At 65.2% G+C, this 55,389-nt stretch carries 59 protein-coding genes and 2 pseudogenes (2 of these 61 only partly in view); 35 read left to right on the forward strand and 26 right to left on the reverse strand.

Annotation, left to right across the window (positions count from 1 at the left end; genetic code table 11):
- The 3 genes from N0B31_RS16555 to N0B31_RS16565 all read right to left on the reverse strand — a co-directional run.
- Positions 1–1,046 carry the 5' portion of a PGF-CTERM sorting domain-containing protein gene (locus N0B31_RS16555; RefSeq protein ID WP_260592730.1) on the reverse strand. It extends 229 nt beyond the left edge of the window, so the window shows 1,046 of its 1,275 coding nt (coding positions 1–1,046); its start codon is at positions 1,044–1,046; its stop codon lies off the left edge, out of view.
- 116 nt (positions 1,047–1,162) lie between these two features.
- Complete coding sequence (locus N0B31_RS16560; RefSeq protein WP_260592731.1) at positions 1,163–1,390, reverse strand: hypothetical protein; 228 nt, start codon at positions 1,388–1,390, stop codon at positions 1,163–1,165.
- Between the two features lie 32 nt (positions 1,391–1,422).
- Complete coding sequence (locus N0B31_RS16565) at positions 1,423–2,361, reverse strand: sugar kinase (protein ID WP_260592732.1); 939 nt, start codon at positions 2,359–2,361, stop codon at positions 1,423–1,425.
- A gap of 165 nt (positions 2,362–2,526) precedes the next feature.
- Between N0B31_RS16565 and N0B31_RS16570 the strand changes: the two genes are divergently transcribed.
- On the forward strand, positions 2,527–3,051 hold the full coding sequence (locus N0B31_RS16570) for an ester cyclase (RefSeq protein ID WP_260592733.1): 525 nt from the start codon (positions 2,527–2,529) through the stop codon (positions 3,049–3,051).
- Between the two features lies 1 nt (position 3,052).
- Here the strand turns inward: N0B31_RS16570 and mutL are convergent, their stop codons facing one another.
- Positions 3,053–5,152, reverse strand: coding sequence for a DNA mismatch repair endonuclease MutL (gene mutL / locus N0B31_RS16575; protein WP_260592734.1), 2,100 nt, complete (start codon positions 5,150–5,152; stop codon positions 3,053–3,055).
- Positions 5,153–5,284: 132 nt separating this feature from the next.
- Positions 5,285–5,590, reverse strand: coding sequence for a putative quinol monooxygenase (locus N0B31_RS16580; protein ID WP_260592735.1), 306 nt, complete (start codon positions 5,588–5,590; stop codon positions 5,285–5,287).
- Between the two features lie 102 nt (positions 5,591–5,692).
- Between N0B31_RS16580 and N0B31_RS16585 the strand changes: the two genes are divergently transcribed.
- Complete coding sequence (locus N0B31_RS16585) at positions 5,693–6,238, forward strand: GNAT family N-acetyltransferase (RefSeq protein WP_260592736.1); 546 nt, start codon at positions 5,693–5,695, stop codon at positions 6,236–6,238.
- Between the two features lie 17 nt (positions 6,239–6,255).
- On the opposite strand, the gene N0B31_RS16590 is transcribed toward N0B31_RS16585, so the two are convergent.
- From N0B31_RS16590 to N0B31_RS16610, 5 genes are all read right to left on the reverse strand, one after another.
- Entirely contained in the window at positions 6,256–6,801 is a 546-nt protein-coding gene (locus tag N0B31_RS16590; RefSeq protein ID WP_260592737.1) for a carboxymuconolactone decarboxylase family protein, read from the reverse strand.
- Between the two features lie 38 nt (positions 6,802–6,839).
- Positions 6,840–7,235, reverse strand: coding sequence for an NUDIX domain-containing protein (locus tag N0B31_RS16595; protein ID WP_260592738.1), 396 nt, complete (start codon positions 7,233–7,235; stop codon positions 6,840–6,842).
- Complete coding sequence (locus N0B31_RS16600) at positions 7,236–7,583, reverse strand: TRAM domain-containing protein (RefSeq protein WP_260592739.1); 348 nt, start codon at positions 7,581–7,583, stop codon at positions 7,236–7,238.
- Between the two features lie 76 nt (positions 7,584–7,659).
- A complete protein-coding gene (locus N0B31_RS16605) occupies positions 7,660–8,304 on the reverse strand; it encodes a hypothetical protein (RefSeq protein WP_260592740.1) in 645 nt (214 codons plus the stop codon).
- Positions 8,305–8,381: 77 nt separating this feature from the next.
- Positions 8,382–10,184: a sensor histidine kinase gene (locus N0B31_RS16610; protein ID WP_260592741.1), complete on the reverse strand. Its 1,803-nt coding sequence runs from the start codon at positions 10,182–10,184 to the stop codon at positions 8,382–8,384.
- Between the two features lie 222 nt (positions 10,185–10,406).
- Here N0B31_RS16610 and aceB point away from each other — a divergent pair, with 222 nt between their 5' ends.
- The 3 genes from aceB to N0B31_RS16625 all read left to right on the forward strand — a co-directional run bounded on the left by aceB (position 10,407) and on the right by N0B31_RS16625 (position 13,401).
- Positions 10,407–11,711, forward strand: a complete 1,305-nt coding sequence (aceB, locus tag N0B31_RS16615; RefSeq protein ID WP_260644004.1) for a malate synthase AceB — start codon at positions 10,407–10,409, stop codon at positions 11,709–11,711.
- A 93-nt stretch (positions 11,712–11,804) separates the two neighbouring features.
- The gene (locus N0B31_RS16620; RefSeq protein ID WP_260592742.1) at positions 11,805–11,990 is read left to right on the forward strand and encodes a hypothetical protein; all 186 of its coding nucleotides are present in this window, start codon (positions 11,805–11,807) and stop codon (positions 11,988–11,990) included.
- A 112-nt stretch (positions 11,991–12,102) separates the two neighbouring features.
- Complete coding sequence (locus tag N0B31_RS16625; RefSeq protein ID WP_260592743.1) at positions 12,103–13,401, forward strand: AI-2E family transporter; 1,299 nt, start codon at positions 12,103–12,105, stop codon at positions 13,399–13,401.
- Between the two features lie 51 nt (positions 13,402–13,452).
- Here the strand turns inward: N0B31_RS16625 and N0B31_RS16630 are convergent, their stop codons facing one another.
- Positions 13,453–13,623, reverse strand: a complete 171-nt coding sequence (locus N0B31_RS16630; protein ID WP_260592744.1) for a hypothetical protein — start codon at positions 13,621–13,623, stop codon at positions 13,453–13,455.
- A 78-nt stretch (positions 13,624–13,701) separates the two neighbouring features.
- Between N0B31_RS16630 and N0B31_RS22630 the strand changes: the two are divergent.
- Positions 13,702–13,944 (forward strand): annotated as a pseudogene (locus N0B31_RS22630) (IS200/IS605 family transposon protein TnpB); the annotation flags it as partial.
- A gap of 50 nt (positions 13,945–13,994) precedes the next feature.
- Here N0B31_RS22630 and N0B31_RS16635 read toward each other — a convergent pair.
- Both N0B31_RS16635 and N0B31_RS16640 read right to left on the reverse strand, forming a co-directional pair.
- A complete protein-coding gene (locus tag N0B31_RS16635) occupies positions 13,995–16,313 on the reverse strand; it encodes a sulfatase-like hydrolase/transferase (RefSeq protein WP_260592745.1) in 2,319 nt (772 codons plus the stop codon).
- A gap of 251 nt (positions 16,314–16,564) precedes the next feature.
- On the reverse strand, positions 16,565–17,155 hold the full coding sequence (locus tag N0B31_RS16640; RefSeq protein WP_260592746.1) for an LURP-one-related/scramblase family protein: 591 nt from the start codon (positions 17,153–17,155) through the stop codon (positions 16,565–16,567).
- Between the two features lie 730 nt (positions 17,156–17,885).
- On the opposite strand from N0B31_RS16640, the gene N0B31_RS16645 reads away from it, so the two are divergent.
- Together N0B31_RS16645 and N0B31_RS16650 are read left to right on the forward strand one after the other, a co-directional pair.
- Positions 17,886–19,241, forward strand: coding sequence for a TIGR00341 family protein (locus N0B31_RS16645; RefSeq protein ID WP_260592747.1), 1,356 nt, complete (start codon positions 17,886–17,888; stop codon positions 19,239–19,241).
- A gap of 91 nt (positions 19,242–19,332) precedes the next feature.
- The gene (locus N0B31_RS16650) at positions 19,333–19,830 is read left to right on the forward strand and encodes a DUF1269 domain-containing protein (RefSeq protein ID WP_260592748.1); all 498 of its coding nucleotides are present in this window, start codon (positions 19,333–19,335) and stop codon (positions 19,828–19,830) included.
- A gap of 80 nt (positions 19,831–19,910) precedes the next feature.
- Here the strand turns inward: N0B31_RS16650 and N0B31_RS16655 are convergent, their stop codons facing one another.
- Complete coding sequence (locus N0B31_RS16655; RefSeq protein ID WP_260592749.1) at positions 19,911–20,069, reverse strand: hypothetical protein; 159 nt, start codon at positions 20,067–20,069, stop codon at positions 19,911–19,913.
- A gap of 752 nt (positions 20,070–20,821) precedes the next feature.
- Between N0B31_RS16655 and N0B31_RS16660 the strand changes: the two are divergent.
- The 6 genes and pseudogenes from N0B31_RS16660 to N0B31_RS16685 all read left to right on the forward strand — a co-directional run.
- Positions 20,822–21,370, forward strand: a pseudogene (locus tag N0B31_RS16660) (RNA-guided endonuclease InsQ/TnpB family protein); the annotation flags it as partial.
- A gap of 160 nt (positions 21,371–21,530) precedes the next feature.
- Entirely contained in the window at positions 21,531–21,959 is a 429-nt protein-coding gene (gene nikR, locus N0B31_RS16665) for a nickel-responsive transcriptional regulator NikR (RefSeq protein WP_260592750.1), read from the forward strand.
- 131 nt (positions 21,960–22,090) lie between these two features.
- Positions 22,091–23,122, forward strand: coding sequence for an ABC transporter substrate-binding protein (locus N0B31_RS16670; RefSeq protein WP_260592751.1), 1,032 nt, complete (start codon positions 22,091–22,093; stop codon positions 23,120–23,122).
- The gene (locus N0B31_RS16675; RefSeq protein ID WP_260592752.1) at positions 23,122–23,964 is read left to right on the forward strand and encodes an ABC transporter permease; all 843 of its coding nucleotides are present in this window, start codon (positions 23,122–23,124) and stop codon (positions 23,962–23,964) included. Before N0B31_RS16670 ends, N0B31_RS16675 begins: the two co-directional genes overlap by 1 nt.
- Complete coding sequence (locus N0B31_RS16680; protein ID WP_260592753.1) at positions 23,955–24,743, forward strand: ABC transporter ATP-binding protein; 789 nt, start codon at positions 23,955–23,957, stop codon at positions 24,741–24,743. Before N0B31_RS16675 ends, N0B31_RS16680 begins: the two co-directional genes overlap by 10 nt.
- Positions 24,744–24,841: 98 nt before the next feature.
- Positions 24,842–25,252, forward strand: coding sequence for a CopG family ribbon-helix-helix protein (locus tag N0B31_RS16685; protein ID WP_368389251.1), 411 nt, complete (start codon positions 24,842–24,844; stop codon positions 25,250–25,252).
- A 59-nt stretch (positions 25,253–25,311) separates the two neighbouring features.
- Here N0B31_RS16685 and N0B31_RS16690 read toward each other — a convergent pair whose 3' ends face one another.
- Positions 25,312–26,526 (reverse strand): RNA-guided endonuclease InsQ/TnpB family protein, encoded by a 1,215-nt coding sequence (locus tag N0B31_RS16690; protein ID WP_260644005.1) that lies wholly within the window; start codon positions 26,524–26,526, stop codon positions 25,312–25,314.
- Between the two features lie 313 nt (positions 26,527–26,839).
- Here N0B31_RS16690 and N0B31_RS16695 point away from each other — a divergent pair, with 313 nt between their 5' ends.
- The 5 genes from N0B31_RS16695 (at position 26,840) to N0B31_RS16715 (ending at position 30,257) form a co-directional block, all read left to right on the forward strand.
- A complete protein-coding gene (locus N0B31_RS16695; protein ID WP_260592755.1) occupies positions 26,840–27,520 on the forward strand; it encodes an energy-coupling factor ABC transporter permease in 681 nt (226 codons plus the stop codon).
- Positions 27,520–27,840 (forward strand): cobalamin transport operon protein, encoded by a 321-nt coding sequence (locus N0B31_RS16700; RefSeq protein WP_260592756.1) that lies wholly within the window; start codon positions 27,520–27,522, stop codon positions 27,838–27,840. Before N0B31_RS16695 ends, N0B31_RS16700 begins: the two co-directional genes overlap by 1 nt.
- 2 nt (positions 27,841–27,842) lie before the next feature.
- Complete coding sequence (locus N0B31_RS16705) at positions 27,843–28,655, forward strand: energy-coupling factor transporter transmembrane component T family protein (protein ID WP_260592757.1); 813 nt, start codon at positions 27,843–27,845, stop codon at positions 28,653–28,655.
- Positions 28,656–28,723: 68 nt separating this feature from the next.
- Positions 28,724–29,527 (forward strand): energy-coupling factor ABC transporter ATP-binding protein, encoded by an 804-nt coding sequence (locus N0B31_RS16710; RefSeq protein ID WP_368389252.1) that lies wholly within the window; start codon positions 28,724–28,726, stop codon positions 29,525–29,527.
- Entirely contained in the window at positions 29,508–30,257 is a 750-nt protein-coding gene (locus N0B31_RS16715; protein WP_260592759.1) for a DUF1405 domain-containing protein, read from the forward strand. The genes N0B31_RS16710 and N0B31_RS16715 overlap by 20 nt, the downstream gene beginning before the upstream one ends.
- A gap of 287 nt (positions 30,258–30,544) precedes the next feature.
- On the opposite strand, the gene N0B31_RS16725 is transcribed toward N0B31_RS16715, so the two are convergent.
- Positions 30,545–31,183, reverse strand: coding sequence for an energy-coupling factor ABC transporter permease (locus N0B31_RS16725; RefSeq protein ID WP_260592761.1), 639 nt, complete (start codon positions 31,181–31,183; stop codon positions 30,545–30,547).
- 106 nt (positions 31,184–31,289) lie between these two features.
- Here N0B31_RS16725 and N0B31_RS16730 point away from each other — a divergent pair, with 106 nt between their 5' ends.
- Positions 31,290–31,661, forward strand: a complete 372-nt coding sequence (locus tag N0B31_RS16730) for a CopG family ribbon-helix-helix protein (RefSeq protein ID WP_260592762.1) — start codon at positions 31,290–31,292, stop codon at positions 31,659–31,661.
- A gap of 677 nt (positions 31,662–32,338) precedes the next feature.
- Here N0B31_RS16730 and N0B31_RS16735 read toward each other — a convergent pair.
- Together N0B31_RS16735 and N0B31_RS16740 are read right to left on the reverse strand one after the other, a co-directional pair.
- Positions 32,339–32,713: a hypothetical protein gene (locus N0B31_RS16735; protein WP_260592763.1), complete on the reverse strand. Its 375-nt coding sequence runs from the start codon at positions 32,711–32,713 to the stop codon at positions 32,339–32,341.
- 181 nt (positions 32,714–32,894) lie between these two features.
- Positions 32,895–33,326: a CopG family ribbon-helix-helix protein gene (locus N0B31_RS16740; protein WP_260592764.1), complete on the reverse strand. Its 432-nt coding sequence runs from the start codon at positions 33,324–33,326 to the stop codon at positions 32,895–32,897.
- A 98-nt stretch (positions 33,327–33,424) separates the two neighbouring features.
- Between N0B31_RS16740 and N0B31_RS16745 the strand changes: the two genes are divergently transcribed.
- From N0B31_RS16745 to N0B31_RS16785, 9 genes are all read left to right on the forward strand, one after another.
- On the forward strand, positions 33,425–34,642 hold the full coding sequence (locus N0B31_RS16745; RefSeq protein ID WP_260592765.1) for a GTP-binding protein: 1,218 nt from the start codon (positions 33,425–33,427) through the stop codon (positions 34,640–34,642).
- Positions 34,642–35,952 (forward strand): GTP-binding protein, encoded by a 1,311-nt coding sequence (locus N0B31_RS16750; protein WP_260592766.1) that lies wholly within the window; start codon positions 34,642–34,644, stop codon positions 35,950–35,952. Before N0B31_RS16745 ends, N0B31_RS16750 begins: the two co-directional genes overlap by 1 nt.
- Entirely contained in the window at positions 35,949–36,521 is a 573-nt protein-coding gene (locus tag N0B31_RS16755) for a MogA/MoaB family molybdenum cofactor biosynthesis protein (protein ID WP_368389193.1), read from the forward strand. Before N0B31_RS16750 ends, N0B31_RS16755 begins: the two co-directional genes overlap by 4 nt.
- Positions 36,522–36,993: 472 nt before the next feature.
- Entirely contained in the window at positions 36,994–38,592 is a 1,599-nt protein-coding gene (locus N0B31_RS16760; RefSeq protein WP_260592767.1) for a metal ABC transporter substrate-binding protein, read from the forward strand.
- Positions 38,589–38,810 (forward strand): DUF7511 domain-containing protein, encoded by a 222-nt coding sequence (locus N0B31_RS16765; RefSeq protein WP_260592768.1) that lies wholly within the window; start codon positions 38,589–38,591, stop codon positions 38,808–38,810. The genes N0B31_RS16760 and N0B31_RS16765 overlap by 4 nt, the downstream gene beginning before the upstream one ends.
- Entirely contained in the window at positions 38,807–39,580 is a 774-nt protein-coding gene (locus N0B31_RS16770) for a metal ABC transporter ATP-binding protein (RefSeq protein ID WP_260592769.1), read from the forward strand. Before N0B31_RS16765 ends, N0B31_RS16770 begins: the two co-directional genes overlap by 4 nt.
- A gap of 125 nt (positions 39,581–39,705) precedes the next feature.
- Positions 39,706–40,638, forward strand: coding sequence for a metal ABC transporter permease (locus N0B31_RS16775; RefSeq protein WP_368389253.1), 933 nt, complete (start codon positions 39,706–39,708; stop codon positions 40,636–40,638).
- Between the two features lie 29 nt (positions 40,639–40,667).
- Positions 40,668–41,927, forward strand: coding sequence for an FAD/NAD(P)-binding protein (locus tag N0B31_RS16780; RefSeq protein WP_260592771.1), 1,260 nt, complete (start codon positions 40,668–40,670; stop codon positions 41,925–41,927).
- On the forward strand, positions 41,927–42,310 hold the full coding sequence (locus N0B31_RS16785; protein ID WP_260592772.1) for a DUF7124 domain-containing protein: 384 nt from the start codon (positions 41,927–41,929) through the stop codon (positions 42,308–42,310). The genes N0B31_RS16780 and N0B31_RS16785 overlap by 1 nt, the downstream gene beginning before the upstream one ends.
- Before the next feature lie 60 nt (positions 42,311–42,370).
- Here the strand turns inward: N0B31_RS16785 and tsaA are convergent, their stop codons facing one another.
- The 4 genes from tsaA to N0B31_RS16805 form a co-directional block, all read right to left on the reverse strand.
- A complete protein-coding gene (tsaA, locus tag N0B31_RS16790; RefSeq protein WP_260592773.1) occupies positions 42,371–42,862 on the reverse strand; it encodes a tRNA (N6-threonylcarbamoyladenosine(37)-N6)-methyltransferase TrmO in 492 nt (163 codons plus the stop codon).
- A gap of 74 nt (positions 42,863–42,936) precedes the next feature.
- On the reverse strand, positions 42,937–43,089 hold the full coding sequence (locus N0B31_RS16795; protein WP_260592774.1) for a C2H2-type zinc finger protein: 153 nt from the start codon (positions 43,087–43,089) through the stop codon (positions 42,937–42,939).
- 141 nt (positions 43,090–43,230) lie between these two features.
- The gene (locus N0B31_RS16800) at positions 43,231–43,497 is read right to left on the reverse strand and encodes a hypothetical protein (RefSeq protein ID WP_260592775.1); all 267 of its coding nucleotides are present in this window, start codon (positions 43,495–43,497) and stop codon (positions 43,231–43,233) included.
- 2 nt (positions 43,498–43,499) lie between these two features.
- Positions 43,500–44,774 (reverse strand): GTP-binding protein, encoded by a 1,275-nt coding sequence (locus N0B31_RS16805; RefSeq protein ID WP_260592776.1) that lies wholly within the window; start codon positions 44,772–44,774, stop codon positions 43,500–43,502.
- Positions 44,775–44,838: 64 nt separating this feature from the next.
- On the opposite strand from N0B31_RS16805, the gene N0B31_RS16810 reads away from it, so the two are divergent.
- From N0B31_RS16810 to N0B31_RS22705, 4 genes are read left to right on the forward strand one after another with little or no spacing between them, the layout of a single operon-like run.
- Entirely contained in the window at positions 44,839–45,990 is a 1,152-nt protein-coding gene (locus N0B31_RS16810) for an NAD(P)/FAD-dependent oxidoreductase (RefSeq protein WP_368389254.1), read from the forward strand.
- A 2-nt stretch (positions 45,991–45,992) separates the two neighbouring features.
- The gene (locus N0B31_RS16815) at positions 45,993–46,178 is read left to right on the forward strand and encodes a 30S ribosomal protein S14 (protein WP_260592778.1); all 186 of its coding nucleotides are present in this window, start codon (positions 45,993–45,995) and stop codon (positions 46,176–46,178) included.
- Entirely contained in the window at positions 46,171–47,880 is a 1,710-nt protein-coding gene (locus tag N0B31_RS16820; RefSeq protein WP_260592779.1) for a nucleoside recognition domain-containing protein, read from the forward strand. The genes N0B31_RS16815 and N0B31_RS16820 overlap by 8 nt, the downstream gene beginning before the upstream one ends.
- Before the next feature lie 18 nt (positions 47,881–47,898).
- Positions 47,899–48,294, forward strand: a complete 396-nt coding sequence (locus N0B31_RS22705) for a DUF7124 domain-containing protein (protein ID WP_438271172.1) — start codon at positions 47,899–47,901, stop codon at positions 48,292–48,294.
- Positions 48,295–48,360: 66 nt separating this feature from the next.
- Here N0B31_RS22705 and N0B31_RS16830 read toward each other — a convergent pair whose 3' ends face one another.
- Together N0B31_RS16830 and mutS are read right to left on the reverse strand one after the other, a co-directional pair.
- A complete protein-coding gene (locus tag N0B31_RS16830) occupies positions 48,361–48,738 on the reverse strand; it encodes a cupin domain-containing protein (RefSeq protein WP_260592781.1) in 378 nt (125 codons plus the stop codon).
- A gap of 887 nt (positions 48,739–49,625) precedes the next feature.
- Positions 49,626–52,319 (reverse strand): DNA mismatch repair protein MutS, encoded by a 2,694-nt coding sequence (gene mutS / locus N0B31_RS16835; protein WP_260592782.1) that lies wholly within the window; start codon positions 52,317–52,319, stop codon positions 49,626–49,628.
- A gap of 222 nt (positions 52,320–52,541) precedes the next feature.
- Here mutS and N0B31_RS16840 point away from each other — a divergent pair, with 222 nt between their 5' ends.
- The gene (locus N0B31_RS16840) at positions 52,542–53,279 is read left to right on the forward strand and encodes an SDR family oxidoreductase (RefSeq protein WP_260592783.1); all 738 of its coding nucleotides are present in this window, start codon (positions 52,542–52,544) and stop codon (positions 53,277–53,279) included.
- Here the strand turns inward: N0B31_RS16840 and N0B31_RS16845 are convergent.
- Complete coding sequence (locus N0B31_RS16845; RefSeq protein WP_260592784.1) at positions 53,266–53,691, reverse strand: DUF7988 family protein; 426 nt, start codon at positions 53,689–53,691, stop codon at positions 53,266–53,268. The two genes, N0B31_RS16840 and N0B31_RS16845, sit on opposite strands and share 14 nt — an antisense overlap.
- Positions 53,692–54,840, reverse strand: a complete 1,149-nt coding sequence (locus tag N0B31_RS16850) for an MBL fold metallo-hydrolase (protein ID WP_260592785.1) — start codon at positions 54,838–54,840, stop codon at positions 53,692–53,694.
- 76 nt (positions 54,841–54,916) lie between these two features.
- On the opposite strand from N0B31_RS16850, the gene N0B31_RS16855 reads away from it, so the two are divergent.
- Positions 54,917–55,389 carry the 5' portion of a rubrerythrin family protein gene (locus N0B31_RS16855; RefSeq protein ID WP_260592786.1) on the forward strand. 172 nt of this gene lie beyond the right edge of the window, so the window shows 473 of its 645 coding nt (coding positions 1–473); its start codon is at positions 54,917–54,919; the stop codon falls past the right edge of the window.

Below are 55,389 nucleotides of genomic sequence, written 5' to 3' on the forward strand. Positions count from 1 at the left end.
GCCTCTCTGTCCCCGTCGACGGCCCCGAGGGTCTGGTTCCCCGCGCTGTCGATGGTGACCCGGACCTCACCGGCGCCGTCGGTCGTCCCGACCACGTCGCCGTCGATGGTCACGTCGGCCCCGCGGACGGGTTCGCCGTAGGCGTTCGTCACGCTCACGACGGTCGACTCGCCGACCACGACCCGCTCGTTCGTCGGCTCGACGGTGATGCGGTCGACACGCTGGGTCGTCAGTTGGATGGTCCTCGGGGACTCACCGACGCTGACGATAGCGAGCTCTCGCTCGTAGCCGTCTTTCGTCACCGTCACCTGCTGCTGGGTGTTCACGCCGAGGATGAAGCCGACCCGGCCGTCGGCGGTGGTGTTCGAGGTCCCCACGTTGGCGATGCGGACGGTCGCCTGGTTGATGGGGCGTGGGTCCTCGAAGTGGTCGTCGAGCACTCGGAACGTCATCTGCACGCTGTCGGAGCGCATGTCGACGCTCTGCATGACGCTCCCCGAGGTCACCCGGAGTCGCGTCTCGTTGATGAGGTAGCCCGGTTTGACCGTCCGGAGTGTGTAGGTCCGCTGCTCGACGCTCCGGGTGGTGTACACGCCGTTGCTGTTGGTCCGACCGCGGTCGACGACCTGCCCGTCGGCGACCAGTTCGACCGTCACGTTCGCCAGCCGGCCGTCCTGGTCGGAGGCGGTGACGGTCGCCTGTCCCTGTCGGGCCACCTCGATGGTGACCTCCTCGTTCGAGGCGTCCTCGACCTGGACGGGGACGTTCCGGACGTACCGGTCGTCGCTCACGGTCAGTTCGACGTCCGCCCCCTCCGGGACGTCGACGAACGCCCGCCCGTTGCTGGCGGTGTCGGCGCTCGTGGTACCACCGCTCCAGGACGCTTCGATGGTCACCCCGCCGACGCCGTCGCCGTCCTGATTCACCACCGAGACGGTGAGTGTCACCTGTTCCTGCTGTGTCGTCGTCCCGGCCGCCGCGAAGGGGGCGAACCCCGACGCGAGGGTCAGGAGGACGACGAACGTGAGGACCGGGAGTCGTCGCATACCCAGACACTCATCGCGCGGATATTTATATCCGCGGGGCCCGGACCGTCGGCGCTGCCGCTCTCGGCGGGCGAAAACGGGAGAGAACCGGGGAGAGCGTGGTCGGTGACGAGGCGTCAGGCGCGGGAGCGCGCCAGCAGCGCCGCCCCGACGAGCGAGACGACGGCGATGCCGTCGCTCTCGGGGCCCGCCTCGGCGTCGCTCGAGACGTTCGCGTGGACGACCTGTCCAGACTCACCGGCCCGGACGACGAGGATGCCACGGTCGTTGTCGTGGGCCGTCAGCTCGGCACCGCTCTCGGTGGTCACGGTCGCGTTCGTGCTGGCCGTGGCGTCGAGGTTCACCGCCATGCCACCGATTCTGGCGTGCGCGCGCCTCAGCCCCGCGGTTTATCCACTTGTTCGGCCAGCTCGGCGACCGACTCGGGGTCGACGGTCGGGACGGCACCGGGGACGGTGGTCGCCAGCGCCCGGGCGGCGATGGCCCGCCTGAGCGCGTCCTGTGGGTCCTCGTCGTCCAGCAGCGCGGCGACGAGCGCACCGGCGAAGGCGTCGTCCCGGCCGCTCGGGTCCGTCACGTCCACGTCCGGGTTCGGGTACTCGTGGACGGTGGCGTCGTGCCAGAGCACGCACGTCCGCTCGCGGGGGATGGCGACGTACTCGAAGTCGTGGGCGCTCGCGACGCCGTGGGCGAGTTCGGCCGGCTGCCCCCCCCGGTCGAGGACGGCGGCGAGTTCGGCCTCCGTGGCGACGAACAGGTCGACGGCGCTGAAGAACTGGGTGAGCAACTCGCCCGCCTCCTCGCCGCTCCAGAGCCACGGCCGGTGCGAGACCGAGAATGCCGTCAGCGCCCCGTTGTCCGCCGCGGTCTTCAGGAACCGGGCGCTCGCGCCGGCGAGGTCCGTTGAGAGCGCCGGCGTCGCGCCCGTCAGGTAGGCCGCGTCGGCGTCCTTCACCCGGTTGACCGGGATGTCGTCCATCGTCAGCGTCGTGGCCGCCGAGTCCAGCCGGTCGTCGACCCGGCGGTCGCCCCGCGGGGTCGGCCCGTGCTCGAAGAAGCTCAACCCCTGTCGACCGTCGCCCCACGACACCTCCACGTCGAGGTCGTACCCCCGGAGTTCGCTCGCCACGCGCCGGCCCAGCGGCGTGTCCGGCAGCCGTGACATCCACGTCGCGGGCGTCCCCAGCCGTCGCGCCGCGATGGCGGCGTTGCTCTCCGGCCCGGCGGCCTGTACCTGCAGCCGACGGGTCGTCTCCAGTCGCTCGGCCCCCGGCGGCGAGAGGCGGAGTGCCGTCTCCCCGAACGTCACCAGCATACTCGGGCCGTGGAGGGCGGGGGGCCTATAGCTTCGTGTGCGTCACGGGTCGCCCGTCGTCACTACGTGTCTGGATACCCGGGACACAGACAGTCACGATAGGTAATATTGCGCCAAATCTACATTTACCTCGACCTGTGACCGAGCTCAAACTGGTGTCAGACTATGGCGACAAAGATGCCTGCCACGGAGGAACTGATCGAGTACGAAGAGCGGTTCATCGACGAGGTCTGGAACGGCCGGAACCTGGACCTCATCGACGAGATGGTGGCCGAGGACTACGTCGGCCACTGGTTCGCGGCCGGCGAGGGCGGCGAGGACGTCGACCGCGAGGGCCTCCGCGAGTTCATCGCCGAGGTCCACGAGGGGTTCTCCGACTACCACATGGAACCGGAGTTCATGATCGGTCAGGACGACATGATCGCCGTCGGCTTCACCTCGGGCGGCACCCACGACGGGGAGTTCATGGGTATCCCCGCGACCGGCAAGTCCGGCGAGACGCCCGGTATCTTCGTCCACCGCATCGAGGACGGCGAGGCCGTCGAGGCGTGGGCGACGTGGGACTCGCTCGGCCTGCTCCAGCAGGTCGGCGTCGTCCCCGAACAGTTCACGCTGACCGCGTTCCTCGAGACGGCCGCGAACCTGGCGAAACAGGACGTCCTGAAGCTCGCCCGACGGGACCGGGACTGAGCTAGTCGCGCCGGCCCTGGTGGCCGGGGTAGTCCCGCTCGAACCGGTCCTCGATCTCGTCGCGCGAGAACTCCAGCAGCACGGGCCGCCCGTGCGGGCACGCGTAGGGGTTCTCGCAGGCGTCGAGTTCTTCCAGCAGCGAGACGACCGTCCCCTCCCCGAGCGACTCGTTGCCCTTGATGGCGGGGTAGCAGGCCATGTCGCCCAGCAGGTGGTCGACCGCCTCCGAGACGGTCTCGGCGGGGTCGCCGTGCACGAGGTCAGAGAGCAGGTCACGGACCAGCTCGGGGGCCTCCGCGTCGGCCAGCGTCGCCGGCACCGTCCGCACCGCCACCGTCCGGTCGTCGACGAGGTCCGCGCGGAACCCCAGCCGTGAGAGCGCCTCGCGCCCGTCACGGAACAGGTCGGCCTCCCGCGCGGTCACCTCGACCTCGACCGGCGAGACGAGCGTCTGGGTCGCCACGTCGCCGGCGAAGCGCTCGCGCAGCGCCTCGTAGTTCACCCGCTCGTCCGCCGCGTGCTGGTCGATCAGCAGGAGGCCGTCGTCGGTCTCCGCGACGAGGTAGGTGTCGTCGTACTGCCCGAGTACCCGCATCGCGGGCAGGCGGTCGAACGCGGGGGTCTCGACGGTCTCCGAAGTGTCGGCACCGTCCCCGAGCGTGGCCTGTGCGGGACGCTCGCTGAACCGGCGGTGCGGGTCGTCGGCCACGGTGGTCGTCGTCCCGTCCCGGTCGGCCGTCTGCGCCGGCTCCGACGCGGGGGCCGGCTCTGGTTCCGAGTCCGCACCCGTGTCGTCGCCGTCGTCGTCGGCTCGCCACCGCGTCTCCGGGCCGAACTCGACGCTCGCCTCGCGCTCTGCGGGCGGGGCGGGGCGGTCCACGTCGTCGCCCGGCGCGGGGTCGAGGTCCACGCCGTCCTCGTCCACGGACTCGTCACGCCACCGACCCGCCGCCCGCCGCGGCTCCGCGCCCGTCCCGGCCAGCGAGTCCGACTCCCTGACCGCCCGCTCGGGCGATATCTCGGTCTGCTCGGCCTGCGAGCGCCCACGCGGAGCCGACGAGCGAACGAGACCCGCATCGAGGAGGGCGTCACGGACCGCCGTCCGGACCTGCCGACGTACCGCGTCCTCGTCGCTGAACCGGACCTCCATCTTCCGGGGGTGGACGTTCACGTCGACCGACCCGGGGTCGAGGTCGAGCGACACCACCGCGAACGGGTAGCGGTCCGGCGCGAGTTGCGTGTCGTAGGCCGCCACGACGGCCTCCCGGACGGCGCTCGCGGTCACGTACCGCCCGTTGACGAACACGGTGAGGTAGTCCCGCGAGGCACGGGTCGTCTCGGGGTGCGAGACGAGGCCCGACACGCCCCCGAGCGGCCCCTCGCCGCTCCCCTCGACGGGGACCATGTTCGCGGCCACCTCCCGGCCGTACACCGAGAGCACCGCGGCCTGCAGGTCGCCCTGCCCCGTCGTGGCGAACGTCTCGCGGTCCCCGTGTTCCAGCGTCACCGCCACGTCCGGGTTGGCCAGCGCGTACCCCGTCACGACGCGGTTGACGTGGGCGAACTCCGTCGAGTCCTGCTTGAGGTACTTCCGGCGCGCCGGGACGTTGTAGAACAGGTCCCGGACCTCCACCGTGGTCCCCTCGGGACACCCCACGGGCGAGACGTCCGTCACCTCGCCGCCCTCGACCGTGAGTTCGGTCCCCGTCGCCGTCCCCTGCTTTCGGGTGCGTACCGTCAGCCGCGAGACGCCGCCGATGGCGTAGAGCGCCTCGCCCCGGAAGCCGAGCGTCCCGATGCCGGACTCGAGGTCGTCGATGTCACGGAGCTTCGAGGTGGTGTGTTCCTTCACCGCCTCGCGGACCTCGCGTTCGGTCATCCCGCGCCCGTCGTCGCGGACGGTGATGGCTCCCTTCCCGCCGTCGTCGACGGTGACGGTGACCCGCGAAGCGTCGGCGTCGATGGCGTTCTCGACGAGTTCCTTCACCGCCGAGGCGGGCCGCTCCACGACCTCGCCGGCGGCTATCTGGCGGACGGTGGCGTCGTCCAGTCGGCGTATCTCTCCCTCCCCCTCGCGCTCGTCGGACTCGGACTCGCCCATTCGTCGGGAGAGATGGGTCTGTCCGTCATCAATGCCCCGGCCGCGACTGGCGGCGATTCGGCCCCGCCGTTCGCCACGGCACGGTTCCTCGACACCCGCGTGTCGGTCGCTTCGCCCAGTCCCGCTCGCGGCCTACATCAACTGCGACTTCTCCGCCACGTCGTACTTGTAGAGTTCGACCGGCCCGCCCGCGAAGCCTCCGACCTTCCCCTGGAACGCCTCGAAGTGCTCGCTCGTCATGTGGGCGTTCACGGCGTCCTCGTCCTCGTACTCCTCGAAGATGCGGACGGTGTGCTCGTCGTCCACGTCCGTCGTCACGCGGTAGTCGACGACGCCGTCCTCCTCGCGGGAGGCCTCGCCGAGTTCGGTGAGCGCCTCCATCGCCGCGTCGCGTTCGTCCGGGTCGATCGGGATGATGGCGTACTGGACTATCGTCATCGTCCGTCCGTCGCCGGCGGGGGTCAAAAAGGTACGTCGGGGGGTGCGCGGACGGGTGTCGTCGGGGGGGTTTACTACACTCCCCCCTGAACGCCCGCCCACATGTACGGGGGGCACTACCCGCCGCTGGCGTTCGACGCGCGGGCCCGACCGCCGCCGCTCCGCTTCGAGGACCGGACCGGGCGCACCATCGACATCCGCGAGTACGGCGACGGCCCCGTCGACGACGAGTACGGCGCGCTGGTCGGGTGTTACCTGACGTTCGCCCCCCGCCACCGCTCGTTCGGCCTGCCTCCCACCGACGAGGACCGCATCCGCGCGTGGCAGGACACCATCCTCCGGGGCCACTGCGTCGTCGCGTGGCACGGCGACCGGGCGGTGGGTCAGGCCGTCCTCGTCCCCGACGGCGAGGGGGACCACGAGTTCGCCATCTTCGTCCACCAGGACTACCACGCGGCCGGTATAGGGACCCAGCTCACCCACGCCGTCCTCGCGCTGGGTCGCGACCGGGGCGTCGACCGGGTCTGGCTGCTCGTCGAGGGGTCGAACCGCGACGCCGTGCAACTCTACCGCGAGGTGGGGTTCACCCTCCGCGACCGACAGGGGCCGGAACTCGAGATGTGGCTGGACATCGTCGCGGCCGCCTGAGCCGCCGATCCCGGAGCCTACAGTCCCTCGAGGTCCCAGCCGACGAACTCGCCCTCCGGTTCGACCGCCAGCGCCTCCAGCGCCCGCGCGGTCATGAGGTACTGGCCGGCCAGCAGCGTCACGCCGACGACCGTCCGGTCGTCGACCCACTCGCGCTCGGCGAACGCCGCGTACGTCGCGTCGTCGACCTCGCCGGTCACGACGGCCCGGGCGTAGCACGCCAGCGCCTCGTCGTCAGCGTCGAACGCGTCGAACTCGCCCGCGCGTACCGTCAGTATCTCCGTCTCGGTCAGCCCGAACTCGAGGCCGAGCGGGACGTGCTGGTGCCACTCGTAGACGGCGTCGAGTTCGCTCGCGACGGTGAGGACGACGAGTTCGACCGCGCGGCGGTCGAGGCCGGCCTCGCGCCACAGCGTCGACCCCCAGCGCATGTACGACTGGAGGACTGGTGGGTCGTTCGCGAACGCGCGGAAGATGTGCAGCGGGCCGAGGCTGTTGTCCTCCAGCAGCGAGGCGTACTCGTCTGGCAGGTCCTCGGACTCGAGGTACGGGACGCGGGCCATGCCACCTGCTGGCGTGCCGGTGAGAAAACCCTCTCTCCTCAGGGTGCCGGGTCGTCTACCGCCCGACGGAGGGCGCGGCGCTGGCGCCGCCGCTCCAGTCGCTTCCGTGCTCCCTCGGGCGTGACCCACGCGTGGTCGTCGTGCTCGTCGCTCAACTCGACGCCACGGGCCTCCACGCGCCCCCGGTAGTAGACGAAGAACTTCCCGCGCTTCTTCGAGCGGCGCTTGGCCGCGGTGAACACGGGTGCCTCGACGGTCGGTGAGAGGCCGGTCTCCTCGCGGATCTCGCGGCTCAGCGCCTCGACGGCACGCTCACCGGCGTCTACCTTCCCGCCGGGGAACTCCCACCGCTCTGCCTTCGAGTCGTGGACGAGGAGCAATTCCGGGCCGTCGAAGAGCAGCGCCTTCTGCGTGACGACGAACGTTCGGGGCATCTACGCCCTCCCGACCGTCGTAGCGTCGGCGGAGGTACGTCCGCGGTTGAACGAGAGCACCTTCGCCCGTATCACGTCTCCCACCTCGACGCCGTCCGGGACGTCCTCGGCGAACAGGACGAACCCCTCCACCTTCCCGACGGCGACGCGCGCTCCGGAGTGGTGGTCGGTGAACTCCGTGACGCCGAACTCGTACGTCTCGCCGAGTTCGACCGGCGGCTCGCGTTCCCGTGCGGCCTCGTGTGCGCGCTGCGACTCGCTCGCGTCGCTCGTCCGGCGCCGCAGCGCCACGGCGCCACCCGCCACGGCGAGCACGCCCGCGCCGGCGGCGAGGTAGAGTTCCAGCATACGCGACCCGTCGGCGCGGGGGAGCGTCAACCCTTCGAGCCATGCATCGCGGGCCGCGAACCGAGCGGCGGCGGGCCTACTCGACCGTGGCCCCCGCGTTGGCCGCGTACACCGCCTGGTCGCGCTCGTCGCCGAAGTAGGCGTACAGCTCCACGTCGCAGGTACACTCGGCGTCGAAACCGCACTCTGGGCAGTCCCACTCCTCGCCGAAGTAGCCCTCGAACGTGGCGACGCGACTGTTCGCGTACTGGTCGACCAGCCGCCGGTTGGCGGGGTTCTCGCGGACCCACGCGACGACGAGCGCCGGCGGGTCGGCGAACAGCGGGGCGACGGCCTTCGCGCCCAGTTCGGTTCCGATACCGCGCGAGCGCATCGACGGGTCGACCGCGATGACCTTGAAGAACGACACCGGGAAGTCGGCCGCGCGGAGCGGGGTCCGGGCCAGCACCTCGTCGACGGCGACCGAGAGTTCGTCGTCGAACGCCTCGCGGTCGAATCGGCCGGTGATGGCGAAGCCGTTCACCGTCCAGTCGGTTCGTTCGAGGTCCGCCACGTCCGTCACCTCGACGACGCCGGGGACGCCGTCGGCCCGCTCGCGGTGGACGAACAGGTGCTTGTCGGCTGCTTCGACGTACGGCCGGAACGCGTCGGGGTCCGTGATGTACGTCGGGCTGGTCGTCTCGGTACTCAGCGACACCAGTTGACTGTCCGTTCGGGACATGCGCGTGTGCCGACGACCCACGGACGCAAGGCTCTCCGGGGCGGGTCCGACTCGTGAACGGGCACCCGGTGTCCAGTTCAGCGCCGGCCGCCGGGGTCGTCCGGATGGGGCGGGCCGGGGTGGTCGAGGGCGTCGGGGTCGTCGGCCCCCGGTTCGACCGCGGTCTCGGCCCCGGTCACCCGGACCCTGACCCCGTCGGCGTGGGGTTCGGCCTCGACCTCCCAGTGGTGGACCTGCGCCAGCGTGCGGGCCACGACGAGTCCGAGTCCCGTCACCTCGTAGTGGCTGGTCTGGCCGTGTTCGAGCAGCATCTCGCAGTCGCCCGGCGGTATCGACCCGGCGTCGTCGGTCAGTTCCAGCCCGTCGTCGGTCACGCGGACCCGGACCTCGACCGGCTCACCCTCGTCGACCCGGTCGAGCGACGACTGGAACACCGACCGGAGCAGGATGGCGACCCGGAGCCGGTCGCCGTAGACGACGCCCGGCCGGTCGACCGTCACCCGGAGGGGGTCGTCCTCCAGCAGCGAGCGGGCCGACTCGACGGCCGCCACCACGTCCACGGGCTCGAACGAGGTGACGGTCTTGCTGTCGCGCATCACCCGCAGGAAGTCGCCGACGATACCGTCCATCCGTTCGGCGTGCCGGGTCACCTGCGCGAGACTCTCGGACACGAGCGTGTGGTCGTACTCGGCACGCCCCTCCTCGACCGCCTCGAGGTGCGACCCGAGGACGTCGGTGAACCCCGACACCGCGCCCAGCGGGTTCCGGAGGTTGTGCGCCGCGGTCCGGGCGAACTCGTCGAGTTGCTCGTTCTGCCGCTCGAGTTCGCGTCGCGACCGGACCGCCTCGGTCACGTCCCGGAACACGAGCGTGTGGCCGAGCAGGTGGGCGCCGGACTCGACCGGCGAGACCGACAGCGTGTAGCGTCGGTCGTCGCGTTCGTCGGTGACCTCCAGCACCCCCTCCTCCGCTCGCTCTCTCTCGACCGCCTCGGTGACGGCCCCGGCGACGACGGGCGCGACCGTCTCGACCGGCTCGTAGACCACCGCCTCGCCCGCCTCGGCGTCGGTGAACGTCTCGACGAACGCCGGGTTCACGTCCACCACGCGGCCCGTCTTGTCGACGGTCAGGATGGGGTCCCTGATGGCGGTGACGACGGTCCGGCGGGCGACGGGCGTCACGGTGAACAGGTCGTAGTTGAGCGCCGCGGCGGCCCCGATGCCGGCCAGCGTCGCCCCGAGCGGCATGTACAGCGGGTTGTGGTCGATGGGGACGGTGACGAGGTACGGGAGGGCGTTGGCTCCGGCGAGCGCCGCCGCCCCGAACAGCAACGAGAGGATGGCCCGCGAGAGGTAGCGGGTGTCGTAGAGCAGCCTGACGAGCAGGCCGGTCCCGACGACGAACGGGACGTAGGAGGCCACCGTGATGGCGTAGTGCAGCGGTCCCTTCACCGGCTCGTAGTGGACGAACGGGGTCGCGGCCAGCTCGAAGGCGGGGTAGACCAGCCCGTGGAGCGGGTTCGTCAGCGGGACCACCACCGCGACGAGGAGGAAGCCGGCGACGACCGCCTTGGCGGGCCGGTGGTCGCACAGCCAGTGGTCGGTGTACCGCGCGGCGAACCACAGCCACCCGACGGCGGCCGCCGCCGGGAGCGCGAGTTCCAGCGCCGTCGCCACCTCGGTCACCGGTCGCGAGGCCGCGGCGGCGACGTGGGTGGCGGCGACGAGCGCGGACGTGCCCACGACGGCGAAGGTGTAGACGAACGGACGGGTCCCGCGGGCGTCGTAGCGGTCGTGGACCCACCCGACGGTGGCGAAGCTCACCACGGCGGCCAGTCCGAACGCGACGATGTAGGCGAACTGCGCCGACGTGATGTTCACGAGCTAGCGCTCGGCCTGAAATTAAGTAAGCCTTTGTACACAGGGTCACGTCGTGACCGGGTTCGCCGGTCGGCCAGCACGAGTCCCCGAGCCGAACAGCCGCACGTGCCGCACGTGTCCCGTCTTCTCTCGCGTGAGGCGGTGCCACGGCGGGAATACTGACCACTATCGAAACCTACACGGTTCCTACACGAGACGGCCTAGCCGACAGAGATGACTCAGATCGACAAGCGACTCCACGACCGGAAGTTCGTCCGGACGTTCTTCACGACGCCCACGGCCGAACAGGGCGACGACGACTCCGCGAAGAAGCTACGGGGCGCCATCGGCCTCCGCGGGATGCAGGCCCCCGACGTGTGGGTCCCGGACAACGAGGACGCCACCGCGCCGAACATGCGCGACGAGGGTGCACGCAACATCGCCGAGGTCGTCGCCGAGGGCGGCGCCGAGTTCCCCGGCGAGATCCACCCCCGCGTCGTCTGGCACCGTGACTCCCCGGAGACGCGCTACAAGGGCTTCCAGCACATGCTCGAGATCGCGGACCCGGAGAACGGCGCCGTCGAGAACATCGACGGGTTCGTCATCCCCGAGGTCGGTGACCTCGACGACTGGAAGAAGGCCGACGAGTTCATCACCATCGTCGAGAACGAGCACGGCCTCGAGGAGGGCTCGCTCGCGATGTCCGTCATCATCGAGTCCGGCACCGCCGAACTCGCGATGGGCGACCTCCGCGAGGAGATGGGCAAGGCGTCGAACAACCTCCAGCGCCTGTTCCTGCTGGTCGACGGCGAGGTCGACTACACGAAGGACATGCGTGCCATCACGCCGACGGGCGCGCTGCCGGAGTGGAAGGAGCTCCGTCACAACACCTCGCGCGCCGCCTCGGCGGCCGGTCTCATCGCCGTCGACGGGCCGTTCGACAACATCCGCGACGTCGAGGGCTACCACGACCGCATCACCGCGAACAACGCGATGGGGATGCTCGGTATCTGGTCGCTCACCCCCGGGCAGGTCGTCGAGGCCAACAAGGCCCCGCTCCCGCCCGCCGACGGCTACTGGACCATCGACGCCGACGGCCGCACGGTCGAGCTGACTGAGGCGGACGGCGTGCAGGTCTACAGCGGTGACCGCGTCGAACTCGAGGAAGTCGACGGCGGCTACGAGCTCGAAGTGGGCGCGGACGAGCAGTTCCTCGAGAGCGAGGAGGAGCTCGCGGGCGCGCTGCTGGACGTCCTCGACTACGTCCCGAGCATGGACGACATCGTCGACTCGATGGAGGAGTTCGAGGCGGCCAAGGAGGCCGGCCGCGGCGCCATCGCCATCACGCAGGCCGCCACCGTCCGCATCGACGACGTGGAGGTCGACGTCTCCTCGGACCGCATGTGGGACGAGGCCACGTATCAGGCGATGCAGACGCCCATCACGCTGTTCCAGGACGTCTACCACAACCGCCCGGACCAGCACGACGACCTCGCGGAACTCTACAGCGAGGACGTCGTCGAGCGGGCCATCCAGGTCGGGAACTGAGCGGTCGACACACCCCACTTCTCTCGCGCGCCGGCCGGCGAGCGACGGCACCGTCGGGTGAACGGCTAAGTTCCGGAACGACGAGGGGTGGGTATGGACCTCGACCTGTCCGAGGCGATGAGCAGCGGTGGCAACCGACTGAAGACCAGTCTGCCGGGCGTCGAAGTCGTCACGCAGGTGCCCGACGCCGACCTCGAGGAACTGGAGGCGCTCCACGAGCGGCAACTGCAACTGGCGCTCGCCCACGCCGAGGAGGCGAAGGAAGCGACGCGGATGTGACCCGTCTCGGGACGGCATCGTCCCGAACTAAGGAACATGTCAACAGTCTTGCTCCCGCCGCGCCTGTAGCTCAGATGCACAGCCGCGCCCTCGGCCCGGCCGTGTAGCATCCATGAGCGACGACCCGACCGCTACCCCAGGCTCGGCACCGACAGCGGACGTCTCAGACGGCGGCCTGCGAGCGGCCCTGACGTGGCTGCTCGTCGACCGGAAACGGGCGGCGCTCTGGACCGTCACGTTCGCGCTCGTCGCCGCCCTCGTCTACGTCGGGTGGCGGTACGTCGGCACGCTGGCGATCGCCCTGTTCGTCTACTACGTGACCCGGCCGGTGTTCCGGCGCGTCCACGGGCGCATCGAGGGGCGGACGACCGCCGTGGGCGTGACGCTGATCGCGGTGGCGCTGCCGCTCCTGATCATCGTCGGCTGGGCGTTCGCCATCCTCGCGTCCGCGCTGACCCGGTTCCTCGACTCCGACAGTTTCGACGACCTCGGGGGGGTCTTCGAACCGTACCTCGACGTTCAAGCGTATCTCACCGAACTCCCCGGATTCGTCGCCGGGGTGCTGGAGGACCCGTCCACACTCTCTGACATCGGCATCCCGGCGCTCGTCGGGGATGTCTGGGGGTCCCTCGTCGCTTGGGCCGGGACGGCGTTCAACGCCGGCATCCACGCGTTCATCGTCCTCATCGTCGTCTTCTACCTGCTCCGAGACGACTACCGCATCGCCCGCTGGGCGCGCACGACGGTCCTCGAGGAGGGGGGCGTCGTCGACCGGTACGTCACGACCGTCGACCGCGACCTCCACAACGTCTACTTCGGCAACATCCTGAACGCCATCCTGACCGGGGTGCTCGCCTCGGTCGTCTACCTCCTGTTGAACCTCGTCGCCCCGACGGTCACCCGCATCCCCGAGGCGGCGTTCCTCGGCATCCTCGTCGGCGTCGCCAGCCTCGTCCCCGTCATCGGCATCAAACTCGTCACCTGGCCGGTCGCCGGCTACCTCCTCGCCCGGGCGCTGCTCCTCGACCCCACGACGGTCTGGTTCCCGGTCGTGTTCCTCGCCGTCTCGTTCGTCGTCGTCGACTACATCCCCGACCAGTTACTCCGGCCGTACGTCAGTGGCCGCACCCTCCACGTCGGCGCGGTGATGCTCGCGTACACGCTCGGGCCGCTCCTGTTCGGCTGGTACGGTATCTTCCTCGCCCCGCTGCTGTTCGTCGTCATCTTCGAGTTCGGCCGCATCGTGTTCCCGTGGCTGCTCGACCCCGAACGGGTGGAAGCGCGGCTCGCCGAGGAAGGGGCGGGGCCACCCGACGTGGAGCCCGAATCCGAACCGGGACCGGAGCCCGAGTCCGGCGAGTCACCGGAGGGCCCCGGCGACGACGCCGTCACCGGCGCCGACGACGACTGACCGGGCCGAGGTGCACGTGGCGTGGCCTCCCCGTCCCGGTATCCGCTCGCCTCAGTCGGCGAACTCGACGACGACGGCGTGTTCCTCGCCGTCGGTCCGGTGGCCGCAGAACGGGCAGTACTCGTAGTATCGCGCGCCGGGACGGACGTTGTAGCCGCTCGTCCGGTCACAGTCGAGGCGAGTCTTCGCCGTCACTTCCGGCGGGGTATCGCGCGGTCGCACACCCACACTCCGGTGGCCCCGGATAAATCCGTGTGGCTCGAATCGGACGATGAAGGCGACCACCGGGCGGTTCGGATGTGTGGATTCGAGGGGCACGCTGACCTCGTGGCAAGTGAATCGTTCTCGAGATGTCATCAGAACTCGGAGAGTTCTGATCGGCGAACGAGACACGTAGTGTCTCGTCAACGGCAGACGACGGTACCACGGTCGATGGCACGGCCTGTATGCCTCAAGCGGGACGACCATTCATGCTCGGAGTCACTACGCTCAGTTCCCAACGAGGAGCATACGAACCCGCAAGTTGCCTCCGCGGGTCGGTAAGCGATACCCCCCAGCGCGAGGAATCCCCGGCGTTCACAGCGAGGAGGATATCACTCTCTTGCCATGATGCGGTCCATCTCGGCTTCCTCGTGGACGAACTGCTCGCCGCTGACGTCGACGGCCACGCGGGCGATGTCGCCGGTGAACGCGAAGGGAGTCTGCTCACGGTACTGGTCGCTGACCGCGTTGATGGCGTCGCGACCACAGCTCAGTCCAGCGGTGAGGCCGGTCGTTATCGGGACGGTCATCGGGATCTCGCCCTCGCCGACCTGCTCGCCGTCGTAGTAGAGCCGGACGGTACCGGGAGCACCTTCCCCCGCCTGCAGGTTCACCTCGCCGGTGGTCTCGAACTCCATCCGGACGGAGAGCTCGCCCTCGGGGAGCGGGGCGTCGGCGACGACCTCGTACTCCTCGACGCCCACGTAGTTGTGGACGTACCGGAGGTGGTTGTCCATCACGTACAGCGAGTAGCCACCCTGTCGTGAGCCGTGGGCGAGCAGGACTCCCTCGGCGCCGCCCTCCGGAACGGTCACGTCGGCGGTGATGGTATGGTCACGGTTGAGCACCTTGACCGCGGCATTCTCGGGCACGTGCTGGCCGCCGGGGTAGTAGACGTACTGGTCGCGCGGCTTGCCGGGCTGGGGACGCTCCTCGGCGAAGCGCTGGACGCCGCGGCCGTCGAGCGGCAGCACGTCGTGCTTGCCGGCTTCGGTCCACCAGAGCTGGGCGAGTTCGAGCACCTTCTCCGGGTGTTCGCTCGCCACGTCGTGGGCCTCCGAGAAGTCTTCACGGAGGTTGTACAGCTCCCAGCCGGAGTCCTCGAGCGAGGTCGCAGAGAGGTCCTCGGCGGTCATCTCCTTGCCGAACGGCCACGGGCGAACTGCGCGCCAGCCGTCGTGGTAGATCGCTCGGGTGCCGATCATCTCGAAGTACTGCGTGACGTGCTGTTCGGGGGCGTCCGGTTCGTCGAAGGAGTAGGCGAAGCTCGTCCCCTCGATGGGCGATTGGCTGTAGCCGCCCACCTCGTCGGGTGCGTCGATGCCGGTCGCCTCCAGTATCGTCGGGGTGACGTCGATGGCGTGGACGAACTGCTCGCGCACCTCGCCGCGCGCCTCGATGCCGTTCGGCCACGAGACGACGAGCGGGTCGCTCGCGCCACCGCGGTAGGTCTCGCGCTTCCAGCGCTGGAACGGCGTGTTGCCGGCCCACGTCCAGCCCCACGGGTAGTGGTTGAAGTACTTCGGCCCACCCAACTCGTCCATCGCCGCGAGGTTCTCCTCGAGGTCCTCGGGGACGTTGTTGAAGAAGCGGTTCTCGTCGACCGAGCCGGTCGGGCCGCCCTCGGCACTCGCGCCGTTGTCCGAGACCAGCACGACGAGGGTGTCGTCGAGTTCACCCAGCTCCTCGAGGTAGTCGAGCACCTTCCCGATCTGCGCGTCGGTGTGCTCGAGGAACCCCGCGAACACCTCCATCATCCGACTGTAGAGGCGCTGTTCGTCCTCGGAGAGCGTGTCCCACGCCCGGACGTCCGGGTTCTGCGGTGAGAGGTCGGTGCCCTCGGGGACGACACCCATCTCGATCTGGCGTTCGAGGATCTGCTCGCGGGCCTCGTCCCAGCCCATGTCGAACTCGCCTTCGTACTTCTCTACCCACTCCTCCGGCACTTGGTGCGGCGCGTGACACGCGCCGGGACAGAAGTAGGTGAAGAACGGCTTGTCCGGGTCGACCTGTTTCGCGTCGCCGATGAACTCGATGGTCCGCTGGGCGAGGTCCTCAGTCAGGTGATAGCCCTCCTCCGGCGTCGACGGCGGGTCCTCCTGGTGGTTGTCGTGGACGAGGTTCGGCGTGTACTGGTCGGTGTCACCGCCGAGGAACCCGTAGTAGCGCTCGAAGCCGCGGCCGAGCGGCCACTGGTCGTAGGGGCCGGCGGCGCTGGTGGACTCGGCGGGCGTGAGATGCCACTTGCCCAGTGCGTAGGTGCTGTAGCCCTGCTCGACGAGCATCTCCGAGATCATCCCGTTCTCGTGGGGGATGTGGCCGTTGTAGCCGGGGAAGCCGGTCGAGACTTCGGTGATGCCGGCCATCGCGTTCGAGTGGTGGTTCCGGCCGGTCAACAGGCACGACCGGGTCGGCGAGCAGAGCGCCGTCGTGTGGAAGTTGTTGTAGCGGAGGCCGTTCTCGGCGAGTCGGTCGATGTTGGGGGTGTCGACGAGGCCGCCGTAACAGCCTAACTGCCCGAACCCCACGTCGTCGAGGACGATCGTCAGGACGTTCGGGGCGTCCTCGGGAGCGCGGGTCTGTTCGGGCCACCACGGTTCGGATTCGTCGTACGTTCGGCCGATTCGGCCGTGGAACTCTTGTCTCGGCATGGGTGTCCTCCCCGAGAGTGCGGCGGCCATCGTCCGGGTCGCGTGACGTGGACGCCGCCGACGCACCGCACTCCTCGTGGAGACAGTAGTTCACGTCGATAGAACAGAAAACCCTGCTTCATGACATCCTGACCGTCAGAAGATGGTTCAACGGCCGGTCGGTCTTCGGTTCGGGGCCGCTCGCGGTGACGAGGACGGTCGGTGGCTGTGACTGGTCGCCACGAACAGCGTGGTTTCGACGGTCCGGCCGGCTACCGCGTCGGGTGTGCCAGCATGTCGATGACGACCGCCGCGGTGAGAATCAGCCCCTCGTCCATCTCCGGCGACACCTCGACCCCGTAGGTGTCCCGGACTCGGAACCACTTCTTCGAGACTCGCGCGACGGGGTCGCCGTCACGCTCGAACCGGTACTCGTGGTCGAGGACGTTCCCCTGGACCTTGAGGTTCGGTCCGCCCGCCACCTGGACGGTGAAGCGGTCGCGCAACGGCGCGACGAGCGCCTTCTTCACCGTCGCCGCCCGCCGCCCGTTCTTCTCGATGGTCATCGTGTCCTTCACGCGGAGCAGGCGCTCTTTCATCCGGTAGGTGTCGTTCGAGCGCAGGTCTCTCACCAGGAGTGTCTCGCGTACTCGGAGTGCTTTCCCGTCGATCTCGAACGCACGAGCGCCGCGCTCGTCCTCGACGGAGAAGTCGTCACCGATGGCGACCAGTCGCTGCTGGAGTCGGTAGCGGTGCCACGTGTCACCGCCGCCCCGGCCTCGACGCCCCCGAATACCACGCTGTGGTGTCTCCTCGCCCGTCTCTCCTCGACCGCGTCGTCCAATGCGCCGCTCTCTCGGCATCGTCCCCTCTCGTAGTCCTCCGGACCGATTAGCCGTTTCCACCAGTGGGGGGACTGTCACGACCGACGCCGTCCACCTCGGTGTTCTCCCACGGGAACGTCCCCTGCCACGCGTTCGCCATCGGTTCGCCGTCGGGTTCGAACGCCCGGTCGGCGACGTCGCTGTCGGGGCCGAACGGGTGTCGCCAGTCCGCGCCGGAGACGTACGTCCGCCGTTGCTCGGGTCCCGGCGGTCGACCGGTTCCACGGGCGGGGTGAACACCGCGGCCCCCGGGACGAGCAGGCCCGGGTCGGCGCCTCCCCGGGGGAGTGCTGGTCGGAGCCGATCGTGAACGTCCCACCGGGGACACGGACCATCCCGTCGTCCGGGAGTGCGTTCCGCGGGTCGGTCGTCGTGTCGGCCATCGTCGCTCCACCACAGTCGTCGGACTCCCGTGGTAACGTGCCGTCGGACGGGACGGCCAAGGCGGCGAGTCAGACGAAGATGGCGAGCGGCACGCAGCCGGCCACGCCACCGAGGAACCACGGGAGCCGGTTCGACCCGACCGACGAATCGGGAGCCGAGCTTCGGTGCTGAACACGTGGCAGAAGTGGGCTGGGTGCGCGAGAACACGACCGCAGCACTCGCTCGAACGCCCCGAATCCCCCCGTTTCGGGACGGTTTTGGCTCCAACGACGTTCGGCCCGGAACTACATACGTCGCTTATCTTTTCACCTCGCTTCCACTTCCTATGCGTCTCGTACAGGTGCTGGTGCCGGAGGGGAAGAGTGAGGATGTGCTCGAGGCGCTCGACGGGCAGGGCATCGACTACGCGCTGTTCGAGGAGCGAGGCCGTGGGGAGTTCGAGGCGATGGTCCAGTTCCCCGTCCCGCCGGAGGGGGTCGAGGAGATACTCGACAGCATCTACGCGGCGGGAATCCGCGAGGACGCCTACACCATCGTCCTGCCGACCGAGACGGTCGTCTCCTCGCGGCTGGCGATGCTCTCGGAACGGTTCGGCGGGACGCGCATCTCGCGCGAGGAACTCCTCGCCCGAGCGCGGGACGCCTCCCCGGTCAACTCGACGTTCTTCGCGTTCCTCGTGCTGAGCACCGTCATCGCCACCGCCGGCCTCCTGTTGAACTCCGCGGCGACCATCATCGGGGCGATGGTGGTGGCGCCGCTGATGGGGCCGGCCATCTCCGCCAGCGTCGGCACCGTCCTGAACCGACAGGAGCTCGTCCGCCGCGGCGTGTTCCTGCAGGTGGCCGGCTTGATCGCGGCCATCGCCACGGGCGCCCTGTTCGGCCTGGTCGTCCAGGGGACACAGCTCATCCCGCCGAACCTCGACATCCGCGAGGTCGCCCAGATCGCCGAGCGGACGAGTCCGAACTTCCTCTCGCTGTTCCTCGCGCTCGGCTCCGGTATCGCGGGCGCCATCAGTATCATGCGCAACGCCGGCTCCGCACTCGTGGGGGTGGCCATCGCCGTCGCGCTGGTGCCGCCAGCCGCCACCTCGGGGCTCGGCATCGCGTGGGGGCTCCCCGGCGTCGCGCTCGCCGGAGCGGTGCTGGTCGTGGTCAATCTGCTCGCCATCAACCTCACCGCGATGTTGCTGTTCTACTTCGCGGGCTACCGGCCGGAGGAGGCCGGCCGGGGCGAGGGTGCCGGCGCGACGACCCGGCGGGCGGTCCGCTCCCGTGCCGCGTTCCTCGTCGGCGCACTCGCCGCCCTCTCCGTCGTCCTCGGCCTCGTCACGCTCACCTCGTTCCAGGCGGCCGCCTACGAGGCCGACGTGAACCGCGCGGCACAGTCGTTCGTCGACCAGCTCCCCGCGGACCAGCGGGTCTCGTTCGAGCGTGCCGAGGTCGACTACCGACCCGCCGACATCCTGCTGGGCGAGCGCCCACGCGTCGACGTCTACATCGGGGTCCGGTTCGGCGACACCATCCCGGAGGACTTCGCCGACCGGATGGACGCCCACCTGACCGAGCAGACCGGCCGGGAGGTCGTCACCCGCGTCGGCGTCATCGAAGGACAGACCGCCACGGAGGACCAGGGTGTCACAGCTCGACTGCCTCGCCCGAACACGCTCGTAGCCGTCTGACCGCCTGGAGCGTATCCGGCGAGAGACCGTCCCGAGGACCGCGAAAAAGGGTTAACTCGTTGTCAAACGTCCCACCGCCCGGAGAGACACAATGTCCTCACTAGTCGTACTGGCGTTCGAGGGAAGAGACACCGCAGAGCAGATGCGTGAGAAGATGTTCGACCTCCAGAAGCGTGAGCTCATCACGATCGACGACGCCGCCGTCGTCGTCCGGAAGCCCAACGGACAGGTGAAGGTGAAACAGGCCCGGAGCCTCGTCGGGGCGGGCGCGCTCGGTGGTGCGTTCTGGGGACTGCTCATCGGCGTCATCTTCTGGATGCCGTGGCTCGGGATGGCCGTCGGTGCGCTGACCGGTGCGCTCAGCGGGAAACTGACCGACTACGGCATCGACGACAAGTTCATCAAGGAGGTGGGGGAGACGGTCGAACCGGACTCCTCCGCGCTGTTCCTGCTCGCCCACGACGCCGTGATGGACCGGATCACCGAGGAGCTCTCGGAGTTCGAGTTCGAGATCATCGAGACGAACCTCTCGCCGGAGGACGAGGACCGGCTCCGCGAGGCGTTCGGCGCCGACGAGATCGCCGCCTGAACGGACCACTGACCACCACCCGCTTCTTTCGACGCCGACCGAACCGTGAGCGGTCCGCCCCCCGACGGGAACCGGCCGCCTCACTCCCCGTCCAGCCGCCGGTTCCACTCCTGCACTTTCGCTATCGCCGCCACGAGCGGCGTCTCGTTCACGTCCGGCCCGCGGAGTTCCTCCAGCACCGATTCGGTGGCGGAGTCGACAAGGTGTTTCTTTCCACCGCCGGTCGCGTCGCTCGACACCTTTCGGGGCAACTCTGTCCCCCGACAGAGATGTCGTCGACTCGTCTCCTATCCAAACTCGATTTGAAAGCCTCTTCGCGGGCTTTCTCAGCCCTCTACGGTCGGAACGCCGAATCCAAACTCGGACGAGTCTCCGGGAGGTTGTCTGTGGATACGGTGTTTGGATTCGCAGCACGGAGGATATCCCATACCAGAGAATAAGGCCTAGGAGGGCTGCCGGGCCTGCTAAGCGGCTATTACTGGTTTGGGTGTCGGTGTTCATTTGGCCCGAAACGAGCCTGTTTGCTATCCAAACACGGTTGCCGTATAGCGGTTTTGCCTGTTTCGAGGGGGAGTGCTGCGCTCGTCGCCCCGCGAGCCTGTTTCCGCGAAAGTCGGTATTCCTCCTCGTGAGCCGCTCTTGTGGCTGTTCTCTTCGAGACGTGCAGAGCGAGTCGACGACGGTCGACGCCCGTTTCAGCCGAATCCAAACTCCGTTTAGACACCCTACGTCCCGGATTGAAACCGAGTTTGGACGATTTGGGGTGGGAATTGCCGTTCGTTCTCGTCCATTCACCAGCGGGTCGGTTCGAGACGGGTGTCTCTTTGGCCGCCGAGGAGCCCCGCTTGGCCGAACGCATCGTGGGGAGGACTCGGCCGCCCCACGATCCGACCACGGTGAGCCGAGCACTATGAGGTCGATGCCCGGACGTGAAGCGTCTCAAAGGCGCGGTTTGAACGGATTCGAGCGACCTGCTGCGGAGCGTCCGCCCTGTTACCAGCACAAACTCACGACGTGGTTCGTCAAGGAGCATAACGCCGTGTTCGTTGAAGACCTGAACGTCCAGAGTATGCTTCAGGGCGACGGGGATGCTCGGAACAAGCAGGCTGCGGCGTGGCGACAGTTCATCACCTTGCCCGAATACAAAGCCGACCTGTACGGCTGTCACGTCGTTCAGGTCGAAGTCCGAGGCACCACCAAAGAGTGCGCGTCGTGTGGTGTAGAGACAGCGAAACTGGTCTGGGTGCGTGAACATTCGTGTCCGGCGTGTGGGTTCGAGTGTGACCGTGATGCGAACGCTTCGTTGAACGTCTTGCAGAGAGGTTTTTCTGAATTAGGGTTGGGATGGCCCGAATCAACGCCCGTGGAGACTGCGCTCCCTACGGCTACCCACTCGGTATCTGCAAAGCGCGTCGTGGAAACGGGAAGCCTCGGGGCTCGACCCCGAGGCGACTCACCGACGCCGTCAGAACGACCTGTCCCCCAATCGGTCATCAGTAGTAGCATACAGGCGTCCACCGGCCTAAGCACGCTCTACTGAATCGTGCTATCCGCAGCAGAGTTGTACGAAACCTACGGCCGGTCGTCCGCGCGAATAGACTACGCATGATGAGCGTTCTGGTGGACGAAGCAGTCTCACTTGCGCAACGGAGCCGAGAAGAATAATAACTCTTAATATTTTTTGAAGGCTGTATTGCTATATGAGCGTCGTCAGTGTCTCGATGCCAGAAGAACTGCTCGAACGAATCGACCAATTCGCGGACGATCACGGGTACACGGGCCGGAGTGAGGTAGTCCGGGAAGCGAGCCGTAACCTCCTTGGTGAGTTCGAGGATAAGAAACTCGAAGATCGAGACTTGATGGGTGTCGTTACGGTGGTCTTCGACTACGAGACGACGAGCGTCGAGGAGAAGATGATGCACCTCCGTCACGAGCACGAGGACATCGTCGCTTCGAACTTCCACAGTCACGTCGGCGGGCATCACTGTATGGAGCTGTTCGTGCTAGAAGGGTCGCTCCAGGAGATCTCGACGTTTGTCGGGAAGATTCGAGCGACGAAGGACACGCTCACGGTCGACTACTCCGTGCTGCCGGTGGACGACTTCGGCCCGCTCGCCGATATGAACTGATTCTGGTCGCCCTTCTCGCTTCATTCACGCCAACTTTAGCAATATCTCTGCTCTTCATCCCTTTTGAATATTAATCTGGGGCACCCAAATCACAGCTATTATTAGAAACGCATTCAAAGTTAGCAACACTGATGGTTCAAATCTCGCGCCGAAGACTGCTCCAGACGGGGACGGCCACGATTGCGACGGCTGGAATCGCTGGCTGTCTCGGTCAGCTCGGTCGAGGGGGCGGGTCGCTCGATTCCGTCACGGTCGCGTACGTCCCGATCTATCCGAACATGCAACACTACGTGATGGAACTGGAGGGCTTCTACGAGAACGTTCCAACGGACGTCTCCATCGAACGATTCAGCTCTGGTCCCAGCGTCGTCAAGGCGTTCGCCAGTGGGGACGTCGACGTCGCGCTCTTCGGCATCACCCCTGCGATGGTCCTCGTCGACAAGGGCACCGACGCCGGTGTCCTCGCGGCGAACTCGAGAAACGGCTTCAAAGTCATGGGGACGACCGAACTCGCCGATCTCTACGAACAGGAGGGGGCGGCCACGTTCGAGCGCTTCGAAAAAGAGCGCGGCCGCAAGGTCCGGTTCGGTGCCCCACCGGACGGGAGCGTCCCCGACATCGTCCTCCGATACTGGCTCCAGGAGGACCTCGGGGTCGGTGAGATGGAGTCCACGATCAACAAGTCGAAAGTTCCGCCCGCGAAGGCCGTCCAGACGATCCAGTCGGGCGACATCGACGCGACGATCATCCAGGAGCCGTTCGCGACGATCATCGGACAGGACGATGGGTTCGGCGAACTCGCCTGGTCCGGAGAGATACTGGACAACCACCCCGTCACGGTGCTGTTCGCGAACCAGCGAGTGCTCGACGACAGCGCGGTCGCCCAGTCGCTCGTCGAACAGCACATCTCGGCGACCGAGTTCACGGCGGACTCACCGGACGTCGCCGCAGCCCACGCCGCGTCGGTGATCGGATCCGGCGTGAGCGAGGAGCTCGCGAAGGCCGCTATGGACTCGACGGCGTCGGAGTTCGTCTCGGACCCGCACGCGATCACCGATCAGGCCGCGACGATGGGTGAGTTCGTCGCCAACGTCGGCAACATTGAGGAGCCGGTCGCGACTGAGGACCTGTTCGCGTTCGACCCCTACGACGCACTCCAGTAATGGCTACGCAGACCGACACCGGTTCCAGCGTAGTCGTCGCCGGCAGCTTCGAGGGGGACCTGCGGCGGTATCTGCGCGGCCTGGGTGGTCTCCTCGTGTTCCTGCTGATCTGGTGGGTCGGCGCGATGACGACCCAGCCATCGTATCTGGTGCCGGGACCGCTCGACTCGGCGCGTGCGTTCGTCGACCTGTTCACGACCTCGACTGCGATCGTGGTTCCCGTACTGGGGTCGAGTCTGGTGTTGCCGACCGGGCTCGCACATCTCACCCAGACGTTGTTTCACTACGTGCCTGGCCTCCTCCTCGGTGCGGGCTGTGGGATCGGACTCGGACTGGGGATGGGCTGGAACGGGGCACTCGACGACTGGCTCCGGCCGCTCGTCCGGGTGCTGCGGCCGATTCCGCCACTGGCGTGGATCGTCTTCGCCATCGTCTGGTTCGGCATTCACCACACCGGCGCGGCGTTCATCGTCTTCGTGGGGGCGTTCTGGATCAACTTCTACGGCGCCTACGGTGGCGTCGAAGGCGTCTCCAGCGACCTGACCGATGCGGCGTCGACGCTCGGTGTGGAGCGCGACCTCTCGATGCTGAAACTCGTCGCGCTCCCGAGCGCCGCGCCCCAGGTCCTGACGGGGTTCCGGACGAGTATCGGTCGCTGCTGGATGATCGTCGTCGGCGCCGAGTTGTTCGGCGCACCGGGCGTCGGCTACGAGATTATCAACGCCTCCAACAACCTCGCGATGGCGACCAGCGTCGCGTACATGTTCCTGATCAGTCTGGCGTTCCTCTGTATGGACGTCGGGTTCCGACTCGTCGAAGGGAGGGTGCTCGCGTGGCGCTGAGTACGGACTTCTCCAGCAGTCAGGAGTCAACGGAGAAGATCAGTGTACAGAACGTCAGCAAGGCGTACGAGTCGACGCGCGCGCTCGACGACGTCTCGTTCTCGGTGTCGGAAGGCGAGTTCTGCTGTATCGTAGGTCCCTCGGGGTGTGGAAAGACGACGCTGTTGCGGGCGATCGCGGGCCTCGACGACCCGGACAGTGGGTCGATTCTGATCGACGGCGACCCGGTTACTGGCCCGGGGCTGGACCGGGGAATGGTCTTTCAGGAGTACGCGCTGTTCCCCTGGCGAACCGTCCGTGGGAACGTCCGATTCGGTCTCGACCGGCCCGCGTGCGACTGTGCGGACTGCGAGGCGCGAGTCCGGGAGCTGGTCGACCTCGTCGGGCTCGGCGGCTTCGAGGACGCGTATCCGAAGGAGCTGTCCGGCGGTATGAAACAGCGCGTCGGGATCGCTCGCGCGCTCGCCCCCGATCCGGAGACCCTCCTGATGGACGAACCGTTCGCCAGCGTCGACGCGCGGACTCGTGACCGCCTCCACGCAGAACTGCTCGATATCTGGACACAGACCGAACAGACCGTCGTGTTCGTCACGCACGACATCGACGAAGCGGTGACGCTGGCCGACCGGGTCATCGTGATGGGCACTGATCCGGGGAGTGTGCAGTCGACGTTCTCGATCGACTTGGAACGTCCACGCGAACGAACGGACCACGACTTCGTGGAGTACGTCGCGCGCATTCGCGATGAACTCGGGAGTCCGGGCGACACTAACAGCTGACGAACTCTTGTGAGAAAATTATTAACCTAAATCTATCTAACCACCATATCTATTATCTTTGAGTTTGTTTTTAATATATGCCAATCGTGAGCTCCTCGATGCCGGAGCGACTCCGGGACGACCTCGATACGTTCGCGGAAGAACACGGCTACACTGGACGAAGTGAGGTCATCCGTGAGGCGTGCGAGTCGCTGCTCGACGAGTACCGGGAGACGGACTACGAGGGGCAGCGGGTATTGGCGACAGTTACCGCCGTTTTCGGTTACGACGAACCGGAGATCGAACGCCGCATGATGGATATCCGCCACGAGTTCGACGCGTCGATCCGGTCGAACTCTCACAACTGCCTCGAGGATAACGCTGGCTGTGTCGAGATGTTCGTCCTCGAAGCGGCGTACGAGGACGCCTTACGGTTCATCGGGACCGTCCGTGGAGCAGACGAGTCCGTCTCGGTCGAGTACACGATGGTGCCCGCCGATGTCATGAGCGCGGAGATCGGCCAGCAGTGACATCCTCCCCGGGGTAAACGCCGGGGCTTCCCGTACCGCAAGTTGGGATATTTGACGGTCTACGACACGACCTGTTCTCGCGGGGCGAACACCCCACTGTCTGAATCGAACAGGTGTACCGATGGCTGTGCCACACAGCCGTTACTCCTATCCTCGCCACGAGGACTCGGAGTTATCTTCTGCCTCATATTCTCCGCCCCGTTACAATCCGCATTCCCGACTAACCCACACGACGAGCACACGTACAATCCACGGTGCTTGCGGTTCGATTTCGTGTCGTCACCACACTTTGAGCAGGTCTTCGACGTGTTCCACTCGTTTTCTTTCAGCACCTCGACGCCACGAATCTCGCCTTTGTATTCGAGGTACTGGTAGATGCGGTCGAACGCCCACGTATGGAGTTTCTTGTTGCCGGTCTTACCCCAATCAGACTCACGCACGTCTTCGGGCCAACTCACCGCAAGCGTGCCCACACCGCGTTCGACACATTCGGTGATGATGGTGTCCGTGAGCGTGTGGTAGAAGTGCGTTTCGCGCTCTGTGAGTTTCCGGCGTGCCCCCATCGACTTCTCGGACGGGCCGTTCTCACCTTCGGTGTCGTACTCGGCACGTTTGAAGTAGTGCTTGTCTTGCTTGAGCGAGTTACCGGGGTAGAGAACGTACTCGTCGGGGAAGGCGACCGTGGCGATGTTTTTGATGCCAAGGTCGACTCCAGCAACACCGTTGCCTGCTGAGTCGTTGGTTTCGACGTTGACTTTGCAGACAAAGTGCAGTTCCCATTCATCACCGTTCCAGACGGCGCGAACGTTCTGCACCGAGTTGACTTCCGAAAGGTCAACCTCGGGACGGGTCTGGTACTCGCAGAGCAAGAAGTCCGAGAAGTGTTCTTTGAGGTTCGAGCCTTTTGAGAGTCGAACGCGGTTGTTGTCGGGGTCGTGTTTGAAGCCGTCTTCTTTGAACGTGACCGTACTTTTGGGTCGGGTGTCGCCGTGTTTGCGGTAGCCGGGCGGATTCGCCTCGTCGAGCTTGTGTCGCAGGTCGAACCACGACTGGAAAGCGTCAGAAAGTTCTTCGATGACTTTCTGACTGGATTGTGCGTTCAAGTCTTTCCAGCACGACTGGTTCTTCATATACGATTTCAGCACGCCCTCGTCCGGTACTTCGCCGGTTGCATCCCATACGCGGTCGGCTGTCCATCGGGCGACGTTCCAGATTTTCGAGGCGGAGTCTCCGAGCGAGTCAAGGCCCTCGTAGACCTGTCGGTGGTTCTGGATGGAACCAACGTAGGTGCGAGTGACCTAGATCGCCATACATAGCCTATGTAGGTAGATTTAGTTAATCGTGTGGATTAGCGTTGAATATCCTGTTTGCTATCGACGGTGGACTGTGGAGGACTTGTCGGATTCCCTCCCGCCGTAAACGGCGGGATTCTCTCCTCGAAGAAAGATAGACGTGAGACTGCTCTGGCCAGAGGCCGTGTCGGGCACTGCTGTTAACGTACAATAGCGCCCTATGCTATGATTATTATCTGCGAAGAGAAGCTACAGCAACTTTATTATATTTGGTACCAAAATTGGCAATCCACGCATGGCGCACATTCACCTCGGAGAAGGCTCGTTCCCGCTGTGGGCACTGGTACTCTGGACGCTGCTCGGCGTCGGACTGATCAGCGCCGTCGTCTACCGGGTCCGGAAAGGCGGTATCAAGACCCATCAGATCGCGCTCGCGGGCATCGGCGCGGCGGCGAGTTTCGCGATCTTCCAGTTGAACATCCCCGTGTGGGGTGGCATCCACATGAACCTCACCGGCCTCGTCGGCATCCTCGCCGGCCCGCTACTCGGCGCGCTCATCGCACTGGTGGTGAACATCTTCTCGGCAGCGCTCGGGCACGGTGCAGTCGGCCTGCTCGGGGCGAACACGCTCGTCAACGCCTCTGAAGCTATCGTCGCCTACTACGCGTTCAAGACCCTGATGGGGATGGACTGGGACGTCTTCCCGGCCAGCGCCAGTGCTGCGACGCTGGGCCTCTCGGCAGGCGCGTTCCTGATGGGAGCGATCATCGTCATCAGCGGTGTGAACGGGAGTGCACTGCCGCGTGGTGACCTGACGGTCGCGGTCGCTGGCCTCGTCGGCCTCAACCTCGGCGTCGCCGTCATCGAAGGCCTGCTCACGGGATTCATCGTCCAGTTCCTCGCCTCTGTCCGCCCCGACCTCGTCGGACTCACCGACCGCGATACCCGCGAGGAGACCACCGGGGTGACGGCCTGATGCAGCGCTGGAAGCAGTACGGCGGCCTCGTCGGGCTGTTCGCGGCCTTCCTCGCCGCTGGGTACTGGGGCTTCACCGCGACTGGCGGCGCCCTGCCGTGGGCGAAGCGCTCCGCGAAAGCACTCCAGCGCGGCGTCCAAGAGAGTGGCGGCGCGCTCGTCGACCTCGGGCGCGGCATCGTCGTCGCTGGCCCCATCCGCAAAGGTGGGTTGATGCTCGAGTTCGGCGGGCTCGTCCTCCTCATGGTCGTGCTCGGTGTCGGTGTGTACGTCTACGTCGACCGCTACGGCGGCTTCGAGGACGGGGAACGCTCCGCTTAACTGTGACGACACTCTCGAATCACGTTCCCGACCCGCGGCTCATCACGGCGTTCGCCGAACGGCGAGACGGGCCGCTGCACCGCGTCAATCCATGGACGAAGATCGGGGTCGTCGGCGCGCTCGTCCTCGCCGTCACGGTGTTCGACCGGCTCGCACTCCTGGCCGGACTGTACGGAGCCGTACTGGTGGTCTACGGACTCGCAGGGCTGCCCTTTCGGCGGCTCGCTGGCTGGTACACGCTCCCGATGCTGTTCATCGTCTCGGTCGCCGGGCCGCTGGCGTTTCTCGAACCGGGAACGCCGATCGGAGGCGCGCTCGCGACACCGCTCGGTGAACTCTCTGTCACGTGGGCAGGGCTCGTGCTCTTCGGGGAACTCACCTGCCGGTCACTCACGGTCGTCACGTTCGCCCTGACGGCGTCGATGACGACCAAATACACCCACGTCGCGTACATGCTCGGTCGATTGCTCCCGCGGCCGATCGACCAGATCGCGCTGCTCACCTACCGGTTCACGTTCGTGATGATCGAGACACTCGAGGACTTGGTCAAAGCCGCGCTCTCCCGCGGCGCGAACTTCTCGGAGTTCTGGTCGAACAAGCGGCTGTACGCGAGAATCCTCGGGATGACGATGCTGTCGGCGATCGAGCAGTCGGAACGACTCGTCAAATCCATGGAAGCCCGTGGCTACAACGGCGACATCACGCTGTACGGCGACGTCTCGCGGCCCCCCGTCCACGAACTGTTCATCGTGGTGGGTTCGTACGTTGCCGTCGTCGGCTACGCCGCGGTCGCGGTCTACGGGGTGGGACTGTGAGCCGAGACCAGGTGCCGCTGGTGAACCTCCGGTGTGAGGCCCACACATACCCGGACGGGACGGTCGGGATGCACGATGTCGACTTCTCGGTGTATCCCGACGAGGTCCTCGCACTCGTCGGGGGCAACGGTGCCGGGAAGTCGACCCTTCTCGAGCACTTGAACGCCACGCTCGTTCCCGACGACGGCGAACTCGTCGTCGACGGCACGCCGATTACCGAAGACAACAAGGCATACGCGCGGACGGAAGTTGGTTTCGTCTTTCAGGACGCCGATACGCAACTCGTCGCGCCCACGGTCCTCGATGACGTGATGTTCGGCCTCCAGAACTACGGCGTCCCCGGTGACGAGGCGAAACAGCGCGCTCGTGAGGCACTCGCGACCGTCGACGCGAGCCACCTCGAAGACCGAATCCCACACTACCTGAGCGGTGGCGAGAAACGCCTCGTCGGCCTCGCTGGCGTGCTGGTCCTCGAACCGAGCGTAATCGTGCTGGACGAACCCCTCGCGGGCCTCGACCCCGAGCGCTCTCGACTGGTCGCCGAGCGAATCGAGCAGATTCACCGAGACGGTATCAGCGTCGTCCTGTCGACGCACGACCTCGAATTCGCCGCTGACGTTGCAGACCGTATCTGCGTGATGACTGATGGCAACGTCGTCGGGAACGGGACGCCACGAGAGGTGTTCTACAACGACGCGTTGTTGGCGGAGGCGAACCTCCACCCACCGAGTGCAGTTCGTGTGGCTCGCGAGGCGGGGTTGGAGACGACGGCACAGCCGGTGACGGAGGCGGATCTCGTGTCGCTCCTCACGGAAGCCACCGACGTGGCAACCACACAGACACCCTCTCCAGATGGGCGCGGACACGACTGAGCGGCTCCCCCGGTATCTCGCGCCACTTCCTCGGCGGATCGAGACCGTTGCGTTGCGATACGCGTGGGTGATTGTCGCGATCAATGTCGCGGGAACGGCGTTCGGCTTCTGGTACTACATCCCACAGTTCCAACTCGAACCGGTCGTCGCGTGGCCAGTCGTCCCAGACAGTCCGACGGCTACGCTGTTCATCGCCTGCTCGCTGGCGCTGTACAAACTCGGCCGGTCGAACGAGTATCTGAATATGCTGGCGTTTTTCGGCTGCATCAAGCTCGGTCTCTGGACGCCGTACGTCCTGACAGTGTTCGCAGACGCGTTTCTCGCGACGGTCACGCCACCACCGCAGGTCGTTCCACTACTGGGACGAGAGTTCGCGTCGAACGCGATGTACGCGTTCCTGTTCGTCTCGCACCTCGGGATGGTCGTCCAGGCGTTCCTCATCCATCGCTACAGTGACTTTCCCAGTCGAGCGATTCTCGTTGCGCTGCTCTGGTACGGGTTCAACGACCTCGTCGACTATTTCGTTCCGATTGTCGGGACACCGCATCACACCCTGCTGCCGGTCGAACCGATTGTGAACGGCACCGTCCAGCACGTCTCCCCAGCACACGAGATCGCCGCCACGGGTGCCGTCGCGCTGACGGTGCTGGCGACAGTGGTTGCAGTTCTGACTCGCCGAGAGAAACAGCGTATTCGGGCGAGAACCGCTTCAGCGCCCGGCAGCCAGTAACCGTCCAAGTCCCAGCGCGAGGGTGAGCGTGAGCAGAGTGCCGAGGAATGCACCACCCAGTGTTCCAGCGTGTGGTCCGAGCCCCGGTAGTGCGTATCCCGAAAAGAGGCTTATACTGGTCGGCACAGCTCCGGAGGCAGCACCGGCGAGCGCAGCGGCGTTGTCCATCGGCTCCGCGTACCTGGTCTGTCCAGCTGCCCACGCGAACGCTGGTGCGAGTACCACGAGTCCGAGGAGCCCGGCAAGCGAGCGTCGTTGCCACGGTGTCCGGACAAACGATCGGGCGCTCATGCGCGGATACCCTCCGGCTGGAGCTGTTCGGATTCGACGCCGGCGCGGTCGAGAAGCCACACTCCCGCGAGGGTGAGTACACCTTCACCGATACCGAGGATGAAGTGCCCACCGGTCATGATGGCGACGACCGCGATGAACTCACCGGTGAAGCCAGGTGAGACGCCCAGTTGCAGCCCGGCAGAGGCAGCAGCGACGGTGATCCCGATCCACCCGCTGGAGACGATTGCCAGCAGTTCGTTGCGGTCCGCGAGCGTCGTGTAAACTGCATACCCGACGTAGGCTTGGACGATCGCCATGTTCCAGATGTTGGCCCCGAGTGCGAGTGCCCCTCCGTCACCGAAGACGAGCGCCTGGACGGCAACGACCAGTGCGACGGCGAGTGCCCCCAGGTGAGGGCCGAGTACGATCGCGGCGAACGCACCGCCGACGAAGTGCGCACTCGTCCCGCCGGGGATCGGCCAGTTGAGCATCTGTGCGGCGAACACGGCTGCGGCGACGACGGCGAACAATTGAATCCGATACTCGGTCAGCGAGTCACGTACTCGCATTGTGGCGACGGCCAATACCGCGCCGGTGAGCAGGATGAACGCGCCTGCCATCCACGGATGTAAGAATCCATCTGGTGTGTGCATCGATTCCGAGTTCCGTAGGTCGGGATATATGACTTCGGAAACGAATCATAATCTAGTCACCACAGTTACTAGACACTCATATGAATTCAGTTCTGATTAATACCCGATGCGCACGAGCTTCAATATCCCCGACGACCTCCTCTCCGAGTTCGATGAGACGTGGCAGGCAGAGGGATTAGATTCGCGTTCCCGTGGCGTCCGCGAGGCGATGCAGGAGTACATCGAGGCCCACACCAGACTGGAGGATATCGAAGGCGATGTCGTCGTTATCATCGCTTTCGATTACGAACACGAAGCGGTTATCGAAGAGATTCACGACGTACAGCATCAGTTTCAGGACGTTATCACGACCACGAATCGTATTCACGAAGGAGAGTGGTGTCTCGAGACGCTCTTCTGCAGCGGACCGGCACCGCGTGTCCGGGACCTCACCTATCTTTCTACAAGGAGAGAATCCCGCCGTAAACGGCGGGCGTGAATCCGACAACGCACACACGGACCACGTTCTGACGCTACTACGGATATTTAAGCAGATGCGTGTTGTAGCATCACGTACACCGAGGCGGTTTCACCGCCACCTAAATGCACAATATCGGGACTCCGAGAACCAGTACGTTCGAGACACCCTCTCGAACCGCTGTGGTGTCTCGGTCAAGATAACTCCGAGTCCCCCTACCGGGGATAGGAGTAACGGCGGTGTGGCCCCGCCATCGGCCCGTCATGCCGACGAGTCGTCAACCAGCAACTATCCCAAACCAACGTTGCGGTGCGGACGTGGGAATCCCCGTCGTAAACGACGGGGAGGAGGTCACCGCTTGCGTGATTTCGATGCGGTGAGTCGGGTCAAACTGATGCTCCTCGCGGAGCACTGAGCTGTTCTCACGGCTGACTCTGTTGAGGCCCTGGATTGATGGCGGTTTCCAACGAGCGTGCTGAATGCAGGGCGCAAGCCTTGTTTAGACGCTCCTGAAGGCGTTAGTCAGTGATTCTATCGACTGAACAGAATCTACCGACGAGTGCTTCTCCTCCCGATTTCATTCTTTGAGCAACGACCGTCTCGGGCGATCTACACCGCGTCTAAACAAGGCCCAGGGCGCATTTTCAGCAGTTCAATTTCTCTGGTTGCCGGGGGTCCAGTAGAACGTCTTTGGCGAATCAGACCCGATCAAGAGCATCATCAATAGTCAGCGGGACTTCCTCGCCACTCACATCGAACCTTTGGAACCAACTCTCTTTCATTTCTCGTTTGAGCGTCATCCTGACCTCGGCGTGTGGGTTGCTCTCCACGAAGTTTTGGAGTGGCTCGTCACTTTCCCAGGCAGCAACCGCCCAGAACTTCTTCTGGGCTAATTTGGCGCGCAGGGCATAGCCGACCAACCCACCCGACTCCGCAAGTTGTGCTTCTATCTTCCGGGTATGCCAGAGAACTCTTGGCACTGTCCGGTACTGTGAAGGGTGCAGATACCCGACGACGCCTCGGAGTTCGGATTCCGGGTCAGGTTCAACGAACGATTGCCAGTCAAACTCCATGGTATGTGTTATCGTACACTGCAATTCGAGATAACCGTTCCGTCACTGCTACACCTACACTGGTTCTGAAAGGTCCAGTTACTTGCGTGATGACACGGGTAGCTCGTGGAACCCAGCGCTAAATTCAGCCTCTGTATGCAGCAGACGGCTCCTTTCAATTCCTGAGGATTTCAACACGGAATCACGACTCGATGGGCTGATCAAGGGGGTCTTCGCCCAGCGAGGTAATCGAGTAATCCACTGCCCGGACATCCGGCACTGCCCGGACGGTGTTGACGAATCCGGATAGTACCTCCGTAGTTCCCTCTACGACGAACAGTTCCATGCAGTACCGGTCCTGCACGTGTGCATGCGTGGTCGCGGAGACGATAGTATCGTACTCGTGGCGGACTCCTGTGAGACGCTGTTGAACCCTCGGTTGACAGTACTCGAAGACCACTGTGACTGTACACATGTGCTTCTGCCCGTCGATATTTCGCCCCTGAAACTCTTCGAGCAGTGTGCGTGTGCCTTCGCGTACGACCTCGCTCCGGCCACTGTAGCCGTGTTCGCCGGCGAACTCGTCGATGCGCTCGAGTAACGCTTCGGGCATCGAGATGCTCACGACGCTCATATACCAAGATTCTATTCTGGATTATTAGTATCTGTTATGACTGTCGACACTGAAACGTAATAATTAGTATTTTAGTAGAGCAAGTTCATAACTTCAGTATGCCGTTCAACAACGACCCGATTCCGGTGACAATCCTCAGCGGAAGCCTCGGTGCTGGCAAGACGACGACGCTCAACCACATTCTCGGTAGTGAGCGAGAACTGAACGCCGCCGTCGTCGTCAACGACATGGGGGAGGTGAACGTTGACGCTGACCTCGTCGAACGCGAGTCGGAGCTCACCCAGAACGACGAGGAGATCATCGAGCTGTCGAATGGCTGCATCTGCTGCCGTCTCCGTGGCGACATGCTCGACGAAGTGGGACGACTGGTCGAAGAGCGAGACTTCGAATACCTCCTCGTGGAATCGTCTGGAATCAGCGAACCGATTCCGGTCGCCCAGACGTTCGCCCGCGGATTCGAGGACGCCGAGTTCGACCCCACAGGCGTGTACGAACTCGACACGATGGTCAGCGTCGTCGACGCACACAGCTTCTGGCAGGGTTTCGACTCCGGACAGGTGCTCACTGACGATGAAATGGAGCCGCAGGGCAATCGTGTCCCCGAGGAAGCCCTCATGGACCAGATCGAGTTCTGCGACGTCCTCCTGTTGAACAAGTGTGACCTCGTCCCGGACGACGAACTTGAGGAGATGGAGGCCGTCCTGAAGACGCTCCAACCGCGAGCGAAGATCATCCGGACCGAACACGGCGCCGTCGATCCCGAGGAGATCCTGAACACGGGTCGATTCGACTTCGACGCGGCGAGTCAGTCTGCTGGATGGAAGCGTGAACTCCAGCACGGACACCACCACGAGTCAGCCGCCGACGAACACGGGGTCACGTCCTTCGTCTTCGACGCCGACCGACCGTTCCATCCCGAGCGAATCGCTCGTCTCTTTACCGATCTTCCCGACGGCATCGTTCGCGCAAAGGGCTTTTTCTGGTCCGCCGGTCGCGAAGACATCGCGATGGGGCTTGACAAAGCAGGTCAGTCGGTCCGGGCCGGTCCGAAAGGGACGTGGATCGCCACGCTCCCGAAAGCCCAACAGGAGCGCTACTTCGCCGCTCGTCCCGGCATCAAAGAGGACTGGGACGACCAGTGGGGCGACCGCGGGACCCAACTCGTGTTCATCGGCCGCGAATTCGATCAGGAGACACTAATCGAACGACTGGAAGACTGTGTCCTCTCGGACGCAGAGATGGAGGAAGACTGGAGTGTGTACCCGGACCCGTTCGGTTTCGAGGACCAGCGCGAACTGGCGCTGGCCGACGACTGATGGCCGTCGACGACCAACCCCCGGTCACGATCCTCAGTGGTGGGCTCGGCGCCGGCAAGACGACCCTGCTCAACCACCTCCTCACCGTCGGCGGCGAACAGTACGACATCGCCGTTCTCGTCAACGACGTCGGCGAGGTGAACATCGACGCTGGCCTCATCGAAAGCGGCTCCAAGCTCTCGATGGACGACGACGGGGTCACGGAGCTGTCGAACGGCTGTATCTGCTGTGGACTACAGAACGAACTCGATCGAGAGCTGAAACGTCTCGCGTTCGAAGCGGAGTTCGACTATCTGGTCATCGAGGCCTCGGGTATTAGCGATCCGGTCCCCATCGCACAGCGGTTCGTCTCACCCAAGCGTGCCTCCTTACTGTACGAGCTCGACACGACGGTCACCGTCGTCGATGCCAACCAGTTCCATCAGGCGTTCGTCCTTGAGGAACCTCTCAAATCGAGCGATGACGACACTCGACCACTGTCGGATCTACTCGCCGAGCAGGTCGAGTTCTGTAATATCGTCATCCTCAACAAGTGTGATCTCATCACTAACGAGGAGCGTGAGGCGGTCGAACGCGTCATCCGAACACTCCACCCCGGAGTAGACATCGTCCGGACGACCGAAAGCGCCGTCGACCCGGATCGAATCCTCGGAACGGGGCAATTCGACAAGGATGAGGCGAGTAACGCCGCCCGATGGAGACAAGTGCTCTCCGGCGACCACGGGGACAGCACGGATGCCGAGTTGCACGAGCATGACCATACCGAGGCAGAGACAGATCACAACGACCACGAACACGAACATGGCGACGACCACGAACACGACCATCGTCACCCACCGGAGGAGTTCGGTGTCGACTCGTTCGTCTACGAGCGCCACCGGCCGTTCCATCCCGAACGCTTCAGCGAGTGGCTCCGCTCGTTCCCCGATTCCGTCGTCAGAGCCAAGGGCCACCTGTGGGTCGCTGGCCGCGAGCGCTACGCCCTCGACCTGAGCCAGGCGGGAACACAGACCCACGTCGGGGTCAACGGCCGGTGGGCGGTCACACTCCCCGAGTTCCAGCGCGAGTCCTACCGCGAATCGCGGTCGGACCTCCACTGGGACGAACAGTGGGGTGACCGCGAAGTGAAACTCGTCTTCATCGGGGCTGGGATGGACGAATCCAGTATCACCGACGGCCTTGACGATTGCCTCGTCTCACAGACGGAGATGGAAGACGACTGGGAGGCGTTCGAGAATCCATTCCCAGGGACGATGGAGTGGTCGCAGCCCCCGATGGAACAGCGCTTCGTCGTGGGGGAACGACAGTGATCCGGAATCGTCGGGAACTCCCACCACGGGAGGACCGACGGACGACGGATTCCGACGGTCACGACTGTCTCGATCCGCTGGGCGTGGCCATCGTAACCGTGTCCTCGTCCCGCGGGGATAGCGTCGAAAAGACGCCACCCGATCCCAGTGGTGACGCCGCTGCGAGTATCCTCATCGAAGCGGGTCACGTCGTCACGTCACGCCAGATGGTTCCGGACGACTACGTCCGGATCAAGACCACAGTGAGCGAGTGCCTGGATCGGCCGGACGTCGACCTCGTCGTCACCACGGGCGGGACGGGCGTCACCGTCGACGACGTTACTCCGGACGCGGTGAGCGAGCTCTTCGACCGCGAACTGCCGGGCTTCGGCGAGGCGTTCAGATGGCTCTCGTGGGAGGAGGTTGGGACGCGTATCGTTTCGACTCGTGCGACAGCGGGCATCGCCCGCGACGTACCGGTGTTCGTCCTACCGGGAAGTGTGAATGCCGTCAAGCTCGCCACGGCAGAGATTATCGTCGAAGAAGCCCCGCATCTCGCCGGACTCGCAACCCGACACAAGGTGGAGTAGATGCAGGGTTCTAAAATGTAGCAGGAGGTAATCCTGGATCACTACGTAACCCTCGAAGGTGGGGCCGCCTCTCGCCGGTTACCCCAGTACGACGGTGGGTTGGCGTCCTCGCCTTTCTCTTTGAGGGCGAAGAACGACCGCCACGCTTCGCGTTCGTATTTCGCGTGACGGGTACTCTTCACCATTTGTGCATACTATCATGGTCAAATGTCTTGATGATTGAAACCCCGTCTATGCCATCGACGGCGGTTGAATACTGTTGGTCGGCTTCCTACCCGCCCTGAAGGGCGAGGCTTTCGCCTCGAATTTTCCGTAATACGGAATCTGAGGTAGCAACGATTAGCAATTCCGGGGCCCACGTTAGTTACCCCGGCAACGGTTAGTAAGAATCTATCTCGCTTAGTCAAATGTTATTAAAACCATTGTAAAAAATCATAGCTCTTATTATCTAGTCTACTAGTGTTAGCAACAGATGTCTCGATACACCCGACGACGACTCGTCGCAACTGGACTCGGATTCACCACCATCGGCTCCCTCGCTGGCTGTCTCCCGAACGACGCCAGCTCCAATGATTCAGGTGGAGGCGGGCCGGAAGCCCAGTCTTCGTTCTTCGTATTCGGGGACTTGGCCAGCCAGGTTGCAGGCGACACCGCGACCGCAGAGACGCTCGTCCCGATTGGCCAACACGGCCACGGGTGGGAACCAGGCTCCAAAATACAGGGAACGGTCCTCGAATCTGACCTCTTCCTCTACGGGATGGAGGGTTTCCAGCCGTGGGCTGACGACCTCGTGGCGAGTCTCCGTGACGACGACGCCGACGTCGACATCGTCGCTGCCGGTGCTGGTATCGACCTCATCGAAGGCGGACACGACCACGATCACGGTCACGAGGAAGGCCACGACAGTGAAGGAGAACACGACCACGACGAACACGAGGAGGGAGACCACGAGGACCACAACGGCGAATCGGCTCCGTGGGAGTGGGCCGGTCTCTACCACCTCGAAGCTGGCACCTACACGTACACGTTCCACGAGGGTCCAGACCCCGAGATGCACCTCGCCGTCCTCGAGACCGAAGAGGGCGGTGACCACGGAATTCACCACGTCGAGGAGACGGCAACGCACCTCTATGGCACCGACCACGACTCGCACACGGAGGTCGAGAACGACGGGGCGCTCACACCCTCCAGCGAGACGCTCTATCACCTCCTGTTCGCGGATTCCGGCGAGACGACGTTTACCCTCGACATCGAAACGGAGGGCCACTACGTCTTCTTCGCCCAGCACGTTCCCGCGGAGTTCGACGCGACGCTCACCGACGGCAGTGGGTCGGCCATCGAACCCGAAGTGACCGAGACTGCCGGCGAACACGGACACGAGGGTGATGGCGAGCACGAAGGTGAACACGACCACGAGAGTGGGGACGACCACGAAGACGAGCACGACCACGAGAGTGGGGACGACCACGAAGACGAGCACGAGGGAGAAAGCGAACACGAAGGCGAGGAGGGACACAGCCACGACCACTCCGGCGGAACGGACCCGCACTTCTGGCTAGACCCGGAGCGAGCGAAGCAGGCGGTCGACAACATCCGGAGCGGGTTCGTCGATGTCGACAGCGACAATGCCAGTACCTACGCCGAGAACGCCGAGTCGTACCGTAATCGTCTGGACGAACTCGACGAGTCGTTCCAGTCCGCGCTGGAGAACGCCTCGAAAGACGTCGTGTTCGTCGCGGGCCACAACGCCTTCCAGTACCTCGGCCAGCGCTATGGCTTCGAAGTCCAGACGCTGACGGGACTGTCACCTGACGACCAGCCGACCCCGAAGGACATCGAGCGGGCCCAGGAGATAATTGCCGAGCACGACCTCCAGTACGTCTGTGCGGATCCGCTCGAATCCCAGACGGCGGCGAACCAGCTCGTCGAAGAAACCGACGCCACCGAAGTCCTGCCGCTGACGCCGATCCCCGGACAGACTCAGGAGTGGGCCGACGAGGACTGGGGCTACGTCGAGATCATGGAGAATATCAACCTCGAGACGCTGACGCAGGCCCTCGACGCAGCATGAGCGACACCACGTCTGGCGACACGGAACCGGAGTGGGACGGGAACGCCGAGCCCGGTCCGTCCGAGACCCCTCGCTCGAGGTTGATGGCACTGGTCGTCGGCCCAGCGGAGAGGCCCGTCTGTACGATTTTCCCGCCGGACGTGGCCGTTCCGTATCGGACGACGACCTGGATTACGGCGTACGGGAACTCGTTCGTCGACCTCGACGACTGCCGATGACGACAGCAACGACGGAGAGGGAACGGTCGGGGAACCCTCTCATCAGCGTCGAAGACGTCACGTTCGGCTACGGAGAGATTCCGGTTCTCGAGTCGGTGTCGATCGACGTCGAACCCGGATCCTTCCTCGGACTGATCGGGCCGAACGGCAGCGGCAAGAGCACGCTGCTCGACCTGATGCTCGGTCTCCGACGGCCCGACAGTGGGACGGTTTCGCTGTTCGGCGACCCCGCCCACGAGTTCGACGCCGGTGAGCGGATTGGATACGTCGCACAGGACGCGACGAAGGCGGCGCGCGATATGCCGGTCACCGTTCGGGAGGTGGTCGAGATGGGGCGGTACCCGCGGCGGCTCTTCAGCCGATTCTCGACAGCGGACCGGCGAGCGGTCGAGGGGGCCCTGGAACAGGTCGGAATCACAGACCTCGCGTCTCGGCGGGTCGGCCGACTGTCCGGTGGCCAACGCCAACGGGTCTTCATCGCCCGTGCGCTCGCCTCGGAGGCCGACCTGCTCGCACTCGACGAACCGACGGTCGGTGTCGATGCCGAATCCAGAGAGGAGTTCTACAGCCTCCTGCACGATCTGAATGCGACTGGGCTGACCGTCATCCTCATCGAACACGACATCGGCGTCGTCACCACCTACGCGACGGACATCGCGTGTCTCAACCGCGAACTGTACTTCGACGGTGACCCGAGTACGTTCGTCGAAACGGACGCCCTCACGCAAGCGTACGGGACCAATCAGCACGTCCTCCACCACGACCACTGACCATGATTCAATCCTCCTCTCTGGACGCCAGCGTGCTATTCGACGAATCGATCGCCGTTCTATGGATTGGTGGCTTACTCCTCGATGGCATCGAGTGGTTCCTCGACCACGTCTTCGGTGCCGGAATGGACGTGTTGGCCGACCTGCTCGGCACGCCGATGCTCGGGTATCCCTACATGCAGCGAGCCTATCTCGCTGCGGTGTGTATCGCCGTCATCGGGCCAGTCGTCGGAACGTTCCTCGTCCATCGAGAGATGGCGATGATCGGCGACACCCTCGCACACACCGCCTTCGCCGGCGTCGCCGTCGGCCTGTTCCTCAATTCGGCCCTCTCGCTCACGCTGTCCCCGCTGCTCACCGCGTTCGTGGTCGCAGTCGTCACGGCACTACTCGTGGAGTTGCTCGTCGAACACGCCGGGGCGTACAGTGACACCTCGCTGGCGATCGTCCTGACAGGAGGATTCGCCGTCGGCAGTATCCTCATCACGGCGACTGACGGCGGCATCGCGGTCGGCATCGACGCCTACCTCTTCGGCAGTCTGGCGACCGTCTCGACGGAGAACGTCGGGATTCTCGTGTTGATGAGCGTCATCGTCGGCAGCCTCGTCACGCTGGCGTATCGGCCACTCCTGTACGTCACGTTCGATGCGACGGCCGCTCGCGCGGCGCGGCTGAACGTTCACCTGTACAAACGCCTCATGGTCGTTCTCACGGCACTGGTCGTCGTCAGCGCGATGCAGATCATGGGCGTCATCCTCGTCGCCGCGATGCTCGTCGTTCCGGTCGCCGCCGCGGCGAAGGTCGCCCAGAGTTTCAAGCAGTCCATCTTGCTGGCGATCTTCGCTGCCGAGTTCGCGGCGATAGCCGGTGTGACACTATCGTACGTCTACGGGATCGCGGCCGGTGGCTCGATCGTCGTCGCGGCGATTGCTGTGTACGCCGCCACCTTCGGCTTCCAGGGGGTGGTGCAACGTCTCCTAACCGTTTGGCGACTCCGCAGCCGACGGCTCGGACAGACCCGAGAAGGACTCGAAGCCGACGGAGGCGAGCGAGAGTGACCGTCGATGGACTGGACACCAATCACACGATGAGCGGGCCACAGTCCTACGAGTACGCGATTATCGGTGGCGGTATTCACGGAACCTGCCTGGCGAACTATCTCCTCGCCGAAGGTGGATGTACGCACCAGGACCTCTGTCTCGTCGAACCTCGAGAGCAGTTGCTCGCGTCGTTCGAGACGAAGGCTCGCCAGTGCGGAATGCAAACGCTTCGATCCACCTTCGTTCACCACATCGGCACAGAGCCGTTCTCGCTCGAATCGTTCGCGGAAGGTGCGAATCGAGAGGACGAACTCGTCTCGACGGAGAACTACCCGAACCGACCGACACTCGAACTCTTTCTCGATCACGCTCGAGACGTCATCGGCCGGCGTGATATCGACGAGTGTCACCGCCAGTCGAGGGCGACGGGAGTTACCGGGACTGGGGCAGGTGACCGACTCGAAGTCCAGACGGATGTCGGGTCGCTCGACGCTCGCCACGTCGTGCTGGCCATCGGACTCGGTGGCTCGCGAACGCTCCCCACGTGGGGGACGTCACTTCCCGATGACGCTCCGCTCGTTCACGTCTGGGACGACGAGTTCGACCCGACGACAGCAGCGGAATTTTCGGGGCCGACGTTCGTCGTTGGGGGCGGTATCACCGCTGGGCAACTTGCCTGTCGCCTCTCGGAACACACTGACGTGACACTCCTCTCGCGTCACGACATCGATATCGAACTGACCGAAGCCGACCCGTACTGGATCAACTGGCGACACATCGAACAGGAGATCCACACGCTCCCGCCGGGGTCGAAGGCCCGTCGTGACCAGATTCGGGCCGCCCGCAACGACGCGACGATCCCTCCGTACGTCGAGCGTCGACTGGACGAGGCCCGCGACTGTGGCGACCTCGATATCCAACGCGGCGAGATCGCGTCTGCATACGCGACAGACGAGGGATTACTGGTGCGGTTCGACGACGGTACGACCGCAACGAATGCGCAAGTCGTCCTCGCGACCGGACTGGATCCGGTCCCAGAGCACCCACTAGTTGGATCCGTCGCCGAGTCGTTGTCACTCGAACGCGGGGCCGGCGGCTTTCCGGTCCTCGACGACCGGACGCTCGCGTGGCGAGGGACCGATGGCACCGATTCTGCGGTGTACGTTTCGGGAGCGCTCGCAGAACTCAGTGTCGGTCCGTTTGCCCGGAACGTCGTCGGCGCTCGTCGAGTCGCAGAACGGCTCCTCGAATCACGAGCCCGGGCCGGTTCAAAGAGAGCGCTGTCGGCTCCCAGAGGAAAGTCCTAATGCCTTCGAACGACCTCACGCTCGCCTTCTCGCTACAGGCACTCGAGAAGCTCACACGACCGGAACGAGCGTTCGACGACGCCGCAACGTGGAGCAGCTACATCGGAATCGTTTCCTCCGAATCGTCCTTCGTCGAACGACGGCGAGTACGTGAGGCGGGATACCAGCAGGACTTCTTATCGGGTCCGCGTTCGATCGAAGAGGCACTCTCGAGTATTCGAAGTCACTTTGAGACGGACCGGTATGTGTTCGTCGGGACGGACGAGACCGACGGGATCGCAGAGACAGTGCCTGAGTGGACCTTCCAATCAGTGACCGACGCTGCAACGGCTGCGGACTGGCAGCTTGGGACCACGCCGTCAACTAGCGACGACTGGCCTTAGCGAGTCACTTCTGGGACCGAATGTCCGGTCCAAGTCATCCACGAGTAGCGGCCGGCAGCCTCAGAGAAACCGCCTGTCGGCCTGTTCTGATCGGATCGTCGATTCCGACGCATCAAGCCAGCCCGTCTGCACCTCGGACGGGATATCGAACTCGGGAACGAACGGTTTGATATCCAGCAATGGTGTCCCGTCGACGACGTCGAGACCGCTCACGGTCAGTTCCTGTTCGGTGACGGACTCGATTGCCACAACAGAGAGGCCGATCGAATTCGGACGTTGTGGCGCCCGTGTCGAGAAGACTCCTCGTCGTTCGTCATCGAGAAACGGTTCGACCCGCAGAGGAGCGTCATCGCTAGATGCGTGAAAATGGTACAATAGAATACAGTGCGAGAACTCGGCAAGATCCGCTAATCCATCCGCATACGACGCCTTGATCTCGACAGTTCCTGTGACTGAATCCGCTCCGATCGGTTGAATCGGCATTCCTTCTGGTGATTCGAACGGCGTCCGAACCACCCCAATCGATTCGTAGTTGAACGTGTCTTCGGGCACGTTCGTGGCTTCGTCTCGCACCGAAAAATCAGTATCGTGGCCGAGACAGATCTGTTCCGTGGCGTAGTGATTGCTCAGTGATTCTCGTGGATGTGGTTGCGCAGCGAATCGGTGTCGTCGAACTTCTCGTCGCACTCGGCACACGTGTTGTGGTGAAGCGCGACGTGCTGGGTCACGCCAGCAGCGCTCTGGAACTGTGCATCGCAGCTGGAGCAGGTGTACGACATTACATTAACAACCGAGTCTCCGAGACACTAAAAGGGTTATTAAAAATGGGGCCAGAGTGATTGATACGGACTAGTAAATCGACTCTCCAGCTAACTAAGATTGACCGGGTGGGACGTCCAAAAAGCCCGGCCCGACCAGAGCTAAGTCAGCTCTGTTGCCCGTTCACGGAGGGGCTGTGCGAGGCTTCTGTCGTCGGCCAGCGTCTCGAGTTCGTTCTTCGCTCGGCACTGACCGAGAGCATTCAGTGCTCGGCGGCGATACCGCCCGTCGAGGCCACTCATGACGACGACGAGGCGAAGTTGAGTGGTTGCCCTTGCTGCCGCGAGTCCGTCGACGGCGTCTTCCCGAGCGTCCCGCGGTACGTTCTTGCCGACGACTGTCTGAAAGAGCGAGCGTGGTGAGGACATCGTCAGTCGGCGAGGCCGACCTCTTCGGCACTGTTCTCGGCCGCTTCGGTGTCGTCGCTCTCCGCCGCTTCATCGTCGGAGTCGAACGTCGGGAAGCGGTCTTCGAATGCGCCCCAGTCGCCGTCCATCTCCTCGTCGGTCAGCGTCGCTGCATCGAGATCTGTTCGGAGCGCGTCGTGGTCCATGTCGGTGCCGATGAGGACGAGTCGTGTTCCTCTGTCACCCCACTCCTCGTCCCACGCTTCCTCCAGCTGAGGGTTCGTCTCGAAGTAGACCTCGCGCTCCTCGGTCGGAAGGGCCGCAATCCACCCGCCTGCAGGTGCGATTCGGATAGAGTGGCCAGCAGCATCTACCCCGAGTGTCATATCCTCACGCCCCGCGAGCCAGAAGTGGCCCTTCGATCTGACGACGTTCGTCGGAAACTCGTCCAGCAGCTCGGCGAATCGTTCGGGGTGGAACGGTCGGCGGGATTCGAAAACGAACGAGGTGACGCCGTGTTCCTCCTCCGCAGAGGCGTGCGGCTCCTGAAGTTCGCGTATCCAGCCGGCGGACCGACTCGCTGCTTCGAAATCGAACCGACCGGTGTCGACGATCGCTTCGGGGTCGACGGCGCCGTGTTCGGTTCGGAGGATCTCCGCGCGTGGTTGCAGCACCTCGATCATCTCTTCGATTTCTTCGAGCGTCTCCTCGTCGACGAGGTCACACTTGTTCAACAGGAGGACGTCACAGAACTCGATCTGTTCGACTAAGAGACTTCCAAGCTCCTTCTCGGTGTCGCCGTCCATCAGCGATTCCTTCGAATCGAACGTCGTCCAGAACTGGTGGGCGTCGACCACGGTGACCGTCGTATCGAGGTCGTAGTAGTCCATCGCCTCGATACCGGTCTCCTCGTAGAACTCCGTGGGATCGAGGTCGCCCTGGTCGAATCCCATGGTGAGCGTCTGGGCGACGGGCAACGGTTCGGCGACGCCAGTCGACTCGATGACCAGGTAGTCGAACTCGCGAGCTTGTGCGAGCTTCGCGAGCGCGTCCAGCAGGTCGCCGCGCAACTCACAACAGATGCAGCCGTTCGACAGTTCGATTAGATCCTCGTCGTCCTCCGAGATGTCCGAGTGTTCGGCCACACGCTCGGCGTCGACGTTCACTTCCCCCATGTCGTTGACGAGGACCGCGACGTCCAGGTCCGTTCGCGTGTTCAGGAGGTTGTTCAGCACGGTCGTCTTGCCCGCACCGAGGTTGCCGCTCAGCACGGTGACGGGAATCGTATCTCGACTCATCTGTTATTAAGACTAGAGCGTATATTATTTATAATTGGCTATCTACTACCTCGTGTTGTTAACAGTGACAGCAGAAGAAGCACGTAAACACGAGTCGCTCGACGTCGCAATCGTCGGTGCAGGCGCTGCTGGCGTCGGTGTTGGGGCCGTCCTCGCGGACCTTGGTCTCGACTCGTACGCCATCCTCGAGCGAGACGAAGTCGGAGCGTCGTTCCAACAGTGGCCAGCGGAGATGCGGTTCATCACGCCATCGTTTCCCAGCAACAACTTCGGTTGCCGGGATCTCAACGCCGTCACTACTGACACCTCACCGGCATTTGCGCTCGACCGTGAACACCCGACCGGCAGAGAGTACGCCGAATATCTCCAAGGAGTCGCCGAGTTTCACGACCTACCCGTCCGGACCGGTGTCGAAGTGGAGTCGGTACAGCGACACGACGACGGGTTCGTCCTTCATATGTCGACTGGCGCTGTCATCCAGAGCAGGTTCGTCGTCTGGGCGGCCGGCCAGTTCGGGCAACCGAACGACGAGCCGTTCCCCGGCGCGAGTCACTGCGTCCACAACGCCCGAGTCGAGTCCTGGAGTACGTTCGTCGACGAGTGTGTCGAGGACCCCATCGTCATCGTCGGCGGGTACGAGAGCGGTATCGACGCGGCCCTCGCACTCGCCGACCTGGGTCAGAACGTGCTCGTCGTCGACGAGGACGGGCCGTGGCAGTTCCGAGGACCAGATCCGAGCGAAGTGCTCTCCCCGTATACGAGCCAGCGGCTGCGGAAGGCACTCGAAGACGACGCACCGATCGCCCTCGAAGACGGAATCCGCGTCGAGCGCGTCGACATCGAGGAAGGGACGTTCGATCTACTCGGTACCGACGGAAGCTCGTTTACGACACGGAATCGACCGGTGCTCGCAACTGGATTCGAGCGCGGACTCGGTCTCGTCGACGAACACTTCGAATCCGAGAATGGCCAGCTACGGTTGACCGAACGGGACGAGTCGACCATTACCCCCGGCTTGTTCCTTGCCGGTCCACAGGTCGCGCACAACGGCCAGCAGTTCTGCTTCATCTACAAGTTCAGACAGCGCTTCGCCGTCGTCGCCGACGAAATCGCCACCAGACTCGACGTCGACCGAACTCCTCTCGACGAGTATCGTGAGAAGAGCATGTTCCTCGACGATTTGTCTTGCTGCGAACCCGACATGTGCGACTGCTAATCATGACCCGAGATACTCCGAAGAGAGACAGCCGAACCGAGCAAGCAAACGAGGCGAGAGACGACGACCGACACGTCTGTCGGATGACGGGCCGCGAACAGGGTCTCGTCGGGAAGTACGACATCTGGCTCTGTCGGCAGTCGTTCCGTGAACTGGCTCCGAAGATGGGATTCACAAAATATGACTGACACACCGGGCCTCACAGGTAACGTCCCATCGACGGACGACGACGGAAAGGAAACCGTCGTGGTCGTCGGTAAAGAGAGCGTCGGGAAGTCGGAACTCGTCGCTGGCCTCTCCGGGACGACGCCGAAGACTGGGAACTTCCGGGGAACGACCGTCGACGTCGAGCGATACGAGTCGGACGAGTTCGTCTTCGTCGATACACCCGGCATCCTGCTCGGGACGGACACCGAGACCACCCGAACGGCGATCAGCGCCGTCGAAGCAACCGAGACCGTGTTACTCGTCGTTCGCGCGACGAACATCGACGACGACCTCGGAGACCTGCTGCCGCTGGTGCAGGGAAAAGTCGGCGCGATCGCGGTGACGTTCTGGGACAAGGTCGAGAATCAGCCAGAGGCGCGTGAAAAATTGAACGCGCTCGCCGACGATCTCGGCGTCCCGCTCGCGCCGGTGGACGCGCGAAACGTCTCCCCCGTCGCAACTGACGGCGGGGACGCTGCGATCGACGGAGGTGACCGAAATCAACTGGTCAGCGTGCTTCACGACGCCGACGAGTTCCCAGGTCGGGTCGACCGGCAAACGGGAATTCATCTCGATCCCCCGGAGACGGTTCTCGAGCATCCGCTTCTCGGCCCGTTAGTCAGTATTGCCTTGCTCCTGTTGCCCGCCGCGGCCGCAGTCCACTTCGCAAACGCTGCGGCGGCCGAACTCTCCCCCCGAGTGGGTACGCTCTTGGAACCCGCGGTCCAGTGGGCCAACGCTCTTCCAGGACCGCTCGCAGCAGTTCTGGGTGGCGACTACGGCCTGCTCTCGATGGGACCGTTCCTGTTCGTCTGGGCTGGGCCGACCATCCTCATCTTCGCGGTCTTCATGGCCGTCTACAAGCAGAGCGGACTCGTCACGCGAATCACCGCCTCACTCCATCCACACCTTCGGCGCGTGGGGCTCACCGGTCGGGACCTCGTTCGTGTGGTGATGGGATTCGGGTGTAACGTCCCGGCGGTCACCAGCACTCGAGGCTGTTCGGATTGTACGCGCCGAACGACCGTCTCGGCGATCGGGTTCGGGTCGGCCTGTTCCTACCAGTTCCCAGCGACGCTCGCCGTGTTCGCAGCCGTCGAGATGCCGTGGCTCGTCCTCCCGTATCTCGGGGTTCTCACGACCACGACGCTCGTCTACGCGCGTCTAATCGCACCCGAGCGTGCGCGAACGTCGTCACTCGCAACCGAGAACCGTGCGTTCCTCCAGTGGCCGACCTGGCAGTCAGTATGGCGCGAGACCAGAACCGTGATTCGGAGTTTCTTCCTGAAGGCGCTCCCTGTCTTCGCCGGGATCGTCCTCGCCGCATCACTGCTCGATTATCTCGGCGTCTTAGACGTGATTGGAGAGGCACTCGGACCAGTGATGGGGCTGTTCAACCTCCCCGGTGAGACAGCACTCGTCGTGGTTCTGGGGTCGATCCGCAAGGACGGTTTGCTCCTGTTACAGTCGGATGGCCTCAGCGCGACGCTGTCCGCGATGACGCCCGTGCAGGTACTGACGGCCGTCTACCTCGCGGGAGTATTGCTTCCGTGTCTGGTGACGGCGATCACGGTCGCGAAGGAACTCTCCCCGAGGTACGCTGGTCGGATGCTGCTCCGGCAGGCAGCAGCTGCGACCGGCTTCTCGCTACTCATCGGATGGGGCGGTGCTGTCCTCTTCTAGTCGATGACCACCGACACTATGACGCTCGCGTTCGAGCTTGCGGCGCTTCGGCAGGTTCGTGAGCCACAGGCGGTGGTCGTCGATGCACGCCGATGGGCGCGAAACGTCGGTCTCGTCTCGACCGGGTCCTGCACCGCTCACGCCTTCAGTGCCGAGCACCTCATTCGTCGAGACTTCCAGGTCGCGCCGACCACCTCGAGCTTCCAGCACCTCTCTAGCCGGCACACGACCGAGAGACATGTTCTGGTCGGAGAGGCTCCCGACCGTCCCGATTACCTCCCTCAGCATCACTGGGAGTATTTCGCTCTCGCAGACGCTGCGAGTGCTGCTGGCTGGGAAATCGAGAATAAAGAAACCACGTCACGGATACAATTGACCTCCTGGTTGGCTCGTGTACTCAGGAGCTTAGGATGAGAGATACCGGTAGGAGAGTGCCTCAAGAGTGGGGATAATCGAGTATCAGAGATCCTACGTCCGGAACTATCCGTTGACCCCAGTGATGTCCCAGGCATCACCCGAACTCCCGGAGGAATCAAATTCGGGGGCGCTAATCAGGACGAAGGCACTTTCTTCCTCACCGTTCCTGATCTGCCTCGTTGCCTCGGGCGCGATCCAGACGGCATCTCCCTCTTCAACAGGCACCGATTCTTGATCGATTTGGACTTCTGCAGCCCCGCTGACCAGCACGTAAACTTCCTCGTGCTCATCATCGACGTGGTCGTGCGGTTCACTGTTCCATCCTGGAGGGCATCGAGAGAACGTCACGCCAACCTGTCGACAGCCGAGCGGTTCACTGAGGAAATGCTTCGCATCCGAAACCTGTTCGACGTCCTCGTAGTTCACCTTCCGATAGCTCATGTACGCAGTCCCGAGTTCGAAGTATTAATATTTCATGTAGAATTAGCTATCATTGGTAACAATGGGGCAAATAGTAACAGTCTCTTTTCCGGTAGGGCGAGATATTCGTCTACACGAGTAGTATCCAAATACGCAGGTAGCGCCACAGAACGGCCGTTTCCGCGGCCACATCCATCGCGCCTCTCCTACCTGGAATTAATGGCGGAATCGCTCTCGGCTTCCTCCACCGGCGCGCATCTCCACGCGTACTACCTGATTCGAGGAGAGAGTCCCGCCGTTCACGGCGGGCGTGAATCCAACCACTTACAGTCCGAACCACGCGCTTATGCCCGCCTGGGTCATCTCTCCGGTAACTCAACGCGGAAAAGTGGAGGTGGTTTGGCGTTCCTCCCGTCGGCGTGGTCGATAACAGACCTTCGACCGGGCCACGCCCACCGACGCACCTGCCGAAAGGCGGGTATCAACAACGCGAGCCTGCCGCGATTGAGCCTGTCCACCGTGGCAGAAAGGACAGGCGTGTCGATGGCACGACCCGTGCCCGGACGCGGAGCAATCGGCGTCCGGGGGCATCCCCCAACCCCTTCGCGGGCGACGGGGATGCACGGTGCAAGGAGATACCGCGTCCCTCGGGACGCGCAACCCGCCACATCCCTCACGGGACTCACGTATCGCGCACAAACCGAGACACCCCGCTCACGCGGGTGGATTTGCCCCCGTCGGACGCACCGGAGTCCCATGCACCGTTTTCAGTGGTGCGATGGCCGGAGCGGCCCCGAGCGCGGATGGGGAACCCTCGTCGTTCACGACGAGGAGGATGTCATGAAGACATCGAGTCACGCTACCGTGAGCGAATCTATCGCCTCTTCCAGCCGAGAGGAGACACGTCGTCACTCCTCTTCTAGCCGGGACTGCCACTCCTGCACTTTTGCGAGCAGTTCTACCGGGGGTGTTTCGTTGACATCCGTCCCACGAAGTTCATCTAGCACGGATTCGGTCGCCGGGTCGAGTGCGTCATCTTTCCCCCCATCAGCGGTCGCCGCTCGTCCGTCCGGCGGCGCGTCGCGCCGCCCGCCGCCCGAGAACTGGCCGGTCCCGAGGTCGAACACGACCTGCTGGGTCTCACCGCCCTCGCGCTCGCTGCCGAGGACGTCGATCGCTTCGTCCTCGCGGAGCCGGCGGAGCACCTCGCGGGCTCGTGAGACGACCGGGTCGGGGACACCGGCCAGCTCCGCGACGTGAATCCCGTACGAGCGGTCCGTCGCCCCGTCGACGACCGACCGGAGGAAGGTGACGTCCCCGTCGCGCTCTTCGGCGGCGACGTGGACGTTCTCGACGCCGTCGATGTGTTCTGCGAGCCCGGTCAGTTCGTGATAGTGCGTGGCGAACAGCACCTTCGGCGAGGCGACGTTCGACTGGGCGGACGAGAGGTACTCGGTCGCGGCCCACGCGATACTGATGCCGTCGTACGTCGCGGTCCCTCTGCCCACCTCGTCCAGAATTACCAGTGAGTCCTCGGTCGCGGAGTGCAGGATGTTCGAGAGCTCCTGCATCTCGACCATGAACGTCGAGCGGCCCTGTGCGAGTTCGTCGAGCGCGCCGACGCGGGTGTAGATGCCGTCGACGAGCCCCACCGTCGCGCGGTCGGCAGGGACGAAACTACCCACCTGCGCGAGCAGCACGATCAGCGCCGACTGGCGCATGTAGGTCGACTTCCCGCTCATGTTCGGCCCGGTGACGACGAGGAAGCGGCGCTCGTCGTCGGTATCCGTACACATCCGGAGGTCGTTCGGCACGAACTCGACGTCCTGCTCCACGACCGGGTGCCGACCGGCGGTCACGTCCAGGTCGTCACTGTCCGTCAACTCGGGGCGGGTCCAGTCGTTGCGCACGGCGTGGGTCGCCAGCGACGCCAGCGTGTCCAGTTCCGCGACGGCCCGACCGACCGACTGGAGCAGGTCGGCCCGCTCGGCCACCCGCTCGCGCAGTTCCCGAAAGAGTTCGTACTCCAGTTCCCCGCGGGCCTCCTCCAGCCTGAGTATCTCGCGTTCTTTCTCCCGGAGTTCGGGCGTGACGAACCGCTCTGAGTTCTTCAGCGTCTTGATGGCCTCGTACCGTTCGGGGACGTCGTCGGCCTGACTCTTGCCCACCTGCACGTAGTAGCCGTCCGTCTTGTTCCGGTCGACCGAGAGCCGCGAGAGGCCTGTCTCGCGTTTCTCGCGCTCGGCGAGCGTCTCTACCCACTCCAGCGCGCTCTCGTGGCGCTCGACCAGCTCGTCGAGTTCGTCGTCGAACCCGCGGCACAGGAGGCCACCCTGCGTCACCGTGTTCGGGGGGTCCTCGGCCAGCGCCTCGGCCAGCGTCTCACGCAGGTCGGCGGCGGCCTCGCGGTCGACCGATTCGAGGACGCCCGCGGCCGGGGACTCGCGGAGTCGCTCGGTGTCCAGCGCGGCGTCCAGTTCTGGGAGGAGCGCCAGCGTGTCCCGGACCCGCAACAGCGCGCCGGCGTCGGCGCTCCCGCTCACCGACCGGGAGGCCAGTCGTTCGAGGTCCGAGGCCCCCGAGAGGAGTTCGTGGAGTCGCTCGCGGGCCATCGCGTCGGCCGCCAGCGCGGCCACGCCGGACTGCCGGCGGGCGAGTTCACCGCGACGCTGGAGCGGCCGGGTGAGCCACTCCTTCAGCAGGCGACCGCCCGCTGCCGTCTCGGTGTGGTCGACCGTGTCGAGGAGGGACTGCCCCGCCCCGGTCATCGTCTCGACGAGTTCGAGGTTGCGCTGGGTGGTGGCGTCGAGCGTCACCTGCTCGTCCGGGTCGTACGTGCCGATGCGGGTGACCGAGGCGAGCACCCCGACGCCCGTCTCGTCGACGTACGCGAGCGCCGCGCCGGCGGCCCGCGTCGCCACCGCATCGGCGCCCGAAGCGTCGTCGAGGCCGACGCTCTCGGCGGCCGCCCCGAACTGCTCGCGGAGGGTGTGACGCGCCCGTCCCGGCGCGAACGCCTCGGCGTCGTGGAGGGTGAGGGTGGTGTCGACGCGCTCTCTGGCGCGAGTGAGGAACGCGTCGTCGTTGCGCAACTCGGGGCCGGGGAGGAGTTCCGTGGGGGCGAATCGGTAGAGCTCGGTCAGGGCGCGCTCGCGGGCGTCCGGGCCGGTCACGGCCGTCGCCCGGAACTGCCCTGTCGTCACGTCGAGGAACGCGAGACCGACGCGGTCGCCCTCGCGGACGACGGTGGCGAGGTAGCGCGCGTCGGTGTCCGTGGGGTCGACCAGCGTCCCCGGGGTCACGACCCGTGCGACGCGGCGCTCGATGTCCCCGCCGTCCTCGAACTGGTCCGCGACGGCGACCCGGTAGCCACGCTCGACCAGCGCCTTCAGGTACGGCGTGAGGTCGTCGACCGGCACGCCGGCCATCGAGTAGTTCTCGCCGCCCGAGGAGCGTTTCGACACCTTCAGGTCCAACTCGGCGCCGACCGTCTCGGCGTCGTCACCGAAGAACTCGTAGAAGTCGCCCATCTGCATCGCCAGCAGGTCCGCCTCGGCCCCCTGTTTCAGGTCGAAGAACTCGCCGACGATACCGTCTGCCATACCGACCGAATCGCGGGCCGGCGGACAAGAACGTGTGGGTTCCGGGCCGGAACTGACCGCCGTGGTCACGGACCCCTCGCCTTCGGGTCGAACTCCCCGGCCGCCGGGGTGTCCGACCGTCAGGGTCGCGTTCGCGCCCGACGGCTCCACTTCCGCCCCGGACTCACGGGCCGCTCCGGCGTCGGGGCAAGACGGATACGCCCCGGCTTCGTCGCCCCGTACATGACCGAGGGACCCCTCTCAGCGCAGACGGCGGTGGTGACGGGCGCGAGTTCCGGTATCGGGCGGGAGACGGCCCGCGTCCTCGCCCGTGAGGGCGCGAACGTGGTGCTGGCGGCCCGTCGTGAGGAGCGCCTACACGAGGTGGCCGACGACCTTGAGGCGGCCCACGACGCCGAGACGCTCGTCGTCCCCACGGACGTCCGCGACGAGGACGCGGTCGCCGACCTCGTGGACGCCGCAGCCGCCCAGTTCGGTGACCTCGACGTGGTGGTCGCCAACGCCGGGCTCGCCCGCGGGAGCGACGTCGAGTCGATGACGAGCGAGGCGTACCGCGCGATGCAGGACACCAACACCGACGGGGTGTTCTTCCTCACCCGCGCGGCCATCCCGTACCTGAAGGAGTCCGGTGGCCACCTGATCTACGTCGGGTCGTACGCCGGCGAGTACCCACGGCCGTACAACCCGGTGTACGCGGCGACGAAGTGGTGGCTACGCGGGTTCGCCAAGTCCGTCTCCGGGCAGGTCGGCGAGGACGACGTGGGCGTCACCGTCGTCAACCCCGCCGCGGTGCGGACGGAGTTCGACCTCGACGGGACGAGTCAGGCCGAACGGTTCGCCCCCGGCGAGGTGGTCGAACCCGCCGAGGTGGCCGAGGCCATCGCGTTCGCCGCCGAGCAGTCGCCGTCGATGGTCCACGAACTGAGCCTCTACGAGCGCGACAAGCTCACCGGGCTCTGAACTCGACCGAGACGGCCGACTCCGGGTCGGTCGGCCCGCGCACGTAGCGCGGCCGCTCGCCGGTCCGGTCCACCGCGAACGCCCGGAGCGTCACGACCAGTCGCCCCCCGTCGAGCGTCGCGCGCAGGACCACCCCCTCGCTGGTGACGACGACGTAGGGTGGGGCCGCGACGGGGGGAGCCGACAGCGTGGTACCCGCCCGGTCGACACACTCGGCGAGCAGGGCCGGCGACGCCTCGGCCAGCCCCGACCGCTCCAGAAACGACTCGAACGGGTCGACCACGGCCGTCCGGTCGGTGGTCCCGTCGCCGGCCCAGCCGTCGGCGACCCGGTCCGCGCAGGCCAGCACCCCCTCGACGAACGCGCGGCGCTCGCCCAGCAGGTGCTCGCGGGCGCCGGCGGGGTCGACCATTCAGTCCGCGGCGGCCGCGCAGTTGTTCGGTCCCAGCTCCACCTCGAACGCCTCGTCGGCGGCCAGCTCCGCACGGCCGAGGTTCGCCTCGATTATCTCCTCGAAGTTGGCCGGCCGCGGCGGTACGTCCGCGAGCACGCGCTCAACGAACGCCTCGCGGTCCTCGGAGAACACCGAGAGCGACTCGCGAAGGTCGCCGAGGCGGGCGGTGTAGCTCCCGTCCGCGCTGGGCACGTCGCCGGGCGTGTAGTGCCCCGGCGCGACGAGGGTTCCGTCGTCGAACCGTGCCAGTCGCTCCGTGAGCGTGCGGTGGAGTTCGCGGGCGTACTCCTCGGCACCCTCCGCGCCCTCCTGCAGGTCCGGCCGCGGCACGCCACGCGCGAACAGGCCGTCGCCGGTGAGGAGCACCTCGCCGACCCGCAGCGAGACCATCCCGGTCGTGTGGCCGGGCGTGGCGACCACCTCGACCTCGGTCTCTCCGATTCGGAGCGTGTCGCCGTCCCCGACCGTCTCGACGTCGAAGGTGACGCCACGCTCGACGGCGCGGGCGGACATCACGGGCGCCGCACCGGTCGCCGCGGCCACGTCGCGCAGGCCGGAGACGTGGTCGGCGTGGACGTGCGTGTCGACGGCGTAGCGGAGCTCGGCGCCGTAGTCGGTCGCGTCCGCGGCGTAGCGGTCGGCGAACGCGCGCAGTGGGTCGACGACGAGCGCGTCGCTCCCCGAGACGACGAGGTACGCGAGACACCCCGAGGAGGGCCGGCGGTACTGGACGACCGTGGCGTCGCCCGTCGCGTCGCTCGGCAGCTCGGTCGCCTCGTAGACGCGAGCGTAGGCCTCCATCCCGCCCGCGAGGTTGACGGCGTCGACGCCGGCCTCGCGGAGCATCGCGGCCACCTCGTCGCTGGCCTCGCCGCGCGGACAGACCGCGACGAGCGGTCCCTCGACGTCGGGGACGAGGTCCGTGACACCGCCGGTCACCTGCGCGGAGACGAACTTCACGTACGGCACCTCGACCCGGTCGACGGTCGGGCCGTCGAGCTTCCAGGCGTCGACCTCCTCGCGGTTCCTGATGTCGAGCAGCGTCACCTGCTCGCCGGCGTCCAGCCGTCGCTGGAGGTCGGCCGCGGTGATGGCGTCGTCGCTCATGGCCTCCGGTAGGCGGCCGAGGCGGATAACTTCGGGTGGGGGAAAGGCTACCCGGCTCGGCGACCACGGGTCGCTCATGAACGGCGAGGCACTCGTGGACGCGGTCCGTGAGAGCGAGGCGACGGCACTGGAGCGACTCGGGAAGGAGAAGGCACTCATCGCGGAGACGGACGCGTCGCTCGAGCGGGGCGACGTGCTCCGGGCGGCCGCCGCGGCCGAGGCGCGCGCGGAGGCGACGTTCGCGGCGTGGGCGGCCGACGAGCCGGACGACACCGCCCGCGAGGTGTTCGAGTCCGTCGCCGAGACGGAGGCCGACCACCGCGAGCGCATCGAGGCCCTGCTCGGCGAGTCGGTCGCCGACCCGGACCCGGACCCGGACCCGGACCCACTCCACGGGTACCTCCGGGGGCTGGAGTCGACCGCCGAGCGGGCGGGCGCGGGGCTGATCGGCCGGCCGCTGGCGGCCGAGCGCACGCTCCTGCAGGTGGTCAACTTCTTCGTCAACGAGGCGGAGAACGCCGCTGCCGACGAGTTCCGGACCATCCGGAG

Origin of the sequence: Salinirubellus salinus, assembly GCF_025231485.1 — an archaeon.
In the GTDB taxonomy this organism is placed as follows: domain Archaea; phylum Halobacteriota; class Halobacteria; order Halobacteriales; family Haloarculaceae; genus Salinirubellus; species Salinirubellus salinus.

Coding starts and splice junctions, on each gene's coding strand:
- N0B31_RS22705 (WP_438271172.1), top strand. CDS start 47,899: ATGACGCTCGCGTTCGAGCTTGCGGCGCTTCGGCAGGTTCGTGAGCCA.
- N0B31_RS16670 (WP_260592751.1), top strand. CDS start 22,091: ATGGTTCAAATCTCGCGCCGAAGACTGCTCCAGACGGGGACGGCCACG.
- N0B31_RS16845 (WP_260592784.1), bottom strand. CDS start 53,691: ATGGTCGACCCCGCCGGCGCCCGCGAGCACCTGCTGGGCGAGCGCCGC.
- N0B31_RS16775 (WP_368389253.1), top strand. CDS start 39,706: ATGGACGTGTTGGCCGACCTGCTCGGCACGCCGATGCTCGGGTATCCC.
- N0B31_RS16780 (WP_260592771.1), top strand. CDS start 40,668: ATGAGCGGGCCACAGTCCTACGAGTACGCGATTATCGGTGGCGGTATT.
- N0B31_RS16710 (WP_368389252.1), top strand. CDS start 28,724: ATGCACGATGTCGACTTCTCGGTGTATCCCGACGAGGTCCTCGCACTC.
- N0B31_RS16570 (WP_260592733.1), top strand. CDS start 2,527: ATGGCGACAAAGATGCCTGCCACGGAGGAACTGATCGAGTACGAAGAG.
- N0B31_RS16620 (WP_260592742.1), top strand. CDS start 11,805: ATGGACCTCGACCTGTCCGAGGCGATGAGCAGCGGTGGCAACCGACTG.
- mutS (WP_260592782.1), bottom strand. CDS start 52,319: ATGGCAGACGGTATCGTCGGCGAGTTCTTCGACCTGAAACAGGGGGCC.
- N0B31_RS16645 (WP_260592747.1), top strand. CDS start 17,886: ATGCGTCTCGTACAGGTGCTGGTGCCGGAGGGGAAGAGTGAGGATGTG.
- N0B31_RS16715 (WP_260592759.1), top strand. CDS start 29,508: ATGGGCGCGGACACGACTGAGCGGCTCCCCCGGTATCTCGCGCCACTT.
- N0B31_RS16785 (WP_260592772.1), top strand. CDS start 41,927: ATGCCTTCGAACGACCTCACGCTCGCCTTCTCGCTACAGGCACTCGAG.
- N0B31_RS16800 (WP_260592775.1), bottom strand. CDS start 43,497: ATGTCCTCACCACGCTCGCTCTTTCAGACAGTCGTCGGCAAGAACGTA.
- N0B31_RS16750 (WP_260592766.1), top strand. CDS start 34,642: ATGGCCGTCGACGACCAACCCCCGGTCACGATCCTCAGTGGTGGGCTC.
- N0B31_RS16635 (WP_260592745.1), bottom strand. CDS start 16,313: ATGCCGAGACAAGAGTTCCACGGCCGAATCGGCCGAACGTACGACGAA.
- N0B31_RS16805 (WP_260592776.1), bottom strand. CDS start 44,774: ATGAGTCGAGATACGATTCCCGTCACCGTGCTGAGCGGCAACCTCGGT.
- N0B31_RS16605 (WP_260592740.1), bottom strand. CDS start 8,304: ATGTCCCGAACGGACAGTCAACTGGTGTCGCTGAGTACCGAGACGACC.
- N0B31_RS16695 (WP_260592755.1), top strand. CDS start 26,840: ATGGCGCACATTCACCTCGGAGAAGGCTCGTTCCCGCTGTGGGCACTG.
- N0B31_RS16675 (WP_260592752.1), top strand. CDS start 23,122: ATGGCTACGCAGACCGACACCGGTTCCAGCGTAGTCGTCGCCGGCAGC.
- N0B31_RS16700 (WP_260592756.1), top strand. CDS start 27,520: ATGCAGCGCTGGAAGCAGTACGGCGGCCTCGTCGGGCTGTTCGCGGCC.
- nikR (WP_260592750.1), top strand. CDS start 21,531: ATGAGCGTCGTCAGTGTCTCGATGCCAGAAGAACTGCTCGAACGAATC.
- N0B31_RS16830 (WP_260592781.1), bottom strand. CDS start 48,738: ATGAGCTATCGGAAGGTGAACTACGAGGACGTCGAACAGGTTTCGGAT.
- N0B31_RS16650 (WP_260592748.1), top strand. CDS start 19,333: ATGTCCTCACTAGTCGTACTGGCGTTCGAGGGAAGAGACACCGCAGAG.
- N0B31_RS16585 (WP_260592736.1), top strand. CDS start 5,693: ATGTACGGGGGGCACTACCCGCCGCTGGCGTTCGACGCGCGGGCCCGA.
- N0B31_RS16765 (WP_260592768.1), top strand. CDS start 38,589: ATGAGCGACACCACGTCTGGCGACACGGAACCGGAGTGGGACGGGAAC.
- N0B31_RS16770 (WP_260592769.1), top strand. CDS start 38,807: ATGACGACAGCAACGACGGAGAGGGAACGGTCGGGGAACCCTCTCATC.
- N0B31_RS16795 (WP_260592774.1), bottom strand. CDS start 43,089: ATGTCGTACACCTGCTCCAGCTGCGATGCACAGTTCCAGAGCGCTGCT.
- N0B31_RS16640 (WP_260592746.1), bottom strand. CDS start 17,155: ATGCCGAGAGAGCGGCGCATTGGACGACGCGGTCGAGGAGAGACGGGC.
- N0B31_RS16590 (WP_260592737.1), bottom strand. CDS start 6,801: ATGGCCCGCGTCCCGTACCTCGAGTCCGAGGACCTGCCAGACGAGTAC.
- N0B31_RS16850 (WP_260592785.1), bottom strand. CDS start 54,840: ATGAGCGACGACGCCATCACCGCGGCCGACCTCCAGCGACGGCTGGAC.
- N0B31_RS16815 (WP_260592778.1), top strand. CDS start 45,993: ATGACCCGAGATACTCCGAAGAGAGACAGCCGAACCGAGCAAGCAAAC.
- N0B31_RS16745 (WP_260592765.1), top strand. CDS start 33,425: ATGCCGTTCAACAACGACCCGATTCCGGTGACAATCCTCAGCGGAAGC.
- N0B31_RS16580 (WP_260592735.1), bottom strand. CDS start 5,590: ATGACGATAGTCCAGTACGCCATCATCCCGATCGACCCGGACGAACGC.
- N0B31_RS16595 (WP_260592738.1), bottom strand. CDS start 7,235: ATGCCCCGAACGTTCGTCGTCACGCAGAAGGCGCTGCTCTTCGACGGC.
- N0B31_RS16740 (WP_260592764.1), bottom strand. CDS start 33,326: ATGAGCGTCGTGAGCATCTCGATGCCCGAAGCGTTACTCGAGCGCATC.
- N0B31_RS16685 (WP_368389251.1), top strand. CDS start 24,842: ATGCCGGAGCGACTCCGGGACGACCTCGATACGTTCGCGGAAGAACAC.
- N0B31_RS16565 (WP_260592732.1), bottom strand. CDS start 2,361: ATGCTGGTGACGTTCGGGGAGACGGCACTCCGCCTCTCGCCGCCGGGG.
- N0B31_RS16600 (WP_260592739.1), bottom strand. CDS start 7,583: ATGCTGGAACTCTACCTCGCCGCCGGCGCGGGCGTGCTCGCCGTGGCG.
- mutL (WP_260592734.1), bottom strand. CDS start 5,152: ATGGGCGAGTCCGAGTCCGACGAGCGCGAGGGGGAGGGAGAGATACGC.
- N0B31_RS16730 (WP_260592762.1), top strand. CDS start 31,290: ATGCGCACGAGCTTCAATATCCCCGACGACCTCCTCTCCGAGTTCGAT.
- N0B31_RS16725 (WP_260592761.1), bottom strand. CDS start 31,183: ATGCACACACCAGATGGATTCTTACATCCGTGGATGGCAGGCGCGTTC.
- N0B31_RS16840 (WP_260592783.1), top strand. CDS start 52,542: ATGACCGAGGGACCCCTCTCAGCGCAGACGGCGGTGGTGACGGGCGCG.
- N0B31_RS16760 (WP_260592767.1), top strand. CDS start 36,994: ATGTCTCGATACACCCGACGACGACTCGTCGCAACTGGACTCGGATTC.
- N0B31_RS16820 (WP_260592779.1), top strand. CDS start 46,171: ATGACTGACACACCGGGCCTCACAGGTAACGTCCCATCGACGGACGAC.
- N0B31_RS16735 (WP_260592763.1), bottom strand. CDS start 32,713: ATGGAGTTTGACTGGCAATCGTTCGTTGAACCTGACCCGGAATCCGAA.
- N0B31_RS16625 (WP_260592743.1), top strand. CDS start 12,103: ATGAGCGACGACCCGACCGCTACCCCAGGCTCGGCACCGACAGCGGAC.